General features: G+C 41.1%; 59 protein-coding genes and 1 riboswitch (2 of these 60 running past the window's edge). Of the genes, 30 read left to right on the top strand and 29 right to left on the bottom strand.

Annotation, left to right across the window (positions count from 1 at the left end; translation table 11 throughout):
* The 8 genes in view from sctU to sctN are tightly spaced (at most 11 nt apart) and all read right to left on the bottom strand, a layout consistent with a single transcriptional unit that may run on beyond the window.
* On the bottom strand, positions 1 to 198 hold the beginning of the coding sequence (gene sctU, locus ACGF5R_RS02605) for a type III secretion system export apparatus subunit SctU (RefSeq protein ID WP_262980697.1). The gene continues 858 nt to the left of window position 1, outside the view; 198 of the gene's 1,056 nt are visible here — the first part of the coding sequence; the start codon lies at positions 196 to 198; the stop codon falls past the left edge of the window.
* On the bottom strand, positions 195 to 983 hold the full coding sequence (sctT, locus tag ACGF5R_RS02600) for a type III secretion system export apparatus subunit SctT (protein WP_387689634.1): 789 nt from the start codon (positions 981 to 983) through the stop codon (positions 195 to 197). Before sctT ends, sctU begins: the two co-directional genes overlap by 4 nt.
* Positions 980 to 1,246, bottom strand: coding sequence for a type III secretion system export apparatus subunit SctS (gene sctS / locus ACGF5R_RS02595; protein ID WP_049582485.1), 267 nt, complete (start codon positions 1,244 to 1,246; stop codon positions 980 to 982). Before sctS ends, sctT begins: the two co-directional genes overlap by 4 nt.
* Before the next feature lie 2 nt (positions 1,247 to 1,248).
* Positions 1,249 to 1,902 (bottom strand): type III secretion system export apparatus subunit SctR, encoded by a 654-nt coding sequence (gene sctR / locus ACGF5R_RS02590; RefSeq protein ID WP_112879032.1) that lies wholly within the window; start codon positions 1,900 to 1,902, stop codon positions 1,249 to 1,251.
* Positions 1,899 to 2,828, bottom strand: a complete 930-nt coding sequence (gene sctQ / locus ACGF5R_RS02585) for a type III secretion system cytoplasmic ring protein SctQ (protein ID WP_112879033.1) — start codon at positions 2,826 to 2,828, stop codon at positions 1,899 to 1,901. The genes sctR and sctQ overlap by 4 nt, the downstream gene beginning before the upstream one ends.
* Positions 2,825 to 3,979, bottom strand: a complete 1,155-nt coding sequence (locus ACGF5R_RS02580; RefSeq protein ID WP_387689632.1) for a type III secretion system needle length determinant — start codon at positions 3,977 to 3,979, stop codon at positions 2,825 to 2,827. The genes sctQ and ACGF5R_RS02580 overlap by 4 nt, the downstream gene beginning before the upstream one ends.
* Positions 3,980 to 3,990: 11 nt before the next feature.
* Positions 3,991 to 4,452: a type III secretion protein gene (locus ACGF5R_RS02575; RefSeq protein WP_387689630.1), complete on the bottom strand. Its 462-nt coding sequence runs from the start codon at positions 4,450 to 4,452 to the stop codon at positions 3,991 to 3,993.
* On the bottom strand, positions 4,452 to 5,774 hold the full coding sequence (gene sctN / locus ACGF5R_RS02570; protein ID WP_112879036.1) for a type III secretion system ATPase SctN: 1,323 nt from the start codon (positions 5,772 to 5,774) through the stop codon (positions 4,452 to 4,454). The genes ACGF5R_RS02575 and sctN overlap by 1 nt, the downstream gene beginning before the upstream one ends.
* A gap of 305 nt (positions 5,775 to 6,079) precedes the next feature.
* Here sctN and sctW point away from each other — a divergent pair, with 305 nt between their 5' ends.
* The 20 genes from sctW (at position 6,080) to ACGF5R_RS02470 (ending at position 19,320) form a co-directional block, all read left to right on the top strand.
* A complete protein-coding gene (gene sctW / locus ACGF5R_RS02565) occupies positions 6,080 to 6,952 on the top strand; it encodes a type III secretion system gatekeeper subunit SctW (protein WP_387689628.1) in 873 nt (290 codons plus the stop codon).
* Positions 6,933 to 7,220 (top strand): TyeA family type III secretion system gatekeeper subunit, encoded by a 288-nt coding sequence (locus ACGF5R_RS02560; RefSeq protein ID WP_387689626.1) that lies wholly within the window; start codon positions 6,933 to 6,935, stop codon positions 7,218 to 7,220. Before sctW ends, ACGF5R_RS02560 begins: the two co-directional genes overlap by 20 nt.
* Positions 7,217 to 7,588 (top strand): type III secretion chaperone SycN, encoded by a 372-nt coding sequence (sycN, locus tag ACGF5R_RS02555; RefSeq protein ID WP_387689624.1) that lies wholly within the window; start codon positions 7,217 to 7,219, stop codon positions 7,586 to 7,588. The genes ACGF5R_RS02560 and sycN overlap by 4 nt, the downstream gene beginning before the upstream one ends.
* Positions 7,585 to 7,950, top strand: a complete 366-nt coding sequence (gene sctX, locus ACGF5R_RS02550; protein ID WP_112879040.1) for a YscX family type III secretion system protein SctX — start codon at positions 7,585 to 7,587, stop codon at positions 7,948 to 7,950. The genes sycN and sctX overlap by 4 nt, the downstream gene beginning before the upstream one ends.
* 2 nt (positions 7,951 to 7,952) lie before the next feature.
* A complete protein-coding gene (gene sctY / locus ACGF5R_RS02545) occupies positions 7,953 to 8,282 on the top strand; it encodes a type III secretion system chaperone SctY (RefSeq protein WP_112894985.1) in 330 nt (109 codons plus the stop codon).
* 47 nt (positions 8,283 to 8,329) lie between these two features.
* On the top strand, positions 8,330 to 10,396 hold the full coding sequence (gene sctV, locus ACGF5R_RS02540; RefSeq protein ID WP_387689722.1) for a type III secretion system export apparatus subunit SctV: 2,067 nt from the start codon (positions 8,330 to 8,332) through the stop codon (positions 10,394 to 10,396).
* Positions 10,393 to 10,827 (top strand): LcrR family type III secretion system chaperone, encoded by a 435-nt coding sequence (locus ACGF5R_RS02535; protein WP_387689622.1) that lies wholly within the window; start codon positions 10,393 to 10,395, stop codon positions 10,825 to 10,827. The genes sctV and ACGF5R_RS02535 overlap by 4 nt, the downstream gene beginning before the upstream one ends.
* Positions 10,828 to 10,867: 40 nt before the next feature.
* On the top strand, positions 10,868 to 11,146 hold the full coding sequence (locus ACGF5R_RS02530; RefSeq protein WP_112879043.1) for an LcrG family type III secretion system chaperone: 279 nt from the start codon (positions 10,868 to 10,870) through the stop codon (positions 11,144 to 11,146).
* Between the two features lie 11 nt (positions 11,147 to 11,157).
* Positions 11,158 to 12,084, top strand: a complete 927-nt coding sequence (locus ACGF5R_RS02525) for a virulence-associated V antigen (RefSeq protein ID WP_112879044.1) — start codon at positions 11,158 to 11,160, stop codon at positions 12,082 to 12,084.
* A 9-nt stretch (positions 12,085 to 12,093) separates the two neighbouring features.
* Complete coding sequence (locus ACGF5R_RS02520; RefSeq protein WP_112879045.1) at positions 12,094 to 12,603, top strand: SycD/LcrH family type III secretion system chaperone; 510 nt, start codon at positions 12,094 to 12,096, stop codon at positions 12,601 to 12,603.
* Positions 12,584 to 13,774 (top strand): type III secretion system translocon subunit SctE, encoded by a 1,191-nt coding sequence (sctE, locus tag ACGF5R_RS02515; RefSeq protein WP_112879046.1) that lies wholly within the window; start codon positions 12,584 to 12,586, stop codon positions 13,772 to 13,774. The genes ACGF5R_RS02520 and sctE overlap by 20 nt, the downstream gene beginning before the upstream one ends.
* A gap of 11 nt (positions 13,775 to 13,785) precedes the next feature.
* On the top strand, positions 13,786 to 14,673 hold the full coding sequence (locus ACGF5R_RS02510) for a YopD family type III secretion system translocon subunit (RefSeq protein WP_387689620.1): 888 nt from the start codon (positions 13,786 to 13,788) through the stop codon (positions 14,671 to 14,673).
* A 19-nt stretch (positions 14,674 to 14,692) separates the two neighbouring features.
* Complete coding sequence (locus ACGF5R_RS02505) at positions 14,693 to 15,061, top strand: hypothetical protein (protein WP_387689618.1); 369 nt, start codon at positions 14,693 to 14,695, stop codon at positions 15,059 to 15,061.
* Positions 15,052 to 15,495, top strand: coding sequence for a type III secretion system chaperone (locus tag ACGF5R_RS02500; RefSeq protein WP_112879049.1), 444 nt, complete (start codon positions 15,052 to 15,054; stop codon positions 15,493 to 15,495). The genes ACGF5R_RS02505 and ACGF5R_RS02500 overlap by 10 nt, the downstream gene beginning before the upstream one ends.
* Positions 15,492 to 15,725 (top strand): T3SS regulon translocated regulator ExsE family protein, encoded by a 234-nt coding sequence (locus ACGF5R_RS02495; RefSeq protein ID WP_112879050.1) that lies wholly within the window; start codon positions 15,492 to 15,494, stop codon positions 15,723 to 15,725. The genes ACGF5R_RS02500 and ACGF5R_RS02495 overlap by 4 nt, the downstream gene beginning before the upstream one ends.
* Positions 15,722 to 16,111, top strand: a complete 390-nt coding sequence (locus tag ACGF5R_RS02490) for a YscW family type III secretion system pilotin (protein WP_112879051.1) — start codon at positions 15,722 to 15,724, stop codon at positions 16,109 to 16,111. Before ACGF5R_RS02495 ends, ACGF5R_RS02490 begins: the two co-directional genes overlap by 4 nt.
* A gap of 570 nt (positions 16,112 to 16,681) precedes the next feature.
* Entirely contained in the window at positions 16,682 to 17,671 is a 990-nt protein-coding gene (locus ACGF5R_RS02485) for a glycosyltransferase (protein ID WP_387689616.1), read from the top strand.
* 452 nt (positions 17,672 to 18,123) lie between these two features.
* On the top strand, positions 18,124 to 18,450 hold the full coding sequence (locus tag ACGF5R_RS02480; protein ID WP_112894998.1) for a phage holin, lambda family: 327 nt from the start codon (positions 18,124 to 18,126) through the stop codon (positions 18,448 to 18,450).
* A 9-nt stretch (positions 18,451 to 18,459) separates the two neighbouring features.
* Positions 18,460 to 18,861 (top strand): structural protein, encoded by a 402-nt coding sequence (locus tag ACGF5R_RS02475; RefSeq protein WP_112879054.1) that lies wholly within the window; start codon positions 18,460 to 18,462, stop codon positions 18,859 to 18,861.
* A 9-nt stretch (positions 18,862 to 18,870) separates the two neighbouring features.
* Positions 18,871 to 19,320, top strand: coding sequence for a lysis protein (locus tag ACGF5R_RS02470; RefSeq protein ID WP_262980699.1), 450 nt, complete (start codon positions 18,871 to 18,873; stop codon positions 19,318 to 19,320).
* An 88-nt stretch (positions 19,321 to 19,408) separates the two neighbouring features.
* On the opposite strand, the gene ACGF5R_RS02465 is transcribed toward ACGF5R_RS02470, so the two are convergent.
* Entirely contained in the window at positions 19,409 to 19,804 is a 396-nt protein-coding gene (locus ACGF5R_RS02465; protein WP_262980700.1) for a VOC family protein, read from the bottom strand.
* A 676-nt stretch (positions 19,805 to 20,480) separates the two neighbouring features.
* On the opposite strand from ACGF5R_RS02465, the gene ACGF5R_RS02460 reads away from it, so the two are divergent.
* From ACGF5R_RS02460 to ACGF5R_RS02450, 3 genes are all read left to right on the top strand, one after another.
* A complete protein-coding gene (locus ACGF5R_RS02460; protein ID WP_112879057.1) occupies positions 20,481 to 21,626 on the top strand; it encodes a polysaccharide export protein in 1,146 nt (381 codons plus the stop codon).
* Positions 21,626 to 22,054: a protein tyrosine phosphatase gene (locus ACGF5R_RS02455; protein ID WP_112879068.1), complete on the top strand. Its 429-nt coding sequence runs from the start codon at positions 21,626 to 21,628 to the stop codon at positions 22,052 to 22,054. The genes ACGF5R_RS02460 and ACGF5R_RS02455 overlap by 1 nt, the downstream gene beginning before the upstream one ends.
* 71 nt (positions 22,055 to 22,125) lie before the next feature.
* On the top strand, positions 22,126 to 24,273 hold the full coding sequence (locus tag ACGF5R_RS02450; protein WP_112879058.1) for a polysaccharide biosynthesis tyrosine autokinase: 2,148 nt from the start codon (positions 22,126 to 22,128) through the stop codon (positions 24,271 to 24,273).
* Between the two features lie 328 nt (positions 24,274 to 24,601).
* Here the strand turns inward: ACGF5R_RS02450 and ACGF5R_RS02445 are convergent, their stop codons facing one another.
* Positions 24,602 to 26,191 carry an FGGY-family carbohydrate kinase gene (locus ACGF5R_RS02445; RefSeq protein WP_112879059.1) on the bottom strand — a complete coding sequence of 530 codons (1,590 nt, stop codon included), beginning with the start codon at positions 26,189 to 26,191 and terminating at the stop codon, positions 24,602 to 24,604.
* A 617-nt stretch (positions 26,192 to 26,808) separates the two neighbouring features.
* Here ACGF5R_RS02445 and ACGF5R_RS02440 point away from each other — a divergent pair.
* The gene (locus ACGF5R_RS02440; RefSeq protein ID WP_112879060.1) at positions 26,809 to 28,176 is read left to right on the top strand and encodes a sodium:alanine symporter family protein; all 1,368 of its coding nucleotides are present in this window, start codon (positions 26,809 to 26,811) and stop codon (positions 28,174 to 28,176) included.
* Between the two features lie 45 nt (positions 28,177 to 28,221).
* Here the strand turns inward: ACGF5R_RS02440 and ACGF5R_RS02435 are convergent, their stop codons facing one another.
* Positions 28,222 to 29,706 (bottom strand): aldehyde dehydrogenase family protein, encoded by a 1,485-nt coding sequence (locus ACGF5R_RS02435; RefSeq protein ID WP_387689613.1) that lies wholly within the window; start codon positions 29,704 to 29,706, stop codon positions 28,222 to 28,224.
* Positions 29,707 to 30,514: 808 nt separating this feature from the next.
* Here ACGF5R_RS02435 and ACGF5R_RS02430 point away from each other — a divergent pair.
* The 3 genes from ACGF5R_RS02430 to ACGF5R_RS02420 all read left to right on the top strand — a co-directional run bounded on the left by ACGF5R_RS02430 (position 30,515) and on the right by ACGF5R_RS02420 (position 32,892).
* The gene (locus ACGF5R_RS02430) at positions 30,515 to 30,805 is read left to right on the top strand and encodes a hypothetical protein (RefSeq protein WP_158537794.1); all 291 of its coding nucleotides are present in this window, start codon (positions 30,515 to 30,517) and stop codon (positions 30,803 to 30,805) included.
* Between the two features lie 273 nt (positions 30,806 to 31,078).
* Positions 31,079 to 31,411 (top strand): DUF6694 family lipoprotein, encoded by a 333-nt coding sequence (locus tag ACGF5R_RS02425; protein WP_112879063.1) that lies wholly within the window; start codon positions 31,079 to 31,081, stop codon positions 31,409 to 31,411.
* A 164-nt stretch (positions 31,412 to 31,575) separates the two neighbouring features.
* A riboswitch (M-box (ykoK) riboswitch) is annotated at positions 31,576 to 31,747 on the top strand.
* 74 nt (positions 31,748 to 31,821) lie between these two features.
* Complete coding sequence (locus ACGF5R_RS02420) at positions 31,822 to 32,892, top strand: magnesium transporter (protein WP_112879064.1); 1,071 nt, start codon at positions 31,822 to 31,824, stop codon at positions 32,890 to 32,892.
* Positions 32,893 to 33,533: 641 nt separating this feature from the next.
* Here the strand turns inward: ACGF5R_RS02420 and ACGF5R_RS02415 are convergent.
* From ACGF5R_RS02415 to ACGF5R_RS02405, 3 genes are all read right to left on the bottom strand, one after another.
* On the bottom strand, positions 33,534 to 34,199 hold the full coding sequence (locus ACGF5R_RS02415) for a PAS domain-containing protein (protein WP_387689611.1): 666 nt from the start codon (positions 34,197 to 34,199) through the stop codon (positions 33,534 to 33,536).
* Between the two features lie 1,245 nt (positions 34,200 to 35,444).
* Complete coding sequence (pssA, locus tag ACGF5R_RS02410; protein WP_167405287.1) at positions 35,445 to 36,800, bottom strand: CDP-diacylglycerol--serine O-phosphatidyltransferase; 1,356 nt, start codon at positions 36,798 to 36,800, stop codon at positions 35,445 to 35,447.
* Positions 36,801 to 36,954: 154 nt separating this feature from the next.
* Entirely contained in the window at positions 36,955 to 39,597 is a 2,643-nt protein-coding gene (locus tag ACGF5R_RS02405; protein ID WP_387689608.1) for a bifunctional acetate--CoA ligase family protein/GNAT family N-acetyltransferase, read from the bottom strand.
* Between the two features lie 320 nt (positions 39,598 to 39,917).
* Between ACGF5R_RS02405 and ACGF5R_RS02400 the strand changes: the two genes are divergently transcribed.
* Positions 39,918 to 40,931: a tRNA/rRNA methyltransferase gene (locus ACGF5R_RS02400; RefSeq protein ID WP_387689605.1), complete on the top strand. Its 1,014-nt coding sequence runs from the start codon at positions 39,918 to 39,920 to the stop codon at positions 40,929 to 40,931.
* A 47-nt stretch (positions 40,932 to 40,978) separates the two neighbouring features.
* On the opposite strand, the gene emrB is transcribed toward ACGF5R_RS02400, so the two are convergent.
* The 13 genes from emrB to nrdH form a co-directional block, all read right to left on the bottom strand.
* Positions 40,979 to 42,523, bottom strand: coding sequence for a multidrug efflux MFS transporter permease subunit EmrB (gene emrB / locus ACGF5R_RS02395; protein ID WP_112878056.1), 1,545 nt, complete (start codon positions 42,521 to 42,523; stop codon positions 40,979 to 40,981).
* Between the two features lie 14 nt (positions 42,524 to 42,537).
* Positions 42,538 to 43,722 carry a multidrug efflux MFS transporter periplasmic adaptor subunit EmrA gene (gene emrA, locus ACGF5R_RS02390; protein ID WP_112878057.1) on the bottom strand — a complete coding sequence of 395 codons (1,185 nt, stop codon included), beginning with the start codon at positions 43,720 to 43,722 and terminating at the stop codon, positions 42,538 to 42,540.
* A 232-nt stretch (positions 43,723 to 43,954) separates the two neighbouring features.
* Positions 43,955 to 44,482 carry a transcriptional repressor MprA gene (gene mprA, locus ACGF5R_RS02385; RefSeq protein WP_112878058.1) on the bottom strand — a complete coding sequence of 176 codons (528 nt, stop codon included), beginning with the start codon at positions 44,480 to 44,482 and terminating at the stop codon, positions 43,955 to 43,957.
* A gap of 129 nt (positions 44,483 to 44,611) precedes the next feature.
* A complete protein-coding gene (ygaH, locus tag ACGF5R_RS02380; RefSeq protein WP_112878059.1) occupies positions 44,612 to 44,950 on the bottom strand; it encodes an L-valine transporter subunit YgaH in 339 nt (112 codons plus the stop codon).
* Positions 44,947 to 45,705, bottom strand: a complete 759-nt coding sequence (locus ACGF5R_RS02375) for an AzlC family ABC transporter permease (RefSeq protein ID WP_387689602.1) — start codon at positions 45,703 to 45,705, stop codon at positions 44,947 to 44,949. The genes ygaH and ACGF5R_RS02375 overlap by 4 nt, the downstream gene beginning before the upstream one ends.
* A 125-nt stretch (positions 45,706 to 45,830) precedes the next feature.
* Complete coding sequence (locus ACGF5R_RS02370; RefSeq protein ID WP_112878061.1) at positions 45,831 to 47,021, bottom strand: MFS transporter; 1,191 nt, start codon at positions 47,019 to 47,021, stop codon at positions 45,831 to 45,833.
* A 378-nt stretch (positions 47,022 to 47,399) separates the two neighbouring features.
* A complete protein-coding gene (gene proX / locus ACGF5R_RS02365) occupies positions 47,400 to 48,398 on the bottom strand; it encodes a glycine betaine/L-proline ABC transporter substrate-binding protein ProX (RefSeq protein ID WP_112878062.1) in 999 nt (332 codons plus the stop codon).
* A 69-nt stretch (positions 48,399 to 48,467) separates the two neighbouring features.
* Positions 48,468 to 49,553 (bottom strand): glycine betaine/L-proline ABC transporter permease ProW, encoded by a 1,086-nt coding sequence (proW, locus tag ACGF5R_RS02360; RefSeq protein ID WP_112878063.1) that lies wholly within the window; start codon positions 49,551 to 49,553, stop codon positions 48,468 to 48,470.
* Entirely contained in the window at positions 49,546 to 50,745 is a 1,200-nt protein-coding gene (gene proV, locus ACGF5R_RS02355; protein ID WP_262980673.1) for a glycine betaine/L-proline ABC transporter ATP-binding protein ProV, read from the bottom strand. Before proV ends, proW begins: the two co-directional genes overlap by 8 nt.
* A 593-nt stretch (positions 50,746 to 51,338) precedes the next feature.
* Positions 51,339 to 52,298 (bottom strand): class 1b ribonucleoside-diphosphate reductase subunit beta, encoded by a 960-nt coding sequence (gene nrdF / locus ACGF5R_RS02350; protein ID WP_387689598.1) that lies wholly within the window; start codon positions 52,296 to 52,298, stop codon positions 51,339 to 51,341.
* A 20-nt stretch (positions 52,299 to 52,318) separates the two neighbouring features.
* Positions 52,319 to 54,448 carry a class 1b ribonucleoside-diphosphate reductase subunit alpha gene (gene nrdE, locus ACGF5R_RS02345; protein ID WP_387689595.1) on the bottom strand — a complete coding sequence of 710 codons (2,130 nt, stop codon included), beginning with the start codon at positions 54,446 to 54,448 and terminating at the stop codon, positions 52,319 to 52,321.
* A gap of 2 nt (positions 54,449 to 54,450) precedes the next feature.
* Entirely contained in the window at positions 54,451 to 54,867 is a 417-nt protein-coding gene (nrdI, locus tag ACGF5R_RS02340) for a class Ib ribonucleoside-diphosphate reductase assembly flavoprotein NrdI (RefSeq protein WP_162107608.1), read from the bottom strand.
* Between the two features lie 13 nt (positions 54,868 to 54,880).
* On the bottom strand, positions 54,881 to 55,111 hold the full coding sequence (gene nrdH / locus ACGF5R_RS02335) for a glutaredoxin-like protein NrdH (RefSeq protein ID WP_112878067.1): 231 nt from the start codon (positions 55,109 to 55,111) through the stop codon (positions 54,881 to 54,883).
* A gap of 331 nt (positions 55,112 to 55,442) precedes the next feature.
* Between nrdH and ACGF5R_RS02330 the strand changes: the two genes are divergently transcribed.
* Complete coding sequence (locus ACGF5R_RS02330) at positions 55,443 to 55,904, top strand: methylated-DNA--[protein]-cysteine S-methyltransferase (RefSeq protein ID WP_011145612.1); 462 nt, start codon at positions 55,443 to 55,445, stop codon at positions 55,902 to 55,904.
* A gap of 343 nt (positions 55,905 to 56,247) precedes the next feature.
* Positions 56,248 to 56,457, top strand: coding sequence for a transcription antiterminator/RNA stability regulator CspE (cspE, locus tag ACGF5R_RS02325; protein WP_146747419.1), 210 nt, complete (start codon positions 56,248 to 56,250; stop codon positions 56,455 to 56,457).
* 87 nt (positions 56,458 to 56,544) lie between these two features.
* On the opposite strand, the gene crcB is transcribed toward cspE, so the two are convergent.
* Both crcB and lipA read right to left on the bottom strand, forming a co-directional pair.
* Positions 56,545 to 56,919, bottom strand: a complete 375-nt coding sequence (crcB, locus tag ACGF5R_RS02320) for a fluoride efflux transporter CrcB (RefSeq protein WP_112878068.1) — start codon at positions 56,917 to 56,919, stop codon at positions 56,545 to 56,547.
* A 161-nt stretch (positions 56,920 to 57,080) separates the two neighbouring features.
* Positions 57,081 to 57,228 carry the 3' portion of a lipoyl synthase gene (gene lipA, locus ACGF5R_RS02315; protein WP_011145615.1) on the bottom strand. The gene runs 818 nt beyond the window's last position, so only the last 148 of its 966 coding nucleotides appear in the window; the start codon falls outside the window, past its right edge; its stop codon occupies positions 57,081 to 57,083.

Raw genomic sequence — 57,228 nt, 5'->3', positions numbered from 1 at the left:
TTTCTCCAGTAGATTAGCCGGGATTAGCATCAGTTTACCCAGATGTTCCAAATAGTATTCAGACATGACCATTATCATGCCGATTAGCCCCAATATTAAGGAGGTGGAGACGACTTCGTTACTTTTGGTTACCTGGCCTTTCTTCCGGGCGTCTCTAAGTTTCTTGGGGGTAGGTTTTTCAGTCTTTTCTCCACTCATGGTGCCTCCAGAATAGGGATTAACATGCGCACTGGGGAGAGAATTAACAGCACTTTATCATAGGCATGATGCATCAATAACCGGATATAGATAACTAGTAACAGGCTGGCAATTGCACTTTTGATCGGCATTGCTAACACGAAAACGTTGAGAGAGGGAGCGAAACGGCTAATCAGTGCCAGCCCGAACTCTGCTAAAAACATGGCGATTAGCAAAGGAGCTGCCATTAAAGCGCAGAGCTGTAGTAGATAGCTAAACTGACCATAGAAAAAGTGGATCCACTGATTGGTAATTTGGGGAAAAAACTGCGTTACCGGCCAACTGTTATAGCTTTGAAATAGGGCGCCAAGCAGACCAAGAAAAGCGCCGCCGGAGAAAAAGAGTGTTATCAAAGTTTGAGTCAATAATAGACCCGTGGGTGAGGTTTGACTTCCCAGGGAAGGGTTAAGCACTGAAGCCATTGTTGCTCCCCGTTGGTTATCTATAATAAAACCGGTGGCTTCCATCGCCCAAAATGGGATAGAGGCGATAAAGCCAATGAGCAAACCGAGTAGGACCTCTTTACCGAGCAACAGCGTCAATTCCAGACTACCTAATGTGGGCAACTGACTGCCTGCTACTGTTGGGTAAGCATAAAGGGCCAGTGAGCAGACCACGCTGTTGCGGATTAACCCACCACCTAGCATCTGTTTGCTGAGCACAGGAAATATCACAAAGCAACTCATGATGCGAGGTAACAGCAGGGTATAAGCCAGTATTTGCTGCTGGAGCTCTGGTAGGGTCATTTGATCAGCGGCACCTTAAGAAAGGTCATGTTGGCGAAGCTATAGAGTTCGTTGCCAAGCCAAGTAGCTGTAGCGAACAGGGTGATAATGACCGCAACTAATTTAATAACAAAACCCAATGTTTGTTCTTGTATTTGGGTGAGTGCTTGGATCAACGAGACCAATGTTCCCACTGCCGCAGCCATGAGTACCGGCGGCAGGGAAAGGATTAACACTAACCAGAGAGATTGGCTGGTGAAATGCAAAATATCAGCATTACTCATGTTCAATCTCCATAACTGATAACAAGGCCGTGTGTTAGGCGTGTCCAGCCATCAAGCAGGACAAATAACAGTAATTTGAAAGGAAGTGAGATAGTCATTGGAGAAACCATCATCATTCCCATTGCCAGCAGAATGTTAGAAATAATGAGATCGATTGCAATAAATGGTAGATAAAGAAGAAACCCGATTTCAAAAGCCCGGGTTAATTCACTGACGGTAAAGGCGGGTAGCAGTATCAATAGGCTGTCTGGTTCTAGCCGATCTGCATACTGGCTTGGCCAAATTTGTCGGGTACTATCGATAAAGAAAGTGCGTTCACTGGGTTTAATATGTTGTTTGAGAAAATTCCGGTAAGGTGTCAGGCCCTCTTCCACAAATTTATCTACTGATTGCGCATTGCTGAATGAAACTTCATTTTGACGCAGGTAATCTTGAGTGGCGAAACCCACCGGAGCCATCACATAGATAGTGAGGATAATTGCCAATCCGTACATAGCCATGTTGGGTGGGATCTGTTGTACGCCCAATGCGTTACGCAGTAAGGAAAATACCACAGACAGTTTGAGAAAAGAGGTCGCCATCACGGCAATAAAGGGAAGCAGAGCTAGCAAGGCCAGACCGATGATGAGATCCAATTCGTTCGGTAGCTGGATCATGGTTGTTTCTCCACGGAGAGATGTTCAACTCTTACACCCAGACGTCCTTCAATATCCACCAATCGCCCTGAACCCAGGCATTTCTGATTGACGAGAATACGTACCTCGCCATCTGAAGGAACACCAAGATCGAGTAATGAGCCGGGTTGCAGGCTGGTGAGTGTCTGTAGATCCAGAGTCTGACGGCCCACTTCGAAACTGACATGAACCTCTAGTTCGTTTAAGTCTGTTACTGGCAGAGCGTTGTCAGAACTATCAGGAGAGGGGGTGTGCATAGTGATTAACTCCAATTTATGGTCATGGGATTTAAAGTAGGCCCAAGGGCGTCCTTCCAGATACGCTAATAAAGGGTCATCTGGTTGTTGCTGTGGGGGCAGTAGCAGCACATCCCCTGATTCCAGAGTACGAAACACATCTAAAGTCAGGATTATTGCTCCCCATTGCAGAGAAAGCCGTAATGGAATAGGCAGGCATTCTCTAGGTTGACGTTCTGGCAATATGGCAATTAAGGGGGATGGCTCTGGTAACCAGAGCGGCAATGTGGCCCCTGGCCGTTCAAGGCGTAGTCGTAAGCAAGCTGACAAAGGACGTTCTGACGTGGTACTCAGTGCTGACCATGACAGAGTGGGTAGCACTTTGCTTTGATATTCCAGTAGTGCCAACAGCAGATCTTGAGGGAGTGATGTGAGGTCCGCTTGTTGTAGATCAGGTGCGAGCCACAGCGCTAACTCGGCTGCATGGCAGTACAAGGAGAAGGTTTGTCCCTGCCAATGGGCGATCAGTTTCCTGTCTAACGTCTGAGGAGGAGAAATCACATCCAGCGAGAGATAGTTATTATCCCAATTAAATTGTTGCTGGTGGCGACTCAGGGTCTGGTGCAGCGTTAATTCTTCCAATGAAACTTTGGATAAGGTCAGGCTATTCATGCATCTTTTTTCCATTCTTCATATACGCTGCGACGTTGACGTGATCCATGTTCACTATCCGTTTGAGACGGAAGGGAGAGTTCAACAGTTTGTGTTGGGTAAAGAAGTTGTAGACGTTCAATCAGTTCAAAGCGTGCCTGTTTCAGGAGTTGTTGAGCTGCCGGATTCGCTAAAATCTCTATTTGAAGTTTGCCATGCTCGCTGGTGAGTTGGATCTCAAGTGCTCCCAGGCTAGGAAGTGTCAGATGTAATGTCGCCGGACGTTGCTGTTGGGTTAGTTCGATACTGATCTCTACACTCAGTTTGTCGATTAACGCTTCCAAAAGGGGAGATAGGGTTGAAGCTGCTTGCATCGTGGCGAGGATGCGCTCCCCCGGCAGGAGTTGCGTTTGTGGGAAGAAAGGTGCTTTCCCGTCTGATCCACCAGAGTAAGAGGATTGAGAGTCGGACTCTTTTGGCTTTAATACCAACAAATGGGATGTTTCGATTTCATCCAGTGTTTTTCCTTCCGCAGAGTTGATTTCGTTGGCATGGCGGGCAGGTATAGGTAAAGTTGGGTCTGTTTGTTGGTGAGGAATGGCACCGTGTTGTGTATCTGGCTGAGATGGGGATCGGCTAGGTGTTTGATATGCCCGTTCATCGTTTATGTCTTGCTGAACAGGTATCATTGCTGTGTCAAGATGAGAAGTTACCGTGATATCAACTGGTTTTAGGCCAGAATCAGTCAAGGTGTTCAGGTTGGGCTGACGTGTTGGGACTTCGGGTGCTGACAGAGATTCCCTTATCTCGTTAGCGATCTCATTGAAGCGATGAGCGGGGGACGATACGTTTTTTTTCTGATTTTGAAGTGGCGCAGGCATGCCATGGCCTGTCAATGATAAGGCTTGCTTGCGCGGATCATCAATTGCCAGTTGGGAAGAGTCGAATAGTGGAAGCTCCTCATCTGAGTCATGTTGATCCGCTGGTTTATTGTTTGTCGTCGTATTGGTTAACGGTTGTTCCGTCCGCCGTGTGGTTGACTGACGCGTGTTGGCGGCATGAGAGGTGATAGCTTGCTCGAAACGGCGTTGCGAATCTGCGTCTGCTTCTGCGGGAGACGACGTTGGGAGGGAGGAGACATCTTTTTTGCCGATAGCTGTCAGTGGGTTCATACTCTTCTGTTTTACACTCTTTCCTGGCGATGGAACTCTTCTTGTTCCAGCTCTTCCTGGTATTCACCTTGGGCTCGGATCGCTTCTTGTTGCTGACGACCCAATTCATTAAATTTTTCTTGCTGTTGGCGTGCGTGGTGCAGAACACGTTGACACTCTTTTAATTGACGGAGTTCCAGTTCCACTTTTTCGGTCATTTCAGCCATTTGCTTTTCCAGTTGCGCTTCATTTTCGCGTAACAGGGCAATTTGTTGTTGCCAGCGTTCAAGGCCTTTGCGATCAATAGGTTGGCCTTGACACAATTCAAAAAGCCGTTGTTCTTCTTCTATTCGCCATTGACAGTAATCTTGCAAGGTTTGCAAAGCCTGCTGATGGTGTTGACGGGCCGTTTGCAGTTTCATTTGTTGCAAGGAAAAATGTTTTTCAGCGCGTTCGACTCGCAAGGTCTTTATACGTTGTAAACGGCCAATCATTATTTTGTTATCTGCTGTAATTGAGCTAAGGTTTGCGGTAAATCACTTGGCTCATGGGTGCCTTGGCGTAACCAGCTACGTATTGCTTCAATGTGCGCAATGGCATTGTCAGCAACGGGATCTTGCCCTTTTTGGTACTCTCCAATCTGCAACAAAAGCTCAACTTCTTCATATTTAGCTAGCCATTTGCGCAACAGGCCGGCCTGAGCCTGATGTTCAGGAGTGATAATTTGATTCATCACCCTGCTAGCGGAACGTAACACATCGATAGCTGGATAGTGGTTAGCCGCCGCCAGTTTGCGTGACAAAATAATGTGACCATCAAGGATAGAGCGGGTCTCGTCTGCTACAGGCTCTGTCATGTCATCGCCTTCCACCAAAACGGTATAGAGGGCGGTAATCGAACCTTTGTCGGATTGACCAGCACGTTCCATTAGCCGTGGCAAAGCGGCGAACACTGATGGGGGATAACCACGTCGGGTTGGCGGCTCGCCGGCAGCTAAACCTATTTCTCGTTGCGCTCGGGCGAAACGGGTCACGGAATCCATTAGCAGGAGTACACGCTTACCTTGATCACGAAAATATTCAGCGATTGATGTAGCAACAAATCCTGCTTTAGCCCGCTCCATTGCCGGGCGATCTGAGGTCGCTACCACCAGCACTGAGCGTTTTAGGCCCTCTTCACCAAGATCCGATTCGATAAATTCCCGCACTTCACGGCCACGTTCACCGATGAGCGCCAGCACGGTAACATCAACTTCGGCGCTACGAATCAACGTAGATAATAGCGTACTTTTTCCGCCGCCAGCGGCGGCAAAAATCCCCATACGTTGACCTTCGCCGCAAGTGAGTAAGCCATCAATAGCGCGTACGCCGAGAGAGAGCGGGTGCTCAATCCGTTTACGACTCATGGGGGCTGGCGCATCTCGGTAAACCGGATACCAGGCTTGTGGCTCCGGTAATTGACCGCCGGAAAATGGATTACCTAGCCCATCAAGGACTTGCCCTAACAGGTAGTCCCCCACGCCAACTTGATGCATAGCTCCGGTTGGACTCACTTCAGTATTTGAAGAGATACCAAACATCTCGCCGAGAGGTGTTAACAAGGCTTGATGTTGTTGGAATCCAATCACCTCCGCCAAAAGCGACAGTGTGTTGTCAGGATTGCGTAAGTGACAAAGTTCACCTATCCGTACACCAGGAATAACGGCTTTAAGTAGTGTACCCGTGACCTGAGTAACCCTGCCGCGAATCTGAATTAGCCGGCATTCATTAATGGCGTGGCGCATTTTGCCGGGAATATGGTCAAGGGAAAGCTTCATAATCGTTTATATAACCTCTGCTATAAATACTATAGAGAAGGAGAGGAGGAAGGGATTGCAACCTGAGTCGGGAGTTTTTAGAAAATAGTTGGAGTTTACCTGGCTGTTCTCTGCTTTATCGGTAAGATTTCCTATTTTATTCACGGTGTGTTGCCCATGTTTTATGGGTCTTATATCAGAACAATGGGGCTCTTCCTTGAGTTATGGCGGTTTTTGCTAAAAATTCACGACTGATTTTGGCATAGGCCCAGGAGCGGTATCTTTATAATTTGTTCATTATTAACTCTGATATGACAAGGTAGACTATGGATATTATCCAGAATCATCTTCATTCGATAACTTTATCAGAACTGGGTGCTGGGGTTACCGCACAACAGGAACAAGCTAAGGTAGGTCAGTTTCAGGGAGAGAAAGTTGTGCTGGTATCAGCATCCCAGTCTTTTGCTGATGCGGCCGAAGAGATGACTTTTGCATTTTCGGAACGCAAGGATATGCCACTTTCCAAACGTAAAGTTAGCGATGGACATGCCAGGGTGCGAGAAATTGAGGCACTGGTGGGTGAATATTTGCAGAAAGTGCCAGATTTAGAGCGTCAACAAAAAGTCAAAGCATTGATCTCTCACTTAAATAGTGCTCAGTTGACTAATATTGCTCAGTTACAGGCTTATCTGGAAAGTTTCTCTGGAGAGGTGAGTGAGCAATTCTATGCGCTAAGTCAGGCCCGTGATGCGCTGGCGGGTAGGCCAGAGGCACATGCCATATTGACATTGGTTGAACAGGAATTGTCACGTTTAGCGCAAGAGCAGGGAATGGCTATCGAGTTGGGAGCCCGCATTACGCCTGATGCCACGGCAGCAGCTAGAAATGGGGTTGGTAATTTGCAAGCATTGCGCAACATCTATCGTGATGCAGTTATGGATTACCAAGGGTTGTCGGCTGCCTGGCGGGATATTCAATCCAATTTCAAGAGTAGTTCCCTGATGGAAGTAACAGGATTCATCATGAAAGCGTTGAGTGCTGATTTGGACAGCCAACAGCGGCAACTTGATCCGATTAAGTTGGAACGTGTGATGAGTGACATGCATAAACTCCGTTTGCTTAACAGTTTATCGGTTCAGGTTGAGCAGTTATGGAAAAGCGTGGTAGAGGGGGAAAGTCATGGCATACGGGCCTTCTGACCTTATGGGGGATGTCGTTTCTCTGGTTGAGAAACGTTGGGCCAATGTGCGAGATGTTGAAATACTCGGTCATGCTTTGGGATTGCAGGATAGCCAAACTCAAATTCATTTCTACCGGGAGTTAAAGCGAGTGATTCGCTTGATTCCGGTGGAGGTGTTCAGTGATGAAGAACAGCGCCAAAATTTGCTTAATGTTTGTCAACTGGCGCTGGATACAGCAATTGAGAGAGAAGAAGACGAATTGTGGTCGGGAGAGGGAGCATCATGAACTGGATAGAGCCACAGTTGCTCCAGTTTTGTCAGGATTTGGGTATGGAGATGTCTGATGCTTCTAGCACCTTGATCCAAATCGATTTTGAGTATTCTGGTACGTTGCAAATTGAGCGCTATGGTGGCGCATTAACACTTTGGCTGGCCCGTGAAATTCCCTGGCATCAGGGAAAAGAGGTCATGGTGAAAGCGATGCTACTCACTTTCAGTGGTCAGGGGCCTGAACTGCCCTTGCGTTGTGGTTGGTTGGGGGAAGATCGCCTGTTATTGTTTGTGACACTAGATGAACGACATATAACGTTGCCCTTGCTGCATCAGGCATTTCGCTCTTTGCTAAGAGTACAGCGTGAGGTGCTCGCTTCGTGAGCAAAATCGCTGCCGCCCATATAGGAATTGAGCAACTAACGGCGATCAGTCGGGAAGAGATAGAGGTTAGTTTACCTGATCGCTACGCATTATTGCCCGATGGTCAATCCGTTGAGACTCACGCCGCACGTCTTTATCCAGCCAACAAGGCTGATCAGGCTTTGTTGGCTTTTGCCTGCCCGCAAGATGGGTTTCACTCTCTGTTGCGTCCACATGATTTTCGTCAGGCGGTTAGTGGTCTGCGTACAATTTTGCAACAAGGTAATGACATCAGGGTACAGCATGCTGTCTCCCTGTTGGAAAAAATGAATCAAGATGAACAGTTGTTGCAGATGGCTCTGCACCTGTTGCACAAGGTATGACCATGACTCTCAGTGCTAAACAGCAGAGCGCTCTGTTGCTGCTCGGCTGGCTTCAACTTCAATACGGTCATCCTGACCGAGCTCGTATTTTATTGGATGCATTACTGGCTTTGCATCCTGAACATCAGGAAGGGCGTCGCGCCTTGGTGGTTTCATTACTTAAACTGCAAGAGGGGAGCATGGCAAAAGAACATTGCACTCTCTTACAAGAGCAGGGTGAACAAAGCGCCGCCCTCTGGCTTTGTGTTAGCCGTGCTTGTCAACAGGAAGGGAACCTGGAAGAAGCACGCAGTGCTTATCAGCGTTATCTCGCTCAAGGGGCCCTATTGTGAACCGTGGGTTTGAGTTATTGCGTCTGATTGGCGAGCGTAAAGACATCATGTTGGCAGTATTGTTGCTAGCCGTGGTCTTCATGATGGTTTTGCCGCTTCCGCCTGTCCTACTTGACATTTTGATCGCCATTAATATGACCATCTCTGTTGTGCTCATGATGATGGCGGTCTATATCAATTCCCCTTTACAGTTTTCCGCTTTTCCTGCGGTCTTGCTGGTGACCACGCTGTTTCGTTTGGCGCTTTCCGTCAGTACCACCCGGATGATCCTCCTGCAAGCAGATGCCGGTAAAATAGTCTACACCTTTGGTAATTTCGTTGTCGGTGGCAACCTGATAGTCGGGATAGTGATCTTTCTGATCATCACTATTGTACAATTTATCGTCATAACCAAAGGTTCGGAGCGCGTAGCTGAGGTTAGTGCTCGTTTTTCCCTTGATGCCATGCCGGGTAAGCAGATGAGTATCGACGGAGATATGCGTGCTGGTGTTATTGACGTCAATGAAGCCAGGGAGAGGCGTAGCATTATCGAAAAAGAGAGCCAGATGTTTGGTTCGATGGATGGTGCGATGAAATTTGTTAAGGGTGATGCGATTGCGAGTCTCCTCATCATCTTTGTCAACATTTTGGGTGGGATAACTATAGGCGTCACCCAAAAAGGGATGTCAGCGTCCGATGCATTGCAGCTCTACGCCATTTTGACCGTTGGTGATGGTATGGTCTCTCAGGTTCCTGCCCTGTTGATTGCGATTACGGCAGGCATCATTGTTACCCGAGTTTCGTCAGAAGACGCCTCTGATCTAGGTAGTGAGATTGGTGATCAGGTCGTTGCTCAACCAAAGGCACTATTAATTGGCGGTGTTTTATTGGTGGTATTTGGCCTTATTCCTGGATTCCCTACATTAACTTTCTTAATGCTTGCACTGGTGGTGGCGGGTGGCGGTTATTTGCTGTTCCAGCGCCAGCGACAAGCCAACGCCAGCCAACAAGCGGATCTTCCTAGACTGTTAGCCCAAGGGGCAGGCGCACCGGCGGCCAAATCTAAACCCAAAAGCGGTAGTAAGGCCAAAGCTGGAAAACTGAGTGAGAAAGAGGAATTTGCTATGACGGTTCCTTTACTTATTGATGTGGATGCGGGATTACAGGCTGAGCTGGAAGCTATTTCACTGAATGATGAATTAATACGGGTACGACGCGCCCTCTATTTGGATTTGGGCGTACCATTTCCGGGTATTCACTTACGTTTTAATGAAGGGATGAAGCAAGGGGAATACCTGATCCAGCTACAAGAGGTGCCCGTTGCCCGTGGTCGGCTGCGTTCAGCGCATTTACTGGCGCAGGAACCAGTCAGTCAGTTGGAATTACTGGCTATCCCTTATGAAGAAGGGGAACCTCTATTACCTAATCAGCCTACCTTGTGGGTAGCCGAAGCACATCAGGAACGTTTGGTGAAATCTGGGCTAGCGGTTTTATCCATGTCTCAGGTGATCACTTGGCATTTGTCACATGTGTTGCGGGAGTATGCCGAAGATTTTATTGGCGTGCAGGAAACCCGTTATCTTCTGGAACAGATGGAAGGCAGTTATGGGGAATTGGTCAAGGAGGCCATGCGCATAATCCCATTGCAACGGATGACTGAGATACTGCAACGGTTGGTAGGCGAGGACATCTCTATTCGTAATACACGTACGATTCTCGAAGCTATGGTGGTGTGGGGGCAGAAGGAGAAAGATGTAGTGCAATTAACGGAATATATTCGCAGTAGTCTCAAGCGTTACATTTGTTACAAGTATGCTAATGGCAACAATATTCTGCCCGCCTATTTGTTGGATCAACAGGTAGAGGAGCAGATCCGGAGTGGTATTCGTCAAACGAGCGCAGGTAGTTATCTGGCGCTAGACCCAGCGGTGACGCAAAGTTTCCTTGAACAGATGAAGAAAACAGTGGGCGATTTAACACAGATGCAGAATAAGCCAGTGTTAATCGTATCAATGGATATTCGTCGCTATGTCCGTAAGTTAATTGAAGGTGATCACCACGGCTTGCCTGTGCTCTCGTATCAAGAGTTGACTCAACAGATCAATATCCAACCTCTTGGCAGGGTGTGTCTATGAACCGTGATCCACTTACGCCTTGGTTTGAGGAGCAGGGTTATTCGGTTCACCCTCACTATATGGGAAGTAGCGCGATCCCTCTTGGTTGGCGTGTGTGGTATGAAGATTGTGAAATTGCCTGGCGCTATGATGCGCCACGAGTTTGGATCATCATGTTACGTCGCACCCGGCAGCGTCGAGGACTGGCTAATCCATTTGCGCCTCTTTATCTGTTAGCAGCAGCAACGATGGCAATGCTTGGGCCGGGTAGCCGACTTTATGGTCAAGTTAATACTTTGGTTGATTCTCCCCTTAATGATGAGCGTTTGGCCCGCTTTTATCACCGTTGGACAGGTGCAAGTGAGGTCGCGCCTGGCTGGTTCGAGTTAGAAGCCAGTTGCGTTATATCGTTACATCAAATGAGAAAACAACAAAAAAAAGTCCAACGTTGACAGGAAGAATCAATATCTCTCTTTATTATAGGAGTCACTGATGCAAGAGAAACCTAACGCCAAGGTACTGCACGCTGCTGAGGCGGCCATTAAGGACAGTGATCACAGACTGCAACTGTTGCAGGAGATGTGGCAGTCTCTTGGCATCAACCCAAGTGTGGGTACAGAACTGTTTGGTCATACTGACGTTACTTTAGTTCAGAATGCCGAACAAGAGTTGCTGACAGAAGTTAATCGCTTACGAAGCAACCAACCGCCCTCTCTGGAAGAGGGAAAGCGTCTCCGTCGCCCACCTCGTATGCGTGGCATTATTGTATAAGGAGTTTGAAGGTGGAAATTAGGCCATATCAAAATGACCCACAGCTTTTTTTGAAAGATCTGAACGGGGTTTCGCTAGAGCAATTACAAGGTTCTGGATCTTCTGAACTCAATGAATTGGTTGAGCTTATTCTTAATAAGGGGATCAAGATTAAATCTGGTTCTGATGTTATCACTGAAAATAAAAATAAGGATCTCCTGAAAAAACTGATTGCCTATTTTCTGCCAGCGGACGCTATTGTCAAAGATGGTCATTTCGATAGCCAAATAAAGAATGGTATCAAGAATCTTAAATCCTTCTTGAATAGCTCGACATTAAAAACTGATTGGACATTAAGGGATTTTCTGGCTGCGGTTCATTTTAATTTAACGCCGGATCGTCTTGATGATGATGTAATCGATATATTTGTTTCTGTTATGTCAGGTCATGATAAAAAACGACTTGAGTTGCGTGATGACCTGGCAGCATTGACCGCAGAATTAAAGATTTACAGTGTTATTCAGTCGGAGATTAATGCGAAATTAGCAGCTAATGGGACGCTTAATATTACCGATTCCGGTTCCTTCGATTTGCTGGACTATAAGAAGTATGGCTTTAGTGATCAGGCCGCTTTTGAGAAAAGTGCTGAATATAAACTGTTAAAGAAGATATCTTCTGGCTCTGAAATCTCTATTAAGGCATTTTTAGAGAGTCCCAATAAGCAAAGCGGCGCTATGACAGGTCTGGCGGATTCTTACGAATATGACAAAGATAATAATCGCTTAGCCAACTTTTCTACTTCGGTTAATGATCGTGTAAATCCACTGAACAATACTGTCCAGGAAAAAACAACACGCTTAAATGAGGCTAGTTCCCGTTATAACGCGGCTATTGAGGCGTTAAACCGTTTTATTCAAAAGTATGACAGTATTATGCGCAATATTCTCGGCGCAATTTAAGGAATGATTATGGAGTATCAAGAAACATCAACGACTTCTGACCAATATGCACAAGAGCTGGAATCTTTTCTTCATGATGGCGGCACTCTTGCCATGTTGAAGGATATTTCTAGTGATACGTTGGAGCAACTTTACTCGCTAGCGTTCAACCAGTATCAGTCAGGCAAATGGCAGGATGCACATAAGATATTCCAGGCTTTGTGTATGTTAGATCACTATGACTCCCGGTTCTTCCTTGGATTGGGGGCATGCCGTCAGGCTATGGGGCAACTGGAGCAGGCAATTCAAAGCTATAGCTACGGAGCAATGCTTGATATTAATGAGCCCCGTTTTCCATTTCATGCTGCCGAATGTCTCCTGCAATTAGGAGAACTTGATGGGGCTGAGAGTGGCTTCTACTCGGCCCAACAGCTTGCGGCAGCTTCGCCGGAACAGGCCGCTTTGGCTGCCAGTTCTAGTGCAATGTTAGAAGCTATTACAATAAAAAGGACTCAGGAAAATGGATCCGATAGTAAATAAACCTCGAATTCCTCAATTGGGAGATGGTTTTCAAGTTGGTGAGATCCCAGCAACTATACCTCCTAAAGGCGAGGAGCACGTTACGTCTAGCCAGGCGGGTAACTTGCTGCCTTCTGATACTGCTAAGTCACGAGGAGTATCATTGCCAGCGCCATTGGCAGTGATGAATGCTCACCCTAAACCAGAAGACATGGCTATGCTCGAATCAGGTATGCAAGAGGTGATGCAGGCAAAAGAGCTGACAAAGGCGGTGATAATAAAGCTGACAGAAGTTTCGCGATTGTCCTCAAAGGAGATGGTAGAAAATTTTCTCTCATCTGAGGCAATAGAGATTGAACTGGGCAAACTGACCAGCGAGATTGAGCGTGATCAGACGAATCTCAAAATCGAAGATATCCAGCGAGCACGCCAGCAAAGCTTGCAGAAAATGGATGAGAACCAGCAGAAGATTAAAGAGGCTGAAAATTCAGCTAAAGAGGCACAGAAATCTGGATTGTTTTCTAAGATCTTTGGCTGGATCAGTGCGATTGCCTCAATTGTGGTTGGAGCAATTATGGTTGCTACCGGCGTTGGTGCGGTAGCAGGCGCTTTGCTGATTGCCGGAGGGGTAATGGGCGTGGTCTCTCAGGGACTACAACAAGCGGCTCAAGATGGTTTAATCAGCAAGGAAACCATGAAATGGTTAGGGCCAGTCATAACTGCGATTGAGGTTACGATGGCTGTGGCGGCAGCGGCAGTCAGTTTCGGTGGTTCAGCTGCTGGCTTGATAGCAAAAATGGGCGCTAAGATGGGCGTTAAAGTGGCTGAAATGACAGCTAAGATGGCAGTAAAGGCGGCAGAACTTTCTGCAAAAGTCGCTGGTACAGCAGCTAATACTGTGGCCAGAAGTGTGAAAGTGAGTGTGCAGGTGAGCGATATGGTGGTTGATGTTGCTAATGGCGCTGCTCAAACTACCAATGCTGCCTTCCAGAGTAAAGCGGCTAACCGACAAGCTGATGTACAGCTTTCACGTAGCGAATTGACTGCATTTCAGGCTGTTATGGACAAATTGAAAGAGGAGTTGTCCCAACTGGTAGAGTCTTTTCAACATGTGATGGAAATGATTTTTCAGATGCTCAATGCCAGAGGTGACATGATAAATAACCTTGCCAGCCGACCACAGGGAATTTAGGGAGTAAAAAAATGAGAATTGATAATGTTAGTAGTCATCAGGTGAGCAATGTCGATAACGGCGTTGATGCTGTAATTGACAAAAGTTCTGTGCCGACACCGACAGCACATGAAGCTGCTGTTCAACAGCCGGAAAAAATTAGGCTTACGGATACGGTTGAATTGATTGTACCGAAACAGAGCTTCGATCCCAGTCGCTTAGGAAATGTCGGACAAGAATTAAATAATACGCTGGATATGATGTCGCTGTTGTTTGAGATTGCCAAGAGAATGCGTGAACTGGGTATTTTGCAGCGTGACACTGAGAATAAAGCGTCCATTGATGCTCAGAAGTCACAAGTGGATGAGATGCGACATAGCGCCAAGTTGATGATTGCTATGGCAGTGGTTTCAGGCTTAATGACGATTGGTTCGGGGCTGATAGGTGGTTTTTCTTCCGTTAAAAACAGTCAAGCGGTTAAGCAGCAGAAGACGTTGGAAGGTAATATTGCTGGTCGTAACGAATTAATCGATCTTAAGTTGCAACAGTTGGGTAAGGGGAGCGATGCAGATCGGGCAGCAATTGGTAGAGTATGGAATGTAGCACAAGATGCTGACAAGAGTGCTCTGAAATCTATTACCTTGGTTTTTGAAAGTCGTAACAGCAAGCAGCAGTTCTTAACTTCAGTGATGAAGTCTTTAGAGAGTATGTCCAATAATTCGGTACAGGTAGAACAGGGACTTTCTCAGGCTAAAGCTAAGGAACATGAAGTGGATTCATCTATTGCTCAACATGAAAAACAGAAGAGTGAAGATCAGATCTCATTGGATAACAATTTCATGAGAGAGGTTTTGCAATTGATACAGCAGCTTTATCAGAGCCATGTCCAGGCATGGCGCGCGGCGACTGGTGTGGTGTAATGCTGGCGGAGTAGACCCGTTGAATAATAAGCTTGGGCGCACCGAAAGGTGCGCTCTTATTGATGGATACCGTTATTTTATCTCGTTTTTAAAATCTACTCATACCGTCAAAGGTGCAGAAAAACGAAAATATCAAATTAAGATTTCAGTTCTTAGCTGGCAGGATGTGTTAAGGAAAAAAAGCATCTTCCTATGCTCCGGTGTTTGGTTTTCGATAATCACTGGGGTGACCTTTTTATTAAAAGAATTGCCCTTGAGTGACAGAGGTCCAAAAGGCGATGGTAGTAAACTGAGTCCCTTTTCTGCGGGGGTAACCCGTTTGTTTGATTACTCGGTAATTCAAGTTGGTCTGATTGCCTTCTCTAGCAGGAGTAACCCATGGATGTGATAGCCATCGTCAACCAAGTTTTGTCTGAATTTGCTGCTAAATTCGGCTTGCCGCACCTAGCTTTAAATCATGAAGGTGTGGCTGCTCTCTGTTTTGATGAGCATCTTCACCTCTCTTTGATCTTAATTCCTGAACGTGACCAGCTCATTTTACAGATAGATGTCGCTGATATTACTGCGGTCGGAGAGGGGATTTTCCGTCAATTAGCTAGCTTTAATCGTCATTGGTATCAGTTTGATCTTCACTTTGGTTTTGATGAGTCAACGCTGATGGTGCAGCTTTATCGGCAAATGTCAGCAAGTCGGTTGAATCAGGCTGTTTTTGAAGAGAGCCTTTCAAGTATGTTGGATCATGCTGAGTTTTGGCAGGAATTATTGCAAGCTCAACTTCCGATGGGCTCTCAACAGAACGAATCTTTGGGAATGCGAGTATGAAAATTGAGAATTCGTTACCCATTCATTTAACAAATGTGCCCCATGAAAATGATAGCCTTTGTTGTGGTCGTCGGGTTACGTCAGGGTATATACCACAAAACGTTCATGAGCCGCTTTCTGCGGTGCTGAGTAGAGGTCTTGTCATGGGGCTTGAACATGAGACAACATTACAGCGTTTGTTGGATGGGCAGCATACTCCGTTGTCACAACGTAGGATCAGCCTAACATGACCAAAATAGGGTTGGTCATGTTGTGTTTGCTGATTACCGGTTGTGTTAGTGAGGCTGTTGAGCATGAAGCATCACGTCTGATTGAGGGCGATGTGACCATGCAGGCCTCTCTACCCAGAACGGCAAACGTTGAGGTGTCATTGTTGACGGTGGTTGAAGGAAAAGTGTTGACAGTGGGTGAGATGCATTATCGTTTGGACATGCTACCCGTCACTTTTTCTATGCGTTTGAGTCCGCAGTTTTCTCACGGTGAGTTATTCTTAAGGACTCGTCTACGTTGGGATGGGAAACGGACAGTGCAGGCGAAAAGCCAACAACGCGTCGTTGCAGGAAAAAGAATTGTAGTGCAATTGTCTCCCTTACCATGTTATCCAGAATGCCTATGAGTTTTAAATATTTTTGCATTAATAAATAAGGGATAATATTGTCTTTTAAATTTTTAAATGCTATTTGAATATCTATATAATAATACATTAACATTTGAATCGCTCATTTTACAATTAGTTGAATAGTTCCTCTTCTGTTATTTTCTTCTGTTTATTATGCTTGATTATATTTTACTTTTTCACCCTCAAAGTATTTAACTGTATTTTTAATATAGATTACACAAGCCATTTTAAATTAATATCACTTTTAATTGTTTTAATTGTTTTAATTGTTTTAATTGTTTTAATTGTTTTAATTTTATCTGCTACATTTGCCGATTTATTTAAACTGTTCCAATAGATTTTTGATACTATTTCTATCTTTACAGGAGATAGTAATACCTAAATTCCCAGTGCATCTTATCATTGTCATACTTAATGATTTACTGTTTTGGTGGAAATTTTCAATCCCATCTATAATTGATGCTCAAAATATTGTATGGTCTGTGAATAGCAATGGGGAAAAGGTGCATTTTTATTATGAAAATGGTGTTTTTATCAAAAATAACTAACTCATTAAAAGGATGATAGATGTTTCAGTTTGATATTACTATCATTATCCCTGTTTTTAATGATGAAAATAATATAATCTATTTGTTAGATTCAATTTCTTCGCAAGAAAATGTTAATTTTGAGGTCATTATTATTAATGATGGTTCAACAGATAACAGCTTAGAAGTAATTAAAGAATATGAAAAAAGAGATAATAGAATACGGATCCTTAATCAAGAAAATCGTGGTGTTTCAATAGCTAGAAATTACGGCATAAAATATGCGAGAGGGGAGTGGGTTTTATTTGTTGATAGTGATGATTGGCTAAAACCACAAATATTAAGAAAATGGCTTGATCAAGCTATTGAACAGAGATTAGATGTGTTAATTGGCAATGGAGTCAGTTTTACAGAAGATCCATTCTCACAAGGGAATAGAAGAATAACACGTAGACAACCTTATGGCAGAGTGTTAACGGGTAAAGAGTGGATAAAATATTGCGTTGAGTGTAGAGAATGGCCACATTTTGTTTGGTTACAACTTATTAAAAAAGAATTAATTATAAATAACCAACTGAGTTTTATGGAAAATATCTTTCATGAAGATATCTTATGGACAATTAATTTGTCACTTATAGCGAATCGAATCGGATTTTGTGAGGAGCAATTGTATTGTTATCGACATAATTTGCAATCAATAACTCGCTCAAGAGAAAGTAAAAAATTATATCATCGAGCTGATAGCTATATTACCGTGGTTAATTCAATTATTAAAATCTCAAAAGAAATTAAAGGTGAAAAGTCGTTAAAAAGATCTCTTAGTCGTCATGCAATACGAGAAGTTGGTAGTTTTTTTATTTTGTACAGAAAAAAGATACACGATCCATCCTTAAAAAAATTGCTTGCTAAACGTTTTATTGATCAAATTGCCTTGAGAGATTTATTACCAGGTGTGCATAATTACCATGAACTATGGTTTATTATACGTTGTAATTTAGTCTTAATATTAAGGAGGTTCATGGATGAGTGACTACAATGCTCTATATGATCTAATTTTTTAATCGTTTTCATCTGATTACTCTGTCTTTCCATAATCTATTAGGACAGGTAATTTAAAGTCAATGCTTTAATAAACTGTACCCTATGGATTTCAAGATGGATCGCGACGGCAAGGGAGCGAATCCCCGGGAGCATAGCGAACGATGTGACCGGGAGGAGTGCAGCCAACAAAGAAGTAACTTGAAAGATAACGGATATATCTATCTGTTAATTATTATCATTCCCTTACACATAATGATACACCAGCAGAGTTTGTTGATGAGCTTGGTATTATATTAAATGTAAGTAATCACCTTATAAAATTTAAGGCTGCACTATGTGTAGCCTTTTCTTATTCTACTGATTTCGCAGTATTCCTATTAACTCAAATTTAAGGCTACACGGCAGCCTATGGATTCCCATTTATGTGAGTGGGAGTGAAGGATGAAATACATGGATAAACAGCCTGACATCTGGATGCAGCTATGGTTATGGCTGCTGTCAGTCAAAGAACAAGGTATAGGTGCGGCGCTGGCTGCCGCAATGGCTTATCTCAGAGGTCGATATAACGGTGGTAAATTCTGGACGACAATTATGGATTCTATTATGTGTGCCATGATTGCTTGGTTTATCCGTGATGTGTTGAATTTTTTTGGTATGAGCACGGATTTGGCTTACATCAGCAGTGTCATTATTGGTTATCTGGGCACTGACTATTTTGGTCAGATCTTAAGAAAAGTTGTTAATAACAAAACAGGTAATAAACAATAGGAGTGAATTATGAGCAGAGGCATTCGAAATAATAACCCAGGTAATATTCGTTTGGGTGATAGTTGGCAAGGCTTGATCCCTGCATCACAGCGTACTGATAAATCTTTCTGTCAGTTTGTCAGTCCTGAATATGGTCTTCGGGCAATAATTAAAATTTTGCATAATTACAATCGGAAATATGGCCTTAAAACAGTGAAAGGGATCATTTCACGATGGGCTCCCACTAATGAAAATAATACTGATGCCTATATTAACCACGTATGTAAAGACACGGGAGTGACTCGCGATCAGGTTGTTGATGTATTTAATAAAGTATTTATGACAGAGCTTATTAAGTCCATTATTACCATGGAAAATGGTAGTCAACCTTATAGCGATGAGGTCATTGATAAAGCATTTTCCCTTTTGTAGAGCGATATTATGAAGTTTAACTCTCGTGGTTATACTGTTATTGCTCTGGCGCTTGCCTCGCTTCTGGCTTATCACTATTACGGTAAGTATACCAAACAGCTTGATACGACCGTTAAGCTACAGAGTGAGTTGCTGGAGCAGCAGAATGAAATCGTTAATCAGCAGGAGAGGATAAGGCTCCTGTCTGAACTGGATAATCAGCATACAAAGGAACTTGCTAATGCCAAATCTGAAATTGATGTTCTGCGCAATGATGTTGCCGCTGGTCATCGCCGGTTGCGCATCGCGGCCACCTGTCATCAAGGCCAAACCGGCTCCTCCGGCAGCGTGGGCCATGCAGCCACCCCACGACTTAACCCGGCAACTGAACAAGATTATTTCGATCTCCGAAGAATGATTGTTGAAAACGAACAGCAAACGAAATACTTGCAAGAATATATCAAAACTCAGTGTCAATAGCTGAGTTTTGATAATGTTATTGCGTAATGTAAAACAACGTAGGTGTGGGTTGGTTATTAGGGCAAGTATGCTTAAGGTCGATTAATAATCAAACAAGGAATACTGTGTTTTGTAATACAACCCGATAACCATCAGTATCTTCAAATGTTTTACCTTCAATATCCCAATATGGGTTGTAAGAGGGGACTGCAATAAAGCCAGCGTTTTCCATTAATGATATCTGATCTAACCATTCTGAATGGTCTGGTATATAGAAAGCCAATAAATTGTCCTGTGTGGGGGATCTTCCTACTGTTGTGCCACGATGATGCGTAAATTCAAGATGCCAGAGATGATTTGGATGCCCTAGAATGATGCCATCAAAATTTTCATGATTTTCGAATTGCTCTAGGAGAATAAATCCTAAACCTCGGCAGTACATTTCAGCAACTTGAGTTAAATTGTCAGTTGGCCTGGCGATTCTTAGTATAGTAGATTTTTTCATGGTAATCCCAGTTGATAAAGTTTTTGTGGAATATGTCCAATTCTCAGATCTTCTACTGCTATATAAAACAACCGGTAATGGTAGTTGATAAACGTGAAAAGTACAAAGTGGTGATTTTTAAAGTTAAAACAATCTAAAAATATCCGATACTACCGAGCTATTGTTTATAATATGACTAAATTTGGGGTTTTATAATTGGAGTTGTTTGATAAATTGATTGTCTGTTTTTTTATTTTTATCACCATTTCAAGCACCAAAGTCGATGATATGAACACGGATTTGATGTAAGTAGGTATGTGTTTTCTTCACAATGTCATCGAGAGTATGTATTTGGTTTCGATAAATTCTGATAAATATCCTCACTATCCTTTATTTGATAGGTCTGTTCTTACTTTCTGTTTGTAATAATACCTTATAAGATATATTAAATAATAAAATAATTAATTAATTTACTACCTATTATTTAATAGTCTGAATTTTTCAAAGCTATTAAGTTGATTTCTATTGTTTTTACCAAGTGATATGACCAGTAGCCTAGAATCTTGCGGACCTTAAGCAAAATCTTTATATTATATTATATTTTATTATATTATAATCTAGTTTTGTTAGGGAGATTATAATTAATACTATTTTCTGTATTCTTTTTTGTTTATTATTTTTTAAGGATAAATTTCTGATGAATATTAAGGAATTAATTATAGTTCTGGCATTGTCCGGTTCTATGCTATTAGGTGGTTGTACTGTTATACCTGGGAGTGGCCTTACTGTTTATAATAAAGAAATAATCAATGATGATGATAGTAACTATGATATTAATAATTTGGTAAATGTTTATCCGGTAACACCAAAATTAATTGAAAATTTACGAGTGAATTCTGCTATTGCGCGTCCTAATCCTGAATTAGATAAAGAATTACAACAGTATGAATACCGTATTGGTGTGGGGGATGTCATTATGGTTACTGTTTGGGATCATCCTGAATTGACAATACCGGCAGGACAATATCGTAGTGCTAGTGATACGGGTAACTGGGTGCATTCTGATGGGACGATTTTTTATCCCTATGTTGGTAAACTTCATGTGAAAGGAAAAACGGTCACTCAGGTGCGTACGATGATTACTGATAAGTTATCGAAGTACATCGAATCACCTCAAGTTGATGTCAATATTGCTGCTTTTCGTTCACAAAAAGCCTATGTAACAGGTGAAGTTGCCAGGTCTGCTCAACAACCTATCACTAACGTTCCTTTAACCATTATTGATGCGATTAACCATGCTGGCGGCTTAACCGAAAATGCTGACTGGAGGAGGATCATTTTGACTCATAAGGGAAAAGAAACGATTATTTCTCTTCAAGATTTGATGCAAAATGGTGATCTGAAGCAAAATCGTCTGCTCTATTCTGGCGATATCTTATACATTCCTCGTAATGATGATTTGAAAGTGTTTGTTATGGGGGAAGTCAGAAAACAAACCACTCTACGTATGGATCGCAGTGGAATGACTTTGACCGAAGCATTGGGTAATGCTGAAGGTATAGATCAATTATCAAGTGATGCTAATGGCATCTTTGTTATCCGTTCTTTGCGTAATGTACCTGATAATAAGGGGAAAATAGCCAATATTTATCAGCTCAATGCTAAGGATGCGACGGCGTTAGTCCTGGGAACTGAGTTTAATTTGCAACCTTATGATATTGTCTATGTTACCAGTGCGCCAGTCGTTCGCTGGAATCGGGTTATTAATCAGTTGGTGCCAACGATATCAAGCATTAATAGCCTGACTGAAACAACTAAATGGATTCGTAAGTGGCCGAATTAATGTTCAATTCTATTCTGATTGTTTGTGTGGGTAATATCTGTCGATCGCCAACAGGAGAGCGTTTATTGCGGCAGCTATTTCCTCAGAAAGAGATTTATTCTGCGGGAATATCGGCTTTAATTGGTAAACCTGCAAATGAATTCTCAAGTAGGGTTGCGGCTAGACATGGATTATCCTTAGAAGGGCATATAGCACGCCAACTAACCAGTGAATTATGCCAGAAGTCAAGTTTGATCTTGGTTATGGAAAAAAAACATATTGAGGCTGTAAATAGGATAAATCTAGGGGCAAGGGGGAAAACAATGCTTTTAGGTCATTGGTTAAATGAAATGGTGATCCCCGATCCTTATAAGTCTGATATCGAGGTTTATGAATATGTGTATCAGTTATTATTTAATAGTGCTAATAGTTGGTTAGGGAAATTATAACTTATAAGTATTTTTATATTATGGGTTTGCTGTTCTTCATTACTTATCAATAAAGTAATTATAGGCTTTTTATGACTACATCAGATAAATCAAGTCACACTCATACGGATAGTGATGAAATTGATTTAGGCCGTCTTCTTAGTGCCTTATTCGATTATCGCTGGGTGATTGGTGGAATTACCCTATTGTTCACCGTTATTGGCCTTTGTTATTCCTTGATTGTAACTCCGATATACAAGGCAAATGCTTTATTGCAGGTTGAAAAGAGAAGTAGTGCATTGCCTTTAATTGGCGACATGTCGGATATGTTTTCTGGGAAACCGTCAGATATATCGGCAGAATTGGAGTTATTAACTTCCCGAATGATATTAGGAAAGACAGTAAAGGATCTAAATTTGGATGTTCAGGTTACAGCGGATTATTTTCCTGTGATAGGTAAGGGCATTGCCCGTCTTCGTGGTATGCCAAAGCCTGATATTGTTATTAAACATTTTACAATATCACCTGAATATATTAATAAAGGGATAAAAATATATGTTGACGATGCAGAAAATTATCGGTTGTTTTTTGACGATCAGGTTTTTCACGGGCAAGTAAACAAAGTATTTGATATCGATGGCATAAATTTGCTTATCTCAAATATTTCAGCTGCTCCAGGGCAAAGTTTCACGTTGGTTAAACGGGGAAAATTGGGTGTTATTCGCGGGCTGCAACAGGCTTTGCGGGTAAAAGAAAAAGGTAATAATACCGGTATTATCTTGCTTGAAATAGAAGGTGATGATCGTGCAAGAATAAAATTGATACTGGATAGTATTGGTAAAAATTACTTGCAACAAAATGTGACAAGAAAGGCGGAAGAGGCTGAAAGTAGCCTTAATTTCTTAAAAAATCATTTGCCTAAAGTTAAAATTGAGCTTAATCGTTCTGAAGAGTTGCTTAATCAATATCGTCAAGCGAATGAATCTATCGATTTATCACTTGAAGCAAAATCGGCTCTGGAGACATTGGTCCAAATTGAGAAACAGATTAATGAATTGACTTTCAAAGAAGCTGAATTACAGCAGTTGTATACCAAACAACATCCCGCTTATGTTGCGTTGCTTGATAAACGTAAGACTTTGGTTGATACCAAAAAGGAGCTGAATCAATCAATCAAACGGTTACCTAAAACACAGCAGGAAATTTTACGTTTGGCCAGAGATGTTCAAGTTGACCAAGAAATTTATGTGCAGTTACTCAATAAACAGCAAGAGTTGAATATCGTGAAAGCGGGGACGGTTGGTAATGTGCGTATTATCGATGAAGCTATTGTAGAAAGTTCAGCGGTAAAACCGAAGAAGTCATTGATTATTGCATCGATGATGGTATTGGGATTTATATTGTCTGCTGGGTTGATTTGCATACGAGTCATGTTTCGTAAAGGAATCGAAAGCCCCGAACAATTGGAAGAAATAGGTGTTTCCGTTTACGCTACTATTCCACTATCTGAGACTCAGATCAAACTTGATCAACAACAGAAAAAGCAAACTCATCGTCAGAAATTGCGGTTATTAGCTATTCAAGATCCCACTGATTTAGCTATTGAAGCATTGCGTAGCCTTAGAACAACCTTGCATTTTTCAATGATGGAATCTGCAAACAAAATTATTCTTCTTTCAGGTTCTGCTCCTGAATTAGGAAAGTCTTTTATTTCAGTAAATCTTGCCGCTGTATTGGCATTAAGTAATAAACGCGTGCTTTTAATCGATGCAGATATGAGAAGAGGTCGTTTACATAAAATCTTGGAAAGTCCTCAATCTATGGGGCTTTCTGAATATTTGTCTGGTCAACATCAGTTAAAAGGGATTATTACCAGAACGTATCTTACTGAGCTTGATTTTGTCAATCGAGGTGCTATTCCGCCAAACCCGTCAGAATTACTTATGAATAATAGATTTAAAGAATTATTATCTTGGGCAGAAGAGCATTATGATTATGTCTTGGTAGATACTCCTCCTATTTTGGCTGTAACTGATGCTGCGATTATTGGGAGATATGCAGGAACGTCATTGTTAATTGCACGTTATCATAAAACAAGGGTTAAAGAAGTTAATGTTACTATTCGCCGATTTAGGCAAAATGGCATTCATATTAAAGGTGTGTTGCTAAACGCGGTAGAGAAGAAGTCTGGTCTCTATTATGATTCTAGCGGATATTATCAATACAGTTATAAGGTATAAGGATTGATCGCCTTTTCTCCGGCTTATGAGGCCGGGGAAATTTTATCAATGAGTTCTTATTTTCTTTCATATGTTTCTTAATAGTGAGTCAGTTCGTTTAATTTAAGAGAACGTGGATCATTTTTCCTTCCATTCTGAAAGCATGGCTATGGTAAAACCCAGAGACTTTTCCTCCGGTTACTTTATGGCTTTATAGTTGTAGAATGTCATTATAAAATGTATTTTAAATGTAATGCTCCCGGGGATTTACTCCCTTGCCGTCGCGATTCATCTTGAAATCCATAGGGTATATAGATGGATTATTAACGTTAAGATTATTAACGTTAAGCTAATTACCGGTTTGCATGATTTCGTTATATCGCTGTTGATCTCGGTACATTTGTAGATAGACCTGATATTTGGCTTGATGAAATAAAAATGTCTCTTTTTCCGGTTTGATAATGTTGCCGTCACGTACCATCGATTTTGCTGCTTGAGAGAAGTTTGCAAAGGAACCGCAAGCAACGGCACCAAGCAAAGCAGAGCCAAGATTGACAGCATCCTCTTCCTGAGTGAGATGGATTTCGCGCCCAGTGGCATTGGCATATTCACGTAACCATAGAGGGTTTTTGGTTGCACCACCACACATAACCAGCCTGTTTATCTGGTGTCCTGCTTCGACTAATGCATCAATAATATGGCGGGTACCATAAGCGATAGATTGCAGTGTTGCCAAGTAATGACGGGCCAGATCATCACGACCATTTTCCAGCGTCAGCCCGCTTACCATTCCCTTGGCATTAGGGTTTGCCCTTGGTGAACGGTTGCCATGATGGTCACTTAAAATATGAAGCTGTGTGGTCGGGTATATTTCTTGTTTTTCTAACTGTGCAACTGCTTCATTCAGTAGCCGGTAGTAATGATGACCAGATTCCTCGGCTTCGGCTTCCAGCTCTAGCCAGCTATTGTGTTGACGAATTGACCATTCAACTAATGCACCGGCGGCGCTTTGTCCACCTTCGTTGAGCCAGTAACCGGGTAGCATTGCGCCGAAATAGGGCCCCCAAACCCCCGGAACCATGACAGGATAAGGACTGACAATCATGTGGCAGTTTGAGGTACCGCTGATAATAACCAGGCTGCCCTCTGGATAGGCGCCAGCCAGTGCCAATCCGCCAGCATGAGCATCAATAATACCACCGGCGACGATGATTCCTGTGTGCAGCCCAAAATCTTTAGCCGCTTCAGCAGTCAGGTAACCTGCTTTTTCGCCAAGTTCAATGATGGTAGACGGAACTTTATTTGTTAAATCTTCTAACCCTACATCATAGAGTAGTTTTTCGCTGAACTGTTTTTGATGAGCTAGATAGTTCCATTTGCAAGTGAACGTGCAGATACTGGCTACATCAGCGGCAGTTGCTTTCCACACCAGAAAATCAGCTAAATCAAAGAAACGCCATATATCCTGATAACGTTGAGGAAAGTGGTTTTTTAACCATAAGATTTTCGGTAGTTCCATTTCAGGGCTGATTTCACCACCTACATAGCAGAGTGCAGGGTCATTGGTTTGATTTATCGTGATGGCTTCCTTGATGGCACGATGATCCATCCACATGATGATATCGTGTTCAGGATTGCCATTTTCGGCCACAGAAAGAGAGCGTCCTTCTGCTGCTACCGCGACGAGTGAACAGGTGGCATCGAAGCCGATTGATTTAACATCAATAGGATTAATATTTGCCAGTGCAACAGCTTCTCTTACTGTCGCACATACTTGCGCCCAGATGTCAGTAGAAGATTGTTCAACAAAATCAGCTTTTGGATGAAATTGCTGGATAGGGCGAGCGGAGAATGCATGCCGTTTACCGTATTGGTCAAAAACCGCAGTACGGACACTGGCGGAGCCAACATCAACACCAATGAAATATTGTTGTTCCATTATGAGGTTCTCTCCTTACTCATTAACCCAGGCTGATAAAATGAGTTGAGTGGAACAATAAAACAATGAGGTTATTCAATTATTGTGAGGCGGCTCGAAAAAGATTCGGTGGTTTTATGACAATAGAAAAATATCACATATATTTTCTATTGTTCTTTTGGCTGATGTAATAAATACATTTCGGATAGTGGTTTGTTTAAAAGGAAAAACATGATAGGTAGAGCGAGCAAGATATTCTCATAAAAATCGCTGATAATTTATACTCAATGATTTATTTCTTAAAAAATTGCTTTTAAAAATAATATTAATCAGTTCATTAATTGATAAAAAACGGAGTATAAAGAATAATGTTTTGTTTTGATTAGTTTAAGTAATTAAATATTCTAGTAAGTTATTTTGATTAAGGGAACGGTTTATACCTAAATATTTTTTAATGTATTGGGCGTGATAAATTTTTGAACATTCTAATCTTAAAATTCTATCAAGTGATATCACTCACAAGTATCAAATCTTTTTCCATTTTTACGAAATTTTTTCTCGCATATTTTCTATAAATATTCTTTATTAAGTTGCTGCGAATATGTTGTTATTTTGTTATGAAACATCCGAGGGAATATATGGGATTAATCACAGAATGGCTGAGTGCTATTAACGGGGTAGTATTGGGAGTACCGATGATGGTCGGTCTTTTGGGGGTTGGGTTGTTCATGCAGCTCCGCCTCTCTTTTCTGCCTATACGTAAATTGGGAACGGGTTTTAAATTACTATTTGAGCGTAATCATCAGCGGGGAGAAGGGCAGATATCGCCATTTAACGCACTGATGACTGCGCTTTCTGCCACCATAGGAACGGGTAATATCGCTGGCGTGGCTACCGCAGTTGTATTGGGTGGGCCAGGTGCACTGTTTTGGATGTGGATAACTGCATTAGTGGGCATGGCAACCAAATATTCAGAGGCGGTACTGGCAGTCCGTTTCCGTGAGGTTGACAAAAACGGTCACTATGTTGGTGGCCCCATGTATTACATAAAAAACGGTTTAGGTAAAAAGTGGGCTTGGTTGGGGACGTTGTTTGCGGTATTTGGCAGTATTGCTTGTTTCGGTATCGGTAATACCGTACAGGCGAATTCTGTTGCTGATGTGCTGCAAAGTAACTTTGGCGTTTCTACCATGGTAACGGCCATCGTATTGGCAATTCTAGTTGGTGCAGTGCTTATTGGGGGTATTAAACGTATTGCTGATGTAGCAGGTAAATTAGTGCCATTTATGACGATTGCCTATCTTGCTGCCGGGATTATTGTTCTGGGGATGAATTTCAGTGAAATTCCCGCTGCATTTGTTCTGATTGTTAAATCTGCATTTACACCTGTTGCGGCACAAGGTGGCTTTGCGGGCGCAGCAGTGTGGGCGGCAATTCGTTTTGGTGTAGCTCGTGGCATTTTCTCTAATGAAGCGGGATTGGGAAGTGCGCCGATTGCTCATGCAACAGCTAAAACTCAAAACCCGATTCGCCAGGGGTTGATCGCTATGCTAGGTACTTTCATCGATACTATTATTGTTTGTTCTATCACTGGTTTAACTATCGTCATTACTGGTGGTTGGTTGAACGGTCAGACAGGTGCGACATTGACAGCGACTTCTTTCGCTATGGCGATTCCTGGTGGCAACTATATTGTTGTGGGCGCTCTGGTAATATTTGCCTTTACCACAATTCTTGGCTGGAGTTTCTACGGTGAAAAATGTACTCAGTATCTATTTGGGCAAAAAGCCATTACGCCTTTCCGTGTAGTATGGATTATTGCTTTGATGGTAGGTGCTACTCAGTCATTGGATTTTGTCTGGTTATTGGCGGATACATTGAATGCGATGATGGCAATACCGAACCTGATTGCATTAGCATTGTTAAGCCCAGTTGTTTATCGGCTGACGAAAGAACATATTAACGATGTGAATGCAGATGGTGTTGATATTAAAGAAAAAATTTGAATAAAAGCCTTCCGTTTGGAAGGCTTTTCTCATCACTGATTGAGATTATTCTTCATTGGTTTTGATATAGATGTTTTTGACCTGAGTGTAAGCATCCAACATCATTTTGTGTGTTTCTCTGCCAATGCCTGATTTTTTGTAGCCACCAAATGGGGCGTGAGCTGGCAGTTCATGGTAAGTGTTAATCCACATACGGCCGGTTCTGACAGCTTTAGCTACGCGTAGTGCTCGGTCGATATCCTGTGTCCAGACAGCACCAGCCAGGCCATAATCAGAATCATTTGCCATTCTGATGACGTCTTCTTCTTCGCTGAATGGAATCACTGTCAATACAGGGCCAAAAATCTCTTCGCGCGCGACTCGCATGTCATTAGTGACATCGGTAATGATGGTTGGTTGGATAAAGAAACCATCGTCATAACCTTTTCCAGTGATGCGTTTACCACCCGTGAAAATGGTTGCACCCTCTTTTTTCGCAATTTCCACGTATCCGAGAATTTTTTCCATTTGTTCCTGGCTGACTTGGCTTCCCATCTGAGTTTCTTTTTCCAATGGATCACCAACCTGGATGGATTCGAATTCTGCTTTCAGCGATTTGAGGAATTCATCATGAATATCTTTATGCAGGAACAACCGGGAGCCTGATTCACACGCTTGACCCTGATTCAGCAAAATAGCTTTGGCCGCATATTTTACTGCTTTTTTCATATTGGCATCAGGGAAGATAATATTGGCTGATTTACCACCAAGCTCCAGTGTTGCAGGGATCAGCTTTTTGGCCGCGGCTTCGGCCACGGTATAACCTACTCTGGTGGAGCCAGTGAATGCCACTTTTTCGACATCTTCATGATCCAGAATGGCTTGACCAACGACTGAACCACGACCTGTAACAATGTTAACCACCCCGGCTGGCAGGACTTTATCCAATATTCGGCCCAATTCAAGCAGAGTGATTGATGTCAGTGTTGCCGGGTTAATAACAATGGTATTGCCCGCTGCAAGAGCAGGAGCCAGTTTCCATGCTGCCATCAGTAGTGGGAAATTCCAGGGAATTACCTGTCCGACAACCCCAATGGGTTCACGGATCACCAAGCTAAGTGTATTGGTATCCAGAACTGAAGCTTCATCGGTATGGGAACGGATCACACCCGCAAAATAGCGGAACTGGTCAATGCTGGCTGGTAGATCCATATTCAGGGATTCATGTAATGGTTTGCCAGTATCCAGTGATTCAAGGATGGCAAAACGTTCTTGTTCTGCTTCTAGTAAGTCAGCAATTTTCAGCAAAGCTGATTGTCTTTCGATTGCGGAGGTTTGACTCCAGGCGTGGAAGGCTTTTTTTGCAGCGCTGACAGCAAGATCGACATCTTCAGCATTACCGGATGCATATTCAGCCAGTAGTTCTCCTGTCGCCGGGTTATAACTTTTGGTCGTTGCTTTGGATACACTATCTACCCATTGCCCACCAATAAGCATTTTGTAGGATTCAACGGGCAACATCGATTTCTCAATATCATGTAATCGTTTCATTAACATACTCCGAGTACTTTGGTTTAAGAATAGTTACATCAAGAATCTATTTCGTTGGATTATTTTATTTTTGTTAGTAAAGAGCGAATGATTCCTCACAGCTCATCTATACCCGTTATCTTTCAAGTTGCCTCTTTGTTGGCTGCACTCGCTCACCCCGGTCACATAGTTTGCTATGCTCCCGGGGATTCACTCCCTTGCCGTCTCGATGCATCTTGAAATCCATAGGGTATATACCCGTCATCTTTCAAGTTGCCTCTTTGTTGGCTGCACTCGCTCACCCCGGTCACATAGTTTGCTGTGCTCCCGGGGATTCACTCCCTTGCCGTCTCGATGCATCTTGAAATCCATTGGGTATAGTTTCATTATGTGAATATATTTGTGTTTTATATTTATTACTTAACCGAATTTATCTTGTCATGTTTTATATTTTTTTTGACATCAACTATAGTAGATTACAAAATAATAGATGTCTATTAGCATGTTATATAAAATATTAGGTATATTAACGAACGGAAATTATAAGCAAAGGGTGCGATTAAATATCCGTTGGAATATACCAACGGATTGAAAGGCAATATTATTTTGCTGTAACCTAGAATACCCCGTTACCATCAAGGGAGGTAAAAGTTTTATGCAGGTATAGGCTGTCAGCTTGTGGATCGATATCTTCAAATAATTTCGGATGCAGGAATTTAGCAAAGATAACCGGGATACTCGCTTTTTCGACGCTAAATTAACCTTCCGGCCAGCAACGTCCTTGACTGTAATGACTTTTGCTTGCGTAAAGACAGGCAGTAATATCAATATGGCAGTCAGAATATATTTTGCAGTGCAGTGGATGATTGCCATTATTTCTCCTTTATTTTCGGTGCTGGTTTTTAAATGGTTAAGCGAGGCGATAAACGCAAGTATGATCTCATCTAATTGTGATGGTTCCAACTACATTATTGGTCTGAATATCGGCAGTTACTGTGGTCGTATCTGGATCTGTCATGTTGTCGGTTGGTCGGGTGTTTTAAGCATTTGGTCGATTTGGCAGAAAGTCGTTTTTTATGTTGTTGAAGAAATAACAAATGATCGTATTTTGGCATCGTAGCTGCTAACCATAAAGATAATTATTCTGGAATAACATGATGAGAAATTTCATTTTATTTGCTATTTTTTATCAATTTGGCTAATTATATACCCTATGGATTTCAAGATGCATCGAGACGGCAAGGGAGTGAATCCCCGGGAGCATAGCAAACTATGTGACCGGGGTGAGCGAGTGCAGCCAACAAAGAGGCAACTTGAAAGATAATGGGTATAAACGGTTTATTGTTTCTGCTTCTGTTATTATTCCCTTGTCTAATATTCTGTGGGGATGAATATGAAAAGATTGTTAGTAATTTGTTTGTTAGGATGCGTATTAGCTGGCTGTGATAGCCAACCTAAAATGGATGCTTCTAATGAAATCGCGTTGAAAGCATCCATTGAAAAAGTAAGAGATAGGCTACCAGATGATAAAAAAGTGAAGTTTGATGAATCAATTCAATCGGCTATGTTTAATAGTATCGATTTTAATGATTTGGTTAAATCAGGTTCTAATAGTGACATGAAAGAATCGAAACAAAAGTTTTATAAATTGCTGGATGGTAAAACGGCTGACCAATTGATTGCTGAAGTTGAAAAAATTGAGTCTAAGAGATCAAAAAATGAATAACTCCTTCATAGGATTATTCTTATTAAACGGCAAGGGGTGGAAATTTATGCCGTTTTTTTATTATCATCATAAACTTAAATGAAACTTAAATGAAAATTAAACAAACTAACTTTCAATTTTGAGTTATTACGACTTTTGTTTACAATGTGCGCCGCATTCTAAGTGCAGTATCTCGTTAGGCGAGGCTCCTATACAAACACAGGTTGCTGATCTGACGACGTCGAGAGACGCCCAAGATTAGGACAGGATATATCGAACCAAGGTATATCCCCATGTAACTTTCTGATAATTCAGGATACGTTGTATAGTGCTAAAACCGAGACGTAGAGATAGTCGTTGTATTCTCTCATCTGGTTTCGCCCCTATGTGAGTGCTGTTTGAAGTTCACAACAGTAATAGGGACCAACATCATGAAAATCACATCCCATGAAAAAATGGATGCATTAGCGATTGCTAATCATTCTATTAATGAAATAAATGCTGATCAGCAGCGGAAACATCGATTGAAAAATGAAGAGACAACGGTCAGCGCATATATGAGCCAATGTTTCATTTCTGTATCTGTTGCTGATTCTGTTTTGTCGGTAAAAAGTCATTTGATTGATCAGCTTGAAGGTGAGCAGATCCCAACTTACTTATATGTTATTGATGCTGAAGGCTATCTTAATGGCATATTACCGGTGAAAGTGTTATTAACTGTAGCCGATGATTTATTTGTGTCAGATATTATGAGGCAAAGCTATTTTTCCGTATCACCGGAACAGTCGCGTCATGATGTTTATAATTTGATAAATCACAGTGGTATGGATAGTGTCCCGGTTACTCATTTTGGCAAATTGGTTGGGGTACTACGATCGCAGGATATTGCTGAGTTGGTTGAAGATGAAAATACGTTGGATGCTCATTTGCAGGGGGCAACTTTACCTCTGGAGCAGCCTTATCTTAGTACCAGCCCAATAACATTATGGCGTAAGCGTGTCGGGTGGTTATTATTGCTATTCGTTGCAGAAGCTTATACCGGTGCTGTGCTTAAAGCATTTGAAGATCAATTGGAAGCGGTAATTTCTCTCGCATTTTTCATTCCGTTATTAATAGGAACGGGGGGCAACAGCGGGACGCAAATTACCTCAACTTTGGTCAGAGCAATGGCATTGGGGGAAGTGAGTTTGCGTAATCTATGGGCTGTGTTACGTAAAGAGATTTCCACTTCATTTTTAGTTGCAATAACGATAGGTTTTGCCGCGCTTATCCGTGCCTGGGTATTAGGTGTCGGTATTGAAGTGACGATTGCTGTTAGTTTGGCCATCATTGCAATCACCCTCTGGAGTGCCATTGTTTCTTCCATTATTCCAATGGTATTGAAAAGGCTATCTATTGATCCGGCTGTTGTATCTGCTCCTTTTATTGCCACGTTTATTGATGGTACAGGGCTGATTATCTATTTCGAAATAGCGAAATTAGTGATGACAGAACTCGTTTAAAATTACCAATAAGATGCCCATATTTATTGGGTATCTTATTGATTTAAAAATATTTTTATCTGTGTTTTTATCTGTAATGGTAATTAAAAATTCTTGGTTTTCTGTTTATATTGTTAGATGAAAGAATTTTTTTAATATCTTTTTATTAGGGGTGTAAATAGGATTTTATTTAAATTAACTTAATGTTTTTATATATTTAATGTTGGGTTTAATTATCAGTCAATATAAATAAAATGAACGGATTTAATATGGTAAAATATATATTTAAAATGATTTGGTTAAATAAATTGAGTTATTTTCTGTTTTAATGAATTGATTTATTTAATTTGTAATTAATCGATATTATTTCGATATGTTTTCAAATGGTTTATTTTTAATTTAAAATTTACCTGTGGTGATAAAATAGGTGTTTTTGTTATATTGAATATGCTTGAGGTTTTAATAAAATTCTATTTTACCCCAGGCATAATCAGTGACGCGCGTTATATACCCGTTATCTTTCAAGTTGCCTCTTTGTTGGCTGCACTCGCTCACCCCGGTCACATAGTTTGCTATGCTCCCGGGGATTCACTCCCTTGCCGTCGCGATGCATCTTGAAATCAATAGGGTATAAGGCTAACTTCGTCCGTAAAAGAAGCCCTTTAAGTTAATAAAAATTTCTCAGGTATATAGTGATAAAGATTATTGACTCGACAATATTCTTCTAATTGAAGAGTGGAGTTAATATTTATTTTATGATATATCCTAGCCGTATGGTTTTCAATTACACTATAATCAAGATTCAATATTATTCCAATTTGATTTATTGTGTATTTCTGTAAGAAAAGGAAAATAATATCCGATTCACGCTCAGTAAAAAGATCTGTCGGTGGTTGGAGTAAAATGGATGAGGGAAGTTTATTATGATATTGATACAGACAGGTTAATGAATAGTCCTTCGCCTTCCAGCAATGATATATAATGCCTATACAACTTCCATCTTCGTGATAAAAAGGCATCTTTTCACAGAAATAAGATAATAGAATTTGCTCTTTACCAAATACATGTGTTTCAAGTGAGCATATATTTTGCCCTTTTTTCATTACTTTTTGATCATGATGAATATATTCCTTTGCAAATTCAGCGCCGCCCCAAGGGAGTTCATGATCATAAAGCCCACTGTAATCAAATGATTGTGAGAAATTTTTGATAGAACTTAATGCTTTATTACCATAAATAAAACATGAAGAACTATCTTTTATTCCCCAAGGTTCATTACTTATTTCCATTGTATTGATAATCTGAGGCGATATCGTACAGTTCTTCATAAAATCTCCTTCATAATTTGAAGATTAAATAAACATTCTACTTTTGGATTCCCTCGTGTTTTCTGGGATAATATAGCAATAAAATTGACTTTTTTCATAAGAATTTTCTAGTTTTTTACTGTTTTAAGCAGACCGAATTGTTGTTTATTATTTAATTCAGATCCATTCCAAGGAAGTTCATGATTGTAAGACTTTCTCCGATTAAATAATTTTTCAATATTATGAGTAAATTATTTTGTTGCTAAATTATCGTAAATAAAATACGGATAACCATTCTTTACGCCCCACGGTTTGTGATTTTTTCCACATATTAATGAATTGTAGAGTGATATTTGATATAAAGTGCATTTTATGTTCTCAATGATATTTTATATAGTTAATAATATATTATTACGATATTATCGTTGTGGAATAATTTTTCCAGTTTATCAATTTATTTTTATCTAAATATTCAGCAGGCCATATTAAAAAACAGCGATGAAAAACAGATCCGCTAAATAATCTTCTATATTGAATATTTACCTGTTTTAATATGATTTTTTATTATAGGAAAATTAAGCGTAATGTTTAAATAGGACTAGTTACTTAATCATAACCTTAAATTTCCAGTATTTTAGATAAACCTGAGTATTTCATACGCGTTCCACTTACTTTATCTTCATTTTTATCTTTTACAATTATCGTATCATTTTCCCAGTCGCCAATTAGTTATTTTTCATTTATGATTTATGAATGTTCATTAATACTGGCTCTATTTTTAATTGAGAAAGCATCTGAAAATGAGGCGGTTTTGGGTGCTTATTTACTTAATCTATTCCGGGATTTTATCTGATGGCTATTCCCGTTAGAATTAGTGAATATATCAGTATCGAAAACAAGTTTCATTATTTTAGTCCTACTCATACTCGCTCTATAAATGAATGAAGTTTGGAAAAGGAATTATATATATTAAACTTTAAATCGGTATATGATTAATAAGATATTCCAAGCAGAGAAATAACATTTCAAAATAGAATATTTTAGGATTGTAATTCGATTAATTTTTTGTTAAAAATAGAGTGTTAACAGAATTGGTTGTTTTATATTTTTTTAATCTCTAAATCTAGATTTACGTACTTTTGAATATTACTATTATTTAAACAAAGTTGAGATTTATCAAATTAAAGTTCGATGGTAAAAATCTCCCGCGATTATTCAATATCAGGAGATTTGATTTAGAAAAGATAATTTGCTTTATCGATTCAATTACAGAATACGACTAATCAATTTGTCTACCCGGATGCGACGTAAGCGGCGGATAAGTTTACGTACTTTGACTGGGTAAAGCTGGATGCTGTCCAATTCCTGATAATCACTGACAACCGTAGTATAAGTACGGATACAGTGCAGTTCTTTTGTACGTTGCTCCTGCATTTCTTTATGAGGATCGTGGATAAGAATGGCATTTTCTAAATCGAGTCCCCAGGCACGAGGATTAAGATTATTTCCTGTAATCAATTGCCATTGATTGTCCACCCACACACCTTTTAGGTGGTAGCTATTATCACCATCTTTCCATAACCTGATAGTCAGTTGATTGTTGTCAACATAACGCTGTAGTCTACTGATGAAACGGCGCAGATTAATTTCATATAAATAGGGCAATGCACCGATAATTTTAAATGGTTCTTCCGGTGGAATATAAAAATCGTTGGCAGTTTTATCGCCAACAATAATTTCCACATGTTTACCTTTACGAAGTAGATGAACAATCCGTCGGACAATGATGGCTGGAAGATTAAAATACGGAGTGCAAATAATCAGCTTTTGTTCTGTGCTGGCGATCAGATGACTAATGGTTTTATTTAGTAGATTCTTCTTTCCCAGACCGGCAAGGGGAGTGACAGATAGTTCGTCATTCGTTGCCTGATTATTTATTTTATAGGTAGTGTGCCGCAGAGAAAAACGTAATTGACGGATCAAATTTTTAATTTCAGGAATACGAGGACGGTTTTTACAATCCAGTTTCTGTACGGCTCCTGTAGCGATAATGTAATTATCAACAAAGTGTTTCATTGCTTCTGCAAGTTTTGCATTGTGAAGCAAGTGGTAGCGATCATAACGATATTTATCATGTTGGTGGAGATAAACATCATTAATGCTTGCTCCGCTATAAACCACAGTATCGTCAAAGATAAAACCTTTTAAATGTAAAACACCTAGTGCTTCGCGGGTATTTACAGGTACACCTAGTACTGGAATTTTCACATCAGGATAAGCTTCTGCCATAGAACAATACCAATCGGCATTCGTTACCATTGCAGCCGCACCAATTCGTCCACGTTGTGCTCGATGCCAGTCAACGAGCACTTTAATGTCCAAGTCCGGGCGTTGTTGTTTAGCTGTATAAAGTGCATTAAGGATATCTTTCCCTGCATCATCATTTTCCAGATAGAGGGAGATGATATAAATATGTTTTTCAGCGTTAGCAATTTTTTCCAGCAGGGTGCTGCGGAACACTTCAGGTTGATAAAGTGTTTTAACATCAGCAACTGACTGAGGTAGCTTAGGCAGTTGTGCAAGGTGTTGTTGATGTTTAGCTTGTTTGAATTTAGACAACATCACAGTGCGCTTTTTCTCTTATGTTGGATGGCTATATGTAAAGCAATGAATCAAATGATCTGGCGATAATACCATTAGTCTGGCTAATTGTGAGCATGATTTAACGATCTAATGCCTAATGATTCAAGTCTGTGCGGTTCATCACGTAGTTGATTCAGAGTTCGAGGGATAAGTTTACAATGCTATCCTCAAATTGAACATCTATGGTAAATCCTAGTTTTTTAGCCAGTTTTATCATAGTACGGTTTTCTGGCATGGTGATGGCGTTGAGGCGGCTTATGCCATGTTCTCGTGTATAGTTAATCAGTTTTGTCATAAGTTGATATCCAAGGGTGATCCCTTTTAAGTCAGAACGCACTAGCACAGCAAATTCTGCTTCGACATTATCAGGGTCAGCTATGGCACGAGTAACCCCGATAATTTCTGGGGTCGTTTTAGGATGTCGTACGGCAACAAATGCCATTTCACGGTCGTAATCAATCTGAGTCATATTTGCCAGATCATCGTGTGTGAATTCGCTGATTTCACTAAAGTAGCGGTAATAGAGATCTTCTTTCGTAACCTGGCCGATAAAATCTTTCAGCAACGGTTCATCTTCTGGCAGAATCGGACGTAGCAGGCATTCTGCGCCCCCTTTGAGTTTTATAGTTTCTTCTAATTCGCTTGGATATGGACGGATAGCTAATCTAGTTCGTGGATCACCGTCTATCGAAGATAATTCCATTGAAACATCTAATAATGTGAATTCATCGCCAGAAGCCAGTAATGGATGAATATCTAGCCGTACAATTTGCGGGCAATCAAGTAACAAATTAGATACCTGAACTAACAGTCGGCTGAGTGCCAGTACGTCTAATGATTGAGGAGCTCCCCTGAGCTTAATTTTTCTACTTTTAATCGCCTGAATAACCAGATATCGCGCTAACGCCATATTAAGAGGCGGCAGCGCAACGGCTGCTTGTGTTTCCTGTGACCACTCAATACCTCCTTCACCTAACATAATCAGTGGGCCAAATACTTCATCTTGTTCGACCGCAATTCGTAGCTCTTGTGCACCAGCACGGTTTGCCATGCTCTGAACTAATAGTCCTTGAATTCTTGCGTGTGGGAAATTCTGATTGACACGTTCGATAATCGCTTGAGCAGAAGCCTTGACCTCATTTGCATTTCGCAAATAGAGCATCACTCCCTGAACTTCTGATTTATGCGGGATATCTGGCGAGCGTAATTTCAACGCAACAGGATAACCGATCTGTTGGGCAATATTGACTGCTTCATCACTGTTGTGAGCAATCCATGTTGGCAATGTATTGAGACCATAAGCCTCCAGAATAGGTTGAACTTCATGAGTATCCAGACGAGAATTTCCCTGTTCCAGAGCCTGTTGTATGCACTGATGGGCACGTGCTGTGTTAGCTGTGATGTTTGCTGGTAGTGCGGGTGTTTCTGTTAATTGTTTCTGATTGCGGCGATATTCAACCATGTGCATGAAAGCAGTAATCGCGCCTTCAGGGGTGCGATAAGTTGGAATACCTGCTTCGCTGAACAGACGGCGGGCTTCTTGTGAAGAATATTCACCGCACCAATTGGTAAAGAGAGTTAGCCATTTTCCCCGTGGGTGTTTACGGATTGTTTCAATGACTTTGGTTGCGGTTTGAATACCGGGAGCAATTGCGCTAGGAGAGTGAATAAGTAACAGAGCATCATGGTCGTGGCTATCTAGTAACGGTTTTAACGCAGCGATATAACGTTCCACCGTGGAGTCATCTTTTAAATCTAGCGGGTTATGTAGGGAGATAGTTTCTGGTAGTTGTGTTTTTAATGCCTTCGTTGTCTCTTCACCTAATATTGCGAGCTTACCGTTACGGCGGAATAACGCATCCAGTGCCATTGCGGCTGGAGCAGCACCATTGCTGACGATAAATAGCCGTTCTCCCCGTAAAGGTGACATATAGCTTAACGTTTCTACAGCAGAAAACATTTCATGTGTATCTTGCACGCGTAATAACCCTGCTCGCTGAATTGCTGCATCATAAGCCGCATCCAGATTTTGTTGTTCACCAAGTAATTTCTGTGCCCGCTTAGTACGGCCGCTTTTAACCACCAAAATAGGTTTATTGCGGGAAGCACTTCTAGATGCTGAAAGAAAGCGACGGGCATCATGAATATGCTCTAGATAGAGCAGGATAGCGCTGGTTTTACTGTCACGAGCCAGAAAATCAAGCAGATGATCAATATCGATATCTACACTGTCACCTAACGCTATAAAGTAGGAAAATCCGACTCCCCGGTGTTTTGCCCAATCAAGAATCGTATTTGAGACTGCCGCCGATTGAGAAATAAAGGCTAATTTCCCTTTGAGTATTGGAACCGGAGAAAAGCTGGCATTCAGCCCTTGCCAGGGGGCTAATATTCCTAAACTGTTTGGCCCAAGTAGTCGGATACTATAGCGCTGGCAGCACTGCTTTAGTTCAGCGAATTGGGACGTTGGTGAAGAAAGGATAATCACCGTTTTGCAACCTAACTGCCCCAGTTGTTCTAAACATTGCAAATTACGGTGGTGATGAGTACAAATAACAGCCAAATCTGGTGTGATCGGTAATTTATCTATTGAAGGGTAAGCTAAAACCCCTTGAACAGAACGGCTATTGGGTGTAATCGGTAGTATTGGTCCAGCAAAGCCTCCTGCAAGCAAGTTACGCATCATAACTGAACCCGCTCGTTCTGGTTTTTCTGAGGCACCAATTACAGCAATGGATTTAGGGCGTAATAAAGCTTCAAGTCCGCGCTGGCTCATCAGGAGGCTCCTTATTTGTGGTTAGTCGATAACTGTAGCGGATTTCGCAAATTGTTGCTGTGATTTACGCTATCGGATGCAGTTGCTGAGAAGCAATTAAATTGCCAGTTTGTTGCAAAATAGTACCAAGCTGTAGTTTGAATATCTTCGGTAGGGGCTGTTTCAATAGGTAGCTTGACTGTACCTTCCATGGCAAGTACAGCATGTCTCGCCGAGAGCAGGAAAATTAAGGGCGCATTTTAATGGATTATAGTTGTCAGAGGTAGCTTAAGATGCGCACATCAGGTAATCTTCGCGCCATAAAGCAGTTGGAGAAACGAATGAACGATTCATACAGTGGTAAAAATGGCAAAGTCAAAGTGATGTATGTCCGCAGTGAGGGCGATAATGACAGCCGCAATAATAAACGTCCATCTGGCAAAGGACGCGATCAAGGTCAGCGTCGTCGGGACAATGAGCGAACATCCCGTTCTCCGCGTGCCAATGAGCGTGAAAGATCGCTTTGGAAAACAGTGTCACGCCCTGAGAGTGATTCTGTAACGTCAGTGCATGGTGGTATCAGTGGGAAAAGCCAGATTGATCCTGAACAGCTCCGTCGTCAGCGAATGGAAGAAACTCGGATTTATGGCGAAAATGCTTGCCAGGCGATGTTTAAAAATCGTTCTGAAGCGATAGTTCGTGCATGGTTCGTTGAGTCAGTGACACCACGTTTCCGTAATGCGCTAAAATGGATGGCTGCTAACCGTAAAGCCTATCATGTTGTGGATGAGGCTGAACTGACAAAAGTGTCAGGTACTGAACATCATGGTGGTGTTTGTTTTCTGATTAAGAAACGCAACGGTTTGGATGCAGAGACCTACTTGAAAGATGCTCCAGTAAAAGATTGTGTTTTGGCTCTTGAAGATGTGGGTAATCCTCACAACCTTGGCGCAATTATGCGAAGTTGTGCACATTTCGGTGTACAAGGGGTGATTTTGCAAGATGTGGCCTTGCTGGAGTCGGGTGCGGCTATCCGTACAGCAGAAGGTGGTGCTGAGCATATTAAAGGTATTGATGCTGATAGCTTGAGCACTACACTGAATGACTTTCGTCAAGCGGGTTACACCATTGTAACGACATCCAGCCATAAGGGTAGTACCGATTTAGCGAAAGCTGAATTACCGGAAAAAATGGTTCTGGTACTTGGTCAAGAACGTGATGGTTTGAGTGACAGTGCTTGGAAACATGGTGATATGAGTTTGTTCGTTGGTGGTACGGGTTTGGTTGAAAGTCTGAACGTTTCTGTTGCAACTGGCATTCTGTTAGCTGAATGGTGGCGACAGAATAAAGCTTGATTAGGAAAAGCGGGAGCTGGAGTGCTCCCGGTTTTGCCATTTAAGATTTAGTGGGCTCCGCTCATGCCTTCTTTACTTCCTTGGGTAAATGGTGGCCTGGCTAGCCAGACGAGCATAATCAAAATCAGGAATACTCCGGCTGAAAGCCAAAAAATTTCATTCGCTGAGATTATGAGTCCTTGATGGGTAATTTCTTTTGCTAGATAAGCAGAAATTTGCTGGTTATTCATGCCTAATTCCGATAATTGTTGATAGATTCGTTGAGTATCGGGACTATAAGGATTGATATGCTCAGTAAAATGGGAATGATGTATTGACTCGCGTTGGGTCCACATGGTTGTCGTTAGTGATGTGCCTATTGAACCCGCCAGTGTTCGAATAAAATTCGATAAACTGGATGCAGATGCCACTCGCTCTGCTGGCAAGCCGGAAAGGGTAATGGTTGTGAGTGGCATAAAGAAACAGGCAATAGCAAACCCCTGGATAAACTGAGGCCATGCGACTGCGGCAAAATCCATGCCTGGTTCGAATGTATATGCACGCCAGTAATAACAGATGGCATAAACAACAAAACTGAATGTCACTATGTAGCGCATATCTGCTTTATTGCCGAATTTACCAATCAGTGGCGAAATTATTAGTGGCAACAATCCTACCGGTGCTGATGCAAGACCTGACCAGGTTGCTGTATAACCGAACACTTCCTGTAATAACTGAGGTAATAACACAATTGTGCCGAAATAGAGCATATAAGCTAAGCTCAAACAAAAGCAACCAATGGTAAAATTGCGCTCTTTAAACAGTGATAGGTCAATAATTGGGCTATTGTCGGTCAGTTCCCATACCACAAGAAATGCTAATGAGATGATTGCGATAACTGTCAAAACGATAATTTCTGTAGAATTAAACCAGTCCAGCTCTTTCCCCTGATCTAGCATAATTTGTAAACAACCAACGCCGACCACTAACAATATGAGTCCTATTGTGTCGATAGGTTTGATCTCTGTTTGGGTTTCACGCCCTTTCAGCGTTTGCATAGCAATCAGAATAATCGCTATACCAACAGGAACGTTGATAAAGAAAATCCATCCCCAATGGTAGTTATCACTGATGTAGCCACCCAAAATAGGGCCGAAAATTGGCGCGATGATAATCGTGATTGACCATAATGCCAGCGCCATATTTCCTTTCGCTGGTGGATAATTGTTCAGGAGTAGACTTTGTGAAAGGGGAATAAGAGGACCAGCAACTAATCCTTGAATAACCCGGAAGAAGATTAGCATACCAAGACTGTTGGAAATACCGCATAACCAAGAAGCTATGGAAAATAGAGCGGTTGACCAGATGAATAACTTAACTTCGCCGATGCGTTTTGCCAGCCATCCAGTAATCGGGATAGAAATCGCATTGGCAACGCCGAAAGAGGTAATTACCCAGATCCCTTGAGAATTTGATGATCCTAAATTACCTGAAATCGTGGGTATCGCTACGTTAGCAATGGTAGAATCTAACACTTGCATGAACGTTGCCAAGGATAACGCAATGGTCATCCATGCAAGTTTGGCACCTGTAAGCGGCTGTCGTCTCGTCACCTTGGCCTCCGGTATTATTTTCCAGCATTACTATTAGTAATGTCATTAACTATTTTATTGGCAGGGGACATATCTATTGTCAGAGCAGTGGTGTGATAAGCTGATTTAGTGCGTGTTCTATCAGACAGAACGGGTCCATCAGGATTCGTAGTATCTACTCTGACTTTAGTCGAGAGGCCGATGCGTAATGGGTATTTTTCTAGTTGCCCAGGATTAAGCTCAATGCGGACGGGTAAACGTTGTACAACCTTAATCCAATTACCACTGGCGTTCTGAGCGGGTAATAAAGAGAAAGCGCTGCCGGTACCCATATCAAGGCCAGTGACTTTGCCGCTAAATACTCTGTTTCCACCATAGAAATCGCTGGTGATTTCCACGGGTTGACCAATACGCATACCAGAAATTTGTGTCTCCTTGAAGTTGGCTTCAATCCACATATCGTTTGCCGAAATTATCGCCATCAGTGGAGTATTTTTATTGATTTGTGCACCAACTTGTACACTACGGCGTGAGACATAACCATCGATTGGGCTGACTATTTTTGTGCGTTGTAACGCCAGCCAGGCATTACGGACTTCCGTTGCAGCTTGTTCAATGGCAGGTTGCTTCTCTAAAGGTGTATCCAGGACAATTGCTTGATTAGCGTTGTATTGTTCAATTGCAATATCTAGAGCAGCTCGGGCGCTGGCGACAGCTTCCTGTGCATGTTGTAGCTCTTCTTTACCTATGACTTTTTGAGCGCTAAGTATTTCACGACGGCTAAGATCATTTTGAACTTTAGTTAATTCTGATCTGCGTAGAGCGATGTTAGCCTGATATTGTTTGCTGTTAACTATCTGTTGATGAGTCTGGCGAACGCTGTTAGCTAATGTTGTTTTTGCTTTTTCTAATGCTAATTCTGCATCACGGGGATCGAGTTGTACCAATATACTACCGCTTTTCACAAAGTCAGTATTATCAAAGTTAACTGTGATTACAGTGCCAGCAACTTGCGACATGATCTGAACTTGATTACCTGTAACATAGGCGTTATCTGTTTCTTGATGGTGGCGTGAAATGAGAAACCAATAGAAAAAGTAGGCAACACCGAGCAGGGTAAAAATAAGGGTTAGTAACACTAAGGCACGATTGCGTTGCCTTTTTTTGCTACTGGTTGGATCTTGTGCCGCTTGTACTTCTATTGCCTCATCTGCACTCATAGTAAATCCCCATGCTTATTGTTTATCTTCTAGTAATACTATTTTTAGATCACTTTCCAGTAGTGGTATAGCATCACTACTGGAAAGATGAATGACACAGGATCCAATGTTATCGAAGAATAATAGTTAGCTTTTTGCAGAAAATATCATCTTTGGCTAACAGGAAAATTTTTTCGAACAATTGAACCAGGAAAGTATTGTTTGGATAAAAATTGATCGATTAAACAACAAGCTATTTTTTGATACAATCGCCCATTGTATCAAGTCTGACCAGTAATTTTCTCATTAACTTTTCTAACTGTTTTTGTTCCTCCTGGTCAAGGCATGACCAAAGTCTTCTCAAGCACTCATGTTGAGGTGGAAGCAAATTATTTAAAAATTTTGTACCTTGTTCTGTCAGATGAAGATGAAGGCAACGGCGGTCGTTATGACTTTCCTTTCTTTCAATCCACTCCTGCTTTTCTAATTCATCAGCAATACGCGTGGCGTTAGTACGGGAAGAACCTAATGCGGCACTTAATTCTGATGGTTGGATGCTGTGGCTTTCTTTAGTATCAAGGATCATCAGGGCCATGAACAAAGTTTCATTGATACCTTGAGCTTTCAGCATATTGTTACGGTTTTCAAGCAATTTACTTTGGACGTGCATTGATAACCTAGTCAACAGGATCTCTTGATAAGGGATATCTTTATTTAATTTGGCTTGCTGTGCTGCACGAATATTCAGTAATTCTTCGGTAGGCGTAAACGAACTTTCCATTATTTAGATACCTTATTAGTTTCAACTGGTAAGATAACTTTTGTTATCAAACATCCAAATGGTATATTAAAAGATAAATTTAGCAATTGTAGTTATTTGTTATCATCATATTTCTTTTGATATTGATACCTAATTCATAAATATTTTGAATGTTAGTCCAAAAAGTAGCGCACCAAATAGCGTTGCGAGTATAATTTGCTTTGTTTTGTAAAAGACTAAACAGATGGTCAGACAACCTATGAGGGTAGGAAGTAGTTTTTGATTCTCTCTCATCACATCAGGTACACCTGATACGATGAGTAAAGAACAAATGGATGCAATACCAATACTGTCAAGAATAATGCTTGTTTTTCCACCTTTCCTGCCGGCAGATTGGCGTGCTTTCCCAAATCGTAGTGGCAGATAGCGAAATGAGAAGTTAGCTAACCCAACAAATAGTCCAATGAGCAAAATCTTGCTATCAATCATGGTGTTTCCTTTTGTTCAGAAGAGTCATTGCAATTGTTTTGTGGTTGTAACAGTGCCGCGATACAACCACCGACAATACCTGCCAGAATAGCAACTGGAATTGAGAAAAATGTAATTCCTAAAAGTGTTCCGGTTAGTGCGGTTGCAACACAATAACTATTTTGCTTTCGACAAGAAGCAAGAAGAAAACTGAGAAACAGTGCTGGTAACATGAAAATCATGGCAGCTTCTACAGCAGGATAAGATTCCAAATAACCGTTACCAAGAAATGCCCCAGCAGTTGTACCTGCAACCCAAGCCAGCCAGGAACAGAGCGCAATAGCAACCATCCAGTTTTCACTCCAGCTCCGTTGGTTCTTAATGAGTTTTGCAGTAGCGGCGGCAAAAACTTCATCTGTCAGGCCGAAAGCCCAGATAACGGTTTTTTTCTCCGTTAACTTATCTTTGATACGGTGCCTTAAAGATGGACCATAAAGAATATGGCGAACATCCATTGCCATGATTGTTAGAGCAGAAATCCATAGTGATGTGCCTGCACTCAGTAAAGCTGTGATGACGAACTGACTTGCACCGGCGTAGATGATGCATGAAAAGAAAATGGCTTCTATTGGGTTGAAGCCAAGCTTAACGGCATTGAGGCCAAAAGCAAAAGCTACGGGAATGTAGCCGATAACAATGGGTAAACTGTCTATTATTCCTTCAGTAAAAGAAGATTTTTTACTGATTAAGGGCGGTGATGTATCAGAAACAGGCATAAAATCTATCTGGTTATATAAATGTTATGTAACATTAACAAAAGGGAACTAAATAGAAAATATCATCCTTAACAAATGTTTCATAAATGTTTTTATTTTAACGTTCTTTTACCGTGACCTGTTTCTTACAGCGTCTTTGGTTCGTGCTTTTTGCCTAAAAACCACACGATTAGGCTTATTATACAGATAGCCATGCCAGCGGTGGCAACGCCATACCAACCTGAATGTTTGTAAGCATAGCCTGAAACCAGAGAGCCAAGGGCTCCACCAATAAAATAGCTGGTCATATAAGCGGCGGTGAGTCGATTTCTCGCTTCTGGCATGATGCGGTATATCGTACTTTGATTTGTAACGTGAACACCTTGAATCGCAATATCAAGGAGAAAAACACCAATTATAAAGCCAATTAGTGATTCTTTGACTAAGCCGATCGGTATCCATGAAAGAAGTAATAGCACCAGAGAAATGCTGGTGGTCAGAGGACCTTTTCCTTTATCAACGAGTTGCCCGGTTTTGGTTGCCATCAATGCTCCGGCGGCACCGACTAATCCAAATAAGCCGATGACTCCTTCAGAATAGTTAAAAGGAGGTGCTGAGAGCAGGAATGCCATTGATGTCCATAGCAGGCTGAAATTGGCAAATGTTAGCGCACCCAGTATGGCGCGTACTCTTAGAAGCGGGCTTGTAGTGATAAGGTTTACAATAGAGCCAAGTAATTGGAAGTAATTGAGATTGGTTACTTGTTTATAACGGGGCAGGTAGCGCCACAGCGTCAGAGAAAGAATCACCAATAAAACACTGGCAACCCAAAAAACAGTTCTCCAGCCGCCAAGAGTCGCCATTGTTCCTGAGATGGTTCTTGCTAGTAATATTCCAAGCAGTAAACCGCTCATAATCGTACCGACAGCTTTTCCTCGTTGATGGGGAAGAGCAAGTGTTGCGGCCAGTGGGACCAGTATTTGAGCAACCACTGAAAATAAGCCCGTCATTGCCGTTCCCAGTAACATTTGCCAGATGTTCTGTGACATGGCGGTAATCAGTAAGCCAACAGTGGCTAATATTGTCATTGAGACAATTAAACTGCGTCGTTCGAACATATCACCTAGTGGCACAAGGAATATCAAGCCAACGGCATAGCTTAATTGAGCTGTGGTGACAATAAACCCCGCTTCGTTGACGGTCAGATTAAATTGTAACGCAATAGTGTCGAGTAGAGGCTGTGCATAGTAGTTGCTGGCGACAACCAGACCTGTGGCAATTGCTATCAGAGCAATTAAAGCTGGACTTAATGGCGTGTGGGAAATATTTTCTTCCATAAATGTATTTTCTTATAGTTAAACGGCAGGTTAGGGGTGAGTGGACAGCTCGTTAAAGGTCTGTAGTCACGAGCTAAACTTTTTGCATTGTAATGAATTTTTATTCAGGTTCAATGGTAAAGCCGCGAGAATGGTAGCTAAAGAAACTCTATTGAGTATTTATTGCGTTAGGTAGTTTTAACCTTGTGATTTAACTATCAAATCGAACTGAGAATGGAAATGTGAAAACGATATTAATCCTTCCTATTTGCCATAATATGGCAAAATTCACTACAAAATTGTTGAAATATAAATTTAATAAGAATTTTGAGTAAGAAAAAAATAGTAGTAAAAAAACAGTGAATTGTCTTATATCAATTCACTGTGATGCTTTAAATATTACTTTTTCCCGGCGGCTTCAACGGCAGTTTTAACCCAACTATCAAACAATTTCTGATGAGCCTTAATCCAACCGTTGGCGTGACGTTCAATATCCGCTTGTGATGCCTCACCATTATGCATCCGCAAGTTTTGGGCATTGATATCCGCAAGAGGCATTTTCATGATAGAAAATAACTTAGCGGCGGTTGGGTTGTCTTCTGCCCATTTTTTATTGGCAGCAATATGCATAATACTTGGTGGGAAACCATAATTAGCGCCATTTGGCAATTTCGTTTCTATTTTCTCATCATTAGGCATAGCGGAGAAAGGAACTTGCAGCCAGACAACATCTTTACCTGGTTTCAGCACGTCACTAACCCAATAAGGTGTCCATGTGTAATATAAGATGGGTTTGCCTTCTTTATAGCGGGTAATAGTATCTGCCATCATGGCCGCATAGTTACCTTGATTATGCTCAACGCTATTGTTTAAACCATAGGCTTTAAGGTGATGATTAATGGCGATTTCACAGCCCCAACCGGGATTACAGCCAGTTAAATCAGCTTTACCGTTATCGTTGGTATCAAATAATTTGGCTATTTTCGGATCTTTTAATTGAGCAATATTCGTGATGTTGTATTTTTCCGCTGTTTTTTTATCGATCAAGTAGCCTTGTGCTGCATTTTCTACGTAGTTACCAACACGGTAAAATTTGGCATTCCCACCTGCTGCCTGATATTGGGTGTTGTGCAGTGGTTCCCAACTTACGGCCATAAAGGTTGCGTCACCAGAAGCAATAGAGGAATAGGCGACGTTGTAGTCCACTTCTTTGATGGGTTTGATATCATAACCAAGTTTTTCCAATGCCTTACTGACGATCAACGTCTGGAATGTTTCTTCGCTAAGGGTGCTTTGTATGGGTTGTACACTGATACCTTTACCCGGTAATTCGACAGCGAATAATTGAGAACTTATCAGTGATGATAGGGATATAGCCCAGATAACTATTTTGCGCATGGTTTTTCCTCCTGTTGCAGTCATCATGTGTTTATCAAACAATTGTGGTTTGATAGGTGTTTTGGAAGGTTATGCTTTTTGGCTAAATAAACGGGTAATTAATCCAATTGGGCCAGTGGCATACCAGCGATTTACGCCTTTAGCCCGGTTGCTGCAACCAAGAGACTGTGTTAGGCGGTCAAGGAGAATCGCAAGAATAACAATCCCGACCCCACCTACTGTAGCAAGCCCCATATCGAGACGCCCAATACCTCGCAAAACCATTTGGCCTAAACCACCAACGGCAATCATTGATGCAATAACGACCATTGATAGGGCTAGCATCAGGGTTTGGTTGACACCGGCCATAATGGTTGGCATAGCCAGTGGTAATTGAACTTTAAACAGCATCTGACGAGGGCTGGCGCCGAAAGATTCGGCTGCTTCTATCAGATCTGCTGGAACCTGTTTGATGCCTAAAATTGTCAGACGGACAATTGGGGGTAGAGCAAAGATAATGGTGACGATAACTCCAGGCACGTTACCGATGCCAAACAGCATGACAATCGGAACCAGATAGACGAATGCTGGTGTGGTTTGCATAGCATCAAGCAGAGGTTGGATAATTTTCGCGGCTCTCTTGCTGTGTGCCAGCCATATACCGAGTGGTAAACCAACGATAATGCAGAACAATAGCGATGTCAGAGCCAGTGATAGAGTGACCATCGATTCCGGCCATGCACCAATTGCACCAATAATTACCAGAGAAATTAGAGCAGTAATACCCATACCAATGCCTGATAACTGCCAGGCAATCAGGGCAAAAAATAGGATGGCAATGGGCGCAGGTATTGAAGTCAGACATTGTTCAAAGCCACTGAGAACAAAATCAATGGGGACGCGTATTCCCTGAAATGCGGGACGAAAATTTAGCACAATCCAATCAATAGCATGGGTTACCCATGAGTCTAAGGGGATAAGTGGGTGCTGGAATGGGTCCATGATATTGAAATGTTCAGGCTGTACCGTAATTTCGGGTGCATCCAGCCAGTCAGAACCTGTTGAATTGTCAGCACTGGTTTCGTTGCTCCAGGGATCTGTATTGTCAGCAGGGCTGGGGGAGGTATCCTCAGAATTCTGTACAGGCTGAGTTTGATGTTCGTTTTGATTACTCATTTGGTGTCTCCTTATCTAATGCCTGCAATAGCATCCCTTTGGAAATAACGCCGATATATTTGTCATTATTTCCAACAACCGGAACTGCACAAGGTGATTGTGCTACAACAGCAATCAGCTCATTGAGGGGCATATCTGCGGCAACGGAGGTTGGTTCCGCCAATATGGCGTGTTCGATAGGTTTTTTTTCCCGTAATGCTTTTTCCAATGAATTTACGGAAACGATACCGGCGAATTTTTGTCCACGTTCGATCAGGTAACCATAGTTTCTGTTTTCGTCATCGAGGACTTTCAATGCAGAAAGAGGACCAAAACCGGGTGCAATATGAAGCAGAGAGTCAGGACGGCGACGGGCAATGTCTTTAGCACTGAATACATGGCTGATATCTACGCCACGAAAGAAAGTTTTCACATAGTTATTCGCTGGATTATTCAAGATTTCATCAGGTGTCCCGACCTGCACAACAACACCGTCTTGCATAATGGCAATCCGGTCTCCGATACGCATTGCCTCATCCAAATCATGAGAGATAAAGACGATAGTCCGTGGCTGATTGCCTTGCAGGCTTAACAGTTCATCTTGCATTTCTGTACGAATTAATGGATCAAGGGCAGAAAATGCTTCGTCCATTAGCAAAATATCTGGGTTATTAGCTAATGCTCTGGCAAGCCCTACACGCTGACGCATCCCGCCTGAGAGTTCATCTGGATAAGATTGTGCATAGTTTTCCAGGTTTACCTGTTTTAGTGCATCCAACGCTTTTTTATTGCGTTCTTGTTTGGTGATTCCAGCAAGTTCCATACCAAAGGCGCTGTTTTCCAGTACGTTTAAATGCGGCATCAGTGCAAATGATTGGAAAACCATACTGATTTTGTTACGGCGAATTTCTCTTAACGCTGTTGTTGAAATCTCAGAAATATCTTCACCATCAATTAAAACCTGGCCGCGAGTCGGTTTTATCAGACGATTGAGAAGGCGTACCATTGTGGATTTGCCGGAGCCAGATAATCCCATGATGACAAATACTTCGCCTTCTTCAATAGTCAGATTGACATTTTGTATACCAACAGTCATACCTGTCTTTTCAAATATCTGATCTTTGCTCAAACCTGAATTCAGTAATTTGAAAGCATATTCTGAATGATCGCCAAATATCTTATAGAGGTTTTTAACTTCAAGTTTAATTGCCATGAAATAGTTACTTTCCTTTCAATGGTTATTTAATGGTGTTAAGCATCACTCATCTCTGCATGATTCTTTGAATATATATACCCTAACATACTGAGAGAGCCTGACAACCCTATGTTAATGATAATTAATGTAAAAATAGTGATATTGAATGACTTAAATTAGATATATTTGTAGTTATTTCATTGTTATTAGCAGTTAATTTTGCTAAATTCATGCTGTTATTAAAAGGATGAATCATATTTATGTTGCTGTTATTAATGTATTTTTTTATTTAATTATCAAATAAATTATTCACCATGTTGTAAATAGAATCGGTTATTAGTTTATAATGTTGATTATATCTTATTGGAATGAAATTTTATTTACAATTAATTAGCTATATTAATGTTTTTTGCCGTTTAGCATGAGATGAACGGCTGTTTATGGCAAAAAATATCCATAGAAATGGCAATAGTCATGAAAAAACGCCATAAAAATATAAGGATTTTATGGCATTTTATCGTTAGAAAAACAGGATTAATAATATTGGTTTTTAAAATATTAGAGTATTATGGTTATTTTGAAGTATTCTATATAAAATAAAATCATTCTCTTTAGAAATTCCAATCCTCATCCTCAGTATTCACTGCTTTACCGATAACATATGATGAACCTGAACCAGAAAAGAAATCATGGTTTTCATTGGCATTCGGTGATAATGCAGAGAGGATTGTAGGGCTGACATTTGTCATTTCTGGCGGAAATAAGGTTTCATAGCCAAGATTCATTAATGCTTTATTGGCATTATAATGCAAGAATTTTTTAACATCTTCACTCCAGCCAACAATATCATAAAGTTCTTCTGTATATTTGATTTCATTTTCGTATAATTCTAATAATAATGAAAAAGTGAATTCTTTAATCTCTTTTTGCTCTAATGTTGAATATTTTTTTAATGATTGTTGAAATTTATATCCAATATAATAACCGTGAATGGCTTCATCTCGGATAATAAGTCGGATTAAATCGGCTGTATTTGTTAATATTCCTCGACTTGACCAATACATAGGTAAATAGAAACCTGAATAGAATAAAAATGATTCTAGAAAAACACTGGCGATTTTTTTCTTTAATGGATGATGATAACTATAATAATTTAGTATAATTTTGGCTTTATTCTGTAATGAAAAATTCTTTTCACTCCAGCGATAGGTATCATCCACATCAGTTGTTAGGCATAATGTTGAAAAAATGGAGCTATAAGAACGTGCATGAACAGCTTCCATGAAACTAATGTTGGACATAACTGCTTCTTCGTGGGGTGTCAGGGCATCTTCCATTAACGCTGGAGCACCAACAGTGTTCTGAATTGTGTCCAGTAGTGTCAGCCCGGTGAATACCCGGATAGTCAGCTTTTTTTCTTCTGTCGTCAGTGTATTCCATGAAGGAATATCATTGGATAATGGGATTTTTTCCGGTAACCAAAAATTAGTTGTCAGTCGGTTCCAAACTTCTAGATCTTTGTCATCTTCAATTCGATTCCAGTTAATTGCGCGTATAGGATTACTGATCATAATACATTTCCAGAATTATTTTATAGTGAGCATGAAACACAATCTTGTACTTCCGTACCTTCCAGAGCAGTTTGTTTCAGACGGATGTAATAAAGTGTTTTAATTCCTTTACGCCAGGCATAAATTTGGGCTTTGTTAATATCACGGGTAGAGGAATCGTCTTTGAAGAAAAGTGTCATGGATAATCCTTGGTCGACGTGTTGAGTGGCTGTAGCATAAGTATCAATAATCTTTTCCGGTCCTATTTCGTAAGCATCTTGGTAATATTCAAGATTATTATTCGTCATAAATGGCGCTGGATAATATACCCGTCCTGTTTTACCATCTTTACGGATCTCAATACGGGATACAATCGGGTGAATGCTTGAGGTTGAATTGTTGATATATGAAATAGAACCTGTAGGAGCAATAGCTTGGAGATTTTGATTGTAAATACCATGAGTCATAATTGAGGCTTTTAATTCAAGCCAGTCTTGTTGATTAGGAATGGTTATTCCTGCTTGTTCAAACAATTGAGAGACCTTTTTTGTCTGAGGTTGCCATGCTCTTTCTGTATATTTATTGAAAAATTCACCACTGGCATAACGAGAATCTTTAAAGCCTTTAAAGTAGCTATTGCGTTCAATGGCGATCTGATTGGAAGTACGCAGAGCGTGATAAGTGACGATATAGAAATAGATATTGGTGAAATCTATTCCCTCTTCAGAACCATAATGAATTTTTTCTCTTGCCAGATAGCCGTGAAGATTCATTTGCCCCAAACCAATGGCATGGGAATCCTGATTTCCTTTTTCGATAGAAGGAACTGAACGGATATGGCTCATATCTGATACCGCGGTTAAAGCACGGATAGCTGTTTCAATAGAGAGGGTAAAATCAGGTGAATCCATTGTATGAGCAATATTCATTGATCCCAGATTACAACTAATATCTTTCCCAATATGGTGGTAACTTAAATCCTCTTCATATTCGCTGGCACTGTTAACCTGTAAAATTTCGGAACATAAATTACTCATATTAATCCGACCTTTAATCGGATTAGCATTATTCACCGTGTCTTCATACATAATATAGGGATAACCAGATTCGAATTGAAGCTCAGCTAACGTCATGAAAAATTCACGAGCATTGATTTTTGATTTCTGAATTTGTTGGTTATTTACCATTTCAGTATATTTTTCTGTCATGCTAATTTCGGACATTGGCACACCATAAATCCGCTGAATATCATAAGGGGAGAATAGATACATATCTTCATTATGTTTAGCCAGCTTAAAAGTGATATCAGGAATAACGACGCCAATAGAGAGTGTTTTTATACGGATTTTTTCGTCGGTATTTTCCCGTTTTGTATCCAGAAAACGAAGAATATCGGGATGATGAGCATGGAGATAAACGGCCCCTGCACCTTGGCGTGCACCGAGTTGATTGGCGTATGAAAACGCATCTTCCAGCATTTTCATCACTGGGATAACACCTGATGATTGATTTTGAATCATTTTTATCGGTGCACCTGTTTCCCGTAGATTACTGAGTAAGAATGCGACCCCTCCGCCACGTTTTGAAAGCTGTAAGGCTGAATTAACTGAACGTCCGATGGATTCCATATTATCTTCAATGCGTAGCAGGAAACAGGAAACCAATTCTCCTCGCTGTTTCTTACCGCAATTAAGAAAAGTTGGCGTTGCTGGTTGAAAACGGCCACTGATCATCTCATCCACTAGACGACAAGCCAGCACTTGATCGCCTTGGGCTAGGGTCAGTGCTACCATGCATATCCGATCTTCATAGCGTTCTAGATAACGTTTATTATCGAAGGTTTTCAGAGTATAACTGGTGTAATATTTGAATGCGCCCAGAAAGGTTTGAAAGCGGAATTTTTTGCTATAGGCTTGCTGAAAGAGCTTTTTAATAAAAGTAAAATCGTATTGCTCCAGCACGTTTGTTTCGTAATATCCCTCTTGTTGGAGGAAATCCAGTTTCTCTTTTAGGCTATGGAAAAATAGTGTGTTTGGATTTACATGCTGGCGAAAATAATAATGAATAGCCAGTTTGTCTTTGTCAAATTGAATCTTTTCTTCACTATCGTATAGATTGAGCAAGGCATTTAAAGCATGATAATCCTGTTGTGCATTAATTTGAAAAGTCATAATTACATATTCTCTAATGAATCATGTTGCCAGAACCTTTGAATACCTTGGCGTACTCGTTGTACATCTTCTTCAGTACCCAACAGTTCAAAACGGTATAGGAGGGGTATCCGGCATTTCTCTGAAATTATCCGCCCAGCGATGCCGTAAGCTTCGCCAAAGTTGGTATTCCCGGCCGCGATGACTCCCCGGATGAATGCCCGGTTTTCGGCGATATTGAGAAATCGGATCACTTGTGGTGGAACAGCGCCTTTAGTACTGCCACCACCGTAACTGGGGGTCAGTAAAATGTAAGGAGAAGTTACGTTTAATGGGCTGTCTGATTGATTTATTGGAATACGAAAGGCTGGTATTTCCAGTTTCTGAACAAATCTATGGCTATTACTGGATGAACTGGAGAAATAGATCAGCGGATTTATATTCATAATAAACCTATAAATTCTCGGTTAATGCGTTGATTTTATCTGGACGAAATCCTGACCAATGCTGTGTACCTGCTACAACCACAGGAATTTGCTGGTAGCCCATAGCACGGATAGTCGCTAAAGCCTGCGGGTTTTCGGTTAAATCGACAATCTGATAAGGAATATTTCTTCGGCTTAGCGCCTGATAGGTTGCGCTGCATTGTACACAGTCCGGTTTGCTATAAATGGTAATGCTCATTAACGACTCCTTTGTCAGTTTGTGGGCATGTAATGGCAAAATTTGGTTCATGAGTAATAATTTACCTAAAGGCCAGAACTTGAATCATACTATATATAGTGAAATTTTATTTCAACCACACTATATATAGTGTTAATTTTACATCGAGTAACTATCATTAAAATTACGATGTGGGTTATTCTCTGTTTGTTGGCAGGCTTTTCGCCTTCAGACAAGTTTAAGTTTTCTAGTCGGTGGTAAGGGAGCAACTGAATTCATCATTGCAATTTGTCGAAAAGACGATTTACTCTAATCTCTATAATGATTGATATTTTTTTCAATGGAGGTGGTTATGTATCATCACTATTTTGATACACCCAAAGGATTTCCTAAACCGTATATTCATATCACTGCGGATGATAAGGGAGTGACCAGTCTATATTTTGTTGATGAAAAAACAGCGCCTGAAGTGAAAAATGATATTACTAAGCAGTGCGTGAAAGAGTTACGGGGATATTTTGCGGGTAAGCGAACTGAGTTTTCCGTTCCACTCAACCCGGCAGGAACTGAATTCCAGCAGCGTGTATGGTTACAGTTATGTAAGATCCCGTTTGGAGAAGTGTGGAGTTATAAGCAACTTTCATTAGCATTAGGTTCAGTTAATTATTGTCGTGCGGTAGGAATGGCTAATTCTCGTAATCCGATCTCATTAATTGTGCCTTGTCATCGTGTTATTGGACATGATGGTAAATTGGTGGGATATACCGGTGGCCTGAATATTAAAAGCTGGCTATTAGAACATGAAAAAACCTAGTCATTTGTTTATTAGATAACTTGTGTGATAAAAGACCAGGGAGGATTATAGATATTTATATACCCGTCATCTTTCAAGTTGCCTCTTTGTTGGCTGCACTCACTCACCCCGGTCACATAGTTATCTATGCTTCCGGGGATTCGCTCCCTTGCCGCCGCGATGCATCTTGAAATCCATAGGGTATATATGTGTATTATTTAGTAGTAAAACTAAATAAAGATAAGATCTATCGTATTTTATTATGCTTTTCGTGATCTTGGTTGTAGACAGTGAGCCAACTTATTTGTTGTACTGTATGCGACGCAGATTTTGTGTCTTAATTTTCACGTTAAAGGTAAGTTTGATGTCAAAAATTAAAGGTAACGTTAAGTGGTTTAATGAATCTAAAGGATTCGGGTTTATCACTCCAGAAGATGGTAGTAAAGACGTATTCGTGCATTTCTCTGCTATTCAGAGTAACGGATTTAAAACTTTGGCAGAAGGTCAAAAAGTAGAGTTTGAAATCACTGACGGCGCTAAAGGTCCATCTGCTGCAAACGTTGTCGCTATCTGATTTTAACTCCATATTTCGAAAACCCGTTATTACAACGGGTTTTTTTTGGCTTGTATGAGGCCTGTATGATATGTAGGTAATTTTAATTTAAAGTTCATGCATCAATACGAAAGCTAACATGGTCATCAGTAATGATCCAAAAAGATTAAGCAAAACTGTTCCCAGTGCCCATCCTAGTTTCCCGTCCAGTAACAAATAAGCAACTTCAACAGAGAATGTAGAAAAGGTTGTTAAACCTCCGCAAAAACCGGTGGTCAATATCAATTTCCAAGCCGGATCAAGATGTGTAGATTTATTAAAATAGGCTAACCCTAGTCCGATAATTAATGCGCCAATACAGTTAACGGTAAGGGTGCCAATCGCGATATTAGAAGAAATATTATTAAGACGGAGGCTGATAAACCAACGTAATACGCTGCCTAAGCCACCTCCGATAAATACAGCCAGAATAATATTAGTCATAATAACTGCCTATCCAATAGGGCTATTTTATTTGCCATTTTGAACCTGGGCAGTGCTCAAAATCCTCACGTACTACGTGTACGCTCCGGTTTTTCCGCGCTGTCCGTGTTCAAACTGCCTGCAACAATTACGCCTATTTGGATAGGCACTAAGATACTGGGTTATTTGACCTCTTCACCTTTGGCTTGTAAGTCAGCATGATAAGAAGAACGGACAAATGGACCACAGGCGGCATGGGTGAACCCCATAGCTAACGCTTCTTCTTTCATTTCATCAAATTCCTGTGGGCTGACGTAGCGCTGTACCGGT

Source organism: Photorhabdus sp. RM71S, from assembly GCF_042879355.1.
Lineage (GTDB): Bacteria > Pseudomonadota > Gammaproteobacteria > Enterobacterales > Enterobacteriaceae > Photorhabdus > Photorhabdus kayaii.
Note: the sequence above shows the minus strand (reverse complement) of the source record. Positions and strands in the feature narration are given on the sequence as shown.

Bases quoted from the DNA above. Each gene is read 5' to 3' on its own strand.
- sctN (WP_112879036.1), bottom strand. From the start codon at position 5,774: ATGAAGCTTTCCCTTGACCATATTCCCGGCAAAATGCGCCACGCCATT.
- ACGF5R_RS02415 (WP_387689611.1), bottom strand. From the start codon at position 34,199: ATGAAGAACTGTACGATATCGCCTCAGATTATCAATACAATGGAAATA.
- ACGF5R_RS02375 (WP_387689602.1), bottom strand. From the start codon at position 45,705: ATGCCTGTTTCTGATACATCACCGCCCTTAATCAGTAAAAAATCTTCT.
- proX (WP_112878062.1), bottom strand. From the start codon at position 48,398: ATGCGCAAAATAGTTATCTGGGCTATATCCCTATCATCACTGATAAGT.
- ACGF5R_RS02450 (WP_112879058.1), top strand. From the start codon at position 22,126: ATGACTACATCAGATAAATCAAGTCACACTCATACGGATAGTGATGAA.
- ACGF5R_RS02430 (WP_158537794.1), top strand. From the start codon at position 30,515: ATGGCAGTCAGAATATATTTTGCAGTGCAGTGGATGATTGCCATTATT.
- ACGF5R_RS02405 (WP_387689608.1), bottom strand. From the start codon at position 39,597: ATGAGCCAGCGCGGACTTGAAGCTTTATTACGCCCTAAATCCATTGCT.
- pssA (WP_167405287.1), bottom strand. From the start codon at position 36,800: ATGTTGTCTAAATTCAAACAAGCTAAACATCAACAACACCTTGCACAA.
- sctT (WP_387689634.1), bottom strand. From the start codon at position 983: ATGACCCTACCAGAGCTCCAGCAGCAAATACTGGCTTATACCCTGCTG.
- ACGF5R_RS02475 (WP_112879054.1), top strand. From the start codon at position 18,460: ATGAGCAGAGGCATTCGAAATAATAACCCAGGTAATATTCGTTTGGGT.
- ACGF5R_RS02435 (WP_387689613.1), bottom strand. From the start codon at position 29,706: ATGAAACGATTACATGATATTGAGAAATCGATGTTGCCCGTTGAATCC.
- ACGF5R_RS02575 (WP_387689630.1), bottom strand. From the start codon at position 4,452: ATGATTGGCCGTTTACAACGTATAAAGACCTTGCGAGTCGAACGCGCT.
- sctE (WP_112879046.1), top strand. From the start codon at position 12,584: ATGGATCCGATAGTAAATAAACCTCGAATTCCTCAATTGGGAGATGGT.
- cspE (WP_146747419.1), top strand. From the start codon at position 56,248: ATGTCAAAAATTAAAGGTAACGTTAAGTGGTTTAATGAATCTAAAGGA.
- sctW (WP_387689628.1), top strand. From the start codon at position 6,080: ATGGATATTATCCAGAATCATCTTCATTCGATAACTTTATCAGAACTG.
- ACGF5R_RS02470 (WP_262980699.1), top strand. From the start codon at position 18,871: ATGAAGTTTAACTCTCGTGGTTATACTGTTATTGCTCTGGCGCTTGCC.
- sycN (WP_387689624.1), top strand. From the start codon at position 7,217: ATGAACTGGATAGAGCCACAGTTGCTCCAGTTTTGTCAGGATTTGGGT.
- nrdE (WP_387689595.1), bottom strand. From the start codon at position 54,448: ATGACTTTTCAAATTAATGCACAACAGGATTATCATGCTTTAAATGCC.
- ygaH (WP_112878059.1), bottom strand. From the start codon at position 44,950: ATGATTGATAGCAAGATTTTGCTCATTGGACTATTTGTTGGGTTAGCT.
- ACGF5R_RS02490 (WP_112879051.1), top strand. From the start codon at position 15,722: ATGACCAAAATAGGGTTGGTCATGTTGTGTTTGCTGATTACCGGTTGT.
- ACGF5R_RS02510 (WP_387689620.1), top strand. From the start codon at position 13,786: ATGAGAATTGATAATGTTAGTAGTCATCAGGTGAGCAATGTCGATAAC.
- ACGF5R_RS02465 (WP_262980700.1), bottom strand. From the start codon at position 19,804: ATGAAAAAATCTACTATACTAAGAATCGCCAGGCCAACTGACAATTTA.
- ACGF5R_RS02560 (WP_387689626.1), top strand. From the start codon at position 6,933: ATGGCATACGGGCCTTCTGACCTTATGGGGGATGTCGTTTCTCTGGTT.
- ACGF5R_RS02495 (WP_112879050.1), top strand. From the start codon at position 15,492: ATGAAAATTGAGAATTCGTTACCCATTCATTTAACAAATGTGCCCCAT.
- nrdH (WP_112878067.1), bottom strand. From the start codon at position 55,111: ATGAGCATTACCATTTATAGCAAACCGGACTGTGTACAATGCAGCGCA.
- ACGF5R_RS02445 (WP_112879059.1), bottom strand. From the start codon at position 26,191: ATGGAACAACAATATTTCATTGGTGTTGATGTTGGCTCCGCCAGTGTC.
- ACGF5R_RS02460 (WP_112879057.1), top strand. From the start codon at position 20,481: ATGAATATTAAGGAATTAATTATAGTTCTGGCATTGTCCGGTTCTATG.
- sctS (WP_049582485.1), bottom strand. From the start codon at position 1,246: ATGAGTAATGCTGATATTTTGCATTTCACCAGCCAATCTCTCTGGTTA.
- proV (WP_262980673.1), bottom strand. From the start codon at position 50,745: ATGGCAATTAAACTTGAAGTTAAAAACCTCTATAAGATATTTGGCGAT.
- sctV (WP_387689722.1), top strand. From the start codon at position 8,330: ATGTTGGCAGTATTGTTGCTAGCCGTGGTCTTCATGATGGTTTTGCCG.
- crcB (WP_112878068.1), bottom strand. From the start codon at position 56,919: ATGACTAATATTATTCTGGCTGTATTTATCGGAGGTGGCTTAGGCAGC.
- ACGF5R_RS02330 (WP_011145612.1), top strand. From the start codon at position 55,443: ATGTATCATCACTATTTTGATACACCCAAAGGATTTCCTAAACCGTAT.
- ACGF5R_RS02455 (WP_112879068.1), top strand. From the start codon at position 21,626: ATGTTCAATTCTATTCTGATTGTTTGTGTGGGTAATATCTGTCGATCG.
- nrdF (WP_387689598.1), bottom strand. From the start codon at position 52,298: ATGATCAGTAATCCTATACGCGCAATTAACTGGAATCGAATTGAAGAT.
- ACGF5R_RS02520 (WP_112879045.1), top strand. From the start codon at position 12,094: ATGGAGTATCAAGAAACATCAACGACTTCTGACCAATATGCACAAGAG.
- ACGF5R_RS02420 (WP_112879064.1), top strand. From the start codon at position 31,822: ATGAAAATCACATCCCATGAAAAAATGGATGCATTAGCGATTGCTAAT.
- ACGF5R_RS02480 (WP_112894998.1), top strand. From the start codon at position 18,124: ATGAAATACATGGATAAACAGCCTGACATCTGGATGCAGCTATGGTTA.
- ACGF5R_RS02425 (WP_112879063.1), top strand. From the start codon at position 31,079: ATGAAAAGATTGTTAGTAATTTGTTTGTTAGGATGCGTATTAGCTGGC.
- ACGF5R_RS02500 (WP_112879049.1), top strand. From the start codon at position 15,052: ATGGATGTGATAGCCATCGTCAACCAAGTTTTGTCTGAATTTGCTGCT.
- proW (WP_112878063.1), bottom strand. From the start codon at position 49,553: ATGAGTAATCAAAACGAACATCAAACTCAGCCTGTACAGAATTCTGAG.
- mprA (WP_112878058.1), bottom strand. From the start codon at position 44,482: ATGGAAAGTTCGTTTACGCCTACCGAAGAATTACTGAATATTCGTGCA.
- emrA (WP_112878057.1), bottom strand. From the start codon at position 43,722: ATGAGTGCAGATGAGGCAATAGAAGTACAAGCGGCACAAGATCCAACC.
- ACGF5R_RS02440 (WP_112879060.1), top strand. From the start codon at position 26,809: ATGGGATTAATCACAGAATGGCTGAGTGCTATTAACGGGGTAGTATTG.
- ACGF5R_RS02530 (WP_112879043.1), top strand. From the start codon at position 10,868: ATGCAAGAGAAACCTAACGCCAAGGTACTGCACGCTGCTGAGGCGGCC.
- sctR (WP_112879032.1), bottom strand. From the start codon at position 1,902: ATGATCCAGCTACCGAACGAATTGGATCTCATCATCGGTCTGGCCTTG.
- ACGF5R_RS02370 (WP_112878061.1), bottom strand. From the start codon at position 47,021: ATGGAAGAAAATATTTCCCACACGCCATTAAGTCCAGCTTTAATTGCT.
- sctQ (WP_112879033.1), bottom strand. From the start codon at position 2,828: ATGAATAGCCTGACCTTATCCAAAGTTTCATTGGAAGAATTAACGCTG.
- ACGF5R_RS02580 (WP_387689632.1), bottom strand. From the start codon at position 3,979: ATGAACCCACTGACAGCTATCGGCAAAAAAGATGTCTCCTCCCTCCCA.
- ACGF5R_RS02485 (WP_387689616.1), top strand. From the start codon at position 16,682: ATGTTTCAGTTTGATATTACTATCATTATCCCTGTTTTTAATGATGAA.
- ACGF5R_RS02535 (WP_387689622.1), top strand. From the start codon at position 10,393: ATGAACCGTGATCCACTTACGCCTTGGTTTGAGGAGCAGGGTTATTCG.
- ACGF5R_RS02400 (WP_387689605.1), top strand. From the start codon at position 39,918: ATGAACGATTCATACAGTGGTAAAAATGGCAAAGTCAAAGTGATGTAT.
- sctY (WP_112894985.1), top strand. From the start codon at position 7,953: ATGACTCTCAGTGCTAAACAGCAGAGCGCTCTGTTGCTGCTCGGCTGG.